At 64.9% G+C, this 57445-nt stretch carries 52 protein-coding genes, 3 tRNA genes and 1 pseudogene (1 of these 56 cut by a window edge); 36 read left to right on the top strand and 20 right to left on the bottom strand.

What is annotated here, in order from left to right:
• Window positions 1-129 precede the first annotated feature (129 nt).
• Entirely contained in the window at window positions 130-771 is a 642-nt protein-coding gene (locus E3O45_RS01130) for a DNA-3-methyladenine glycosylase (protein ID WP_134441187.1), read from the top strand.
• Window positions 772-872: 101 nt separating this feature from the next.
• Here E3O45_RS01130 and E3O45_RS01135 read toward each other — a convergent pair whose 3' ends face one another.
• Together E3O45_RS01135 and E3O45_RS01140 are read right to left on the bottom strand one after the other, a co-directional pair.
• Entirely contained in the window at window positions 873-1928 is a 1056-nt protein-coding gene (locus E3O45_RS01135; protein WP_134441188.1) for an LLM class flavin-dependent oxidoreductase, read from the bottom strand.
• A gap of 12 nt (window positions 1929-1940) precedes the next feature.
• The gene (locus tag E3O45_RS01140) at window positions 1941-2432 is read right to left on the bottom strand and encodes an NAD(P)-binding domain-containing protein (protein WP_134441189.1); all 492 of its coding nucleotides are present in this window, start codon (window positions 2430-2432) and stop codon (window positions 1941-1943) included.
• Window positions 2433-2523: 91 nt separating this feature from the next.
• Between E3O45_RS01140 and E3O45_RS01145 the strand changes: the two genes are divergently transcribed.
• Window positions 2524-3018: a MarR family winged helix-turn-helix transcriptional regulator gene (locus tag E3O45_RS01145; RefSeq protein WP_166789355.1), complete on the top strand. Its 495-nt coding sequence runs from the start codon at window positions 2524-2526 to the stop codon at window positions 3016-3018.
• Window positions 3019-3174: 156 nt separating this feature from the next.
• Here E3O45_RS01145 and E3O45_RS01150 read toward each other — a convergent pair whose 3' ends face one another.
• From E3O45_RS01150 to E3O45_RS01170, 5 genes are all read right to left on the bottom strand, one after another.
• On the bottom strand, window positions 3175-3636 hold the full coding sequence (locus tag E3O45_RS01150; RefSeq protein WP_134441191.1) for a globin: 462 nt from the start codon (window positions 3634-3636) through the stop codon (window positions 3175-3177).
• Between the two features lie 27 nt (window positions 3637-3663).
• Window positions 3664-4794: a mechanosensitive ion channel family protein gene (locus tag E3O45_RS01155; protein ID WP_134441192.1), complete on the bottom strand. Its 1131-nt coding sequence runs from the start codon at window positions 4792-4794 to the stop codon at window positions 3664-3666.
• A 203-nt stretch (window positions 4795-4997) separates the two neighbouring features.
• Window positions 4998-7544, bottom strand: a complete 2547-nt coding sequence (gene pepN, locus E3O45_RS01160) for an aminopeptidase N (RefSeq protein ID WP_134441193.1) — start codon at window positions 7542-7544, stop codon at window positions 4998-5000.
• Window positions 7545-7744: 200 nt separating this feature from the next.
• Window positions 7745-9313, bottom strand: coding sequence for an AAA family ATPase (locus E3O45_RS01165; RefSeq protein WP_134441194.1), 1569 nt, complete (start codon window positions 9311-9313; stop codon window positions 7745-7747).
• A gap of 28 nt (window positions 9314-9341) precedes the next feature.
• On the bottom strand, window positions 9342-9722 hold the full coding sequence (locus E3O45_RS01170; protein WP_134441195.1) for a hypothetical protein: 381 nt from the start codon (window positions 9720-9722) through the stop codon (window positions 9342-9344).
• Between the two features lie 110 nt (window positions 9723-9832).
• Between E3O45_RS01170 and E3O45_RS01175 the strand changes: the two genes are divergently transcribed.
• Both E3O45_RS01175 and E3O45_RS01180 read left to right on the top strand, forming a co-directional pair.
• On the top strand, window positions 9833-10069 hold the full coding sequence (locus E3O45_RS01175; protein WP_134441196.1) for a YlcI/YnfO family protein: 237 nt from the start codon (window positions 9833-9835) through the stop codon (window positions 10067-10069).
• A gap of 2 nt (window positions 10070-10071) precedes the next feature.
• Window positions 10072-10371 (top strand): type II toxin-antitoxin system PemK/MazF family toxin, encoded by a 300-nt coding sequence (locus tag E3O45_RS01180; RefSeq protein ID WP_134441197.1) that lies wholly within the window; start codon window positions 10072-10074, stop codon window positions 10369-10371.
• Here the strand turns inward: E3O45_RS01180 and E3O45_RS01185 are convergent, their stop codons facing one another.
• Together E3O45_RS01185 and E3O45_RS01190 are read right to left on the bottom strand one after the other, a co-directional pair.
• A complete protein-coding gene (locus tag E3O45_RS01185) occupies window positions 10372-11898 on the bottom strand; it encodes an SDR family oxidoreductase (protein ID WP_134441198.1) in 1527 nt (508 codons plus the stop codon). It abuts the gene before it with no gap.
• A 98-nt stretch (window positions 11899-11996) separates the two neighbouring features.
• Window positions 11997-13571 carry an MFS transporter gene (locus tag E3O45_RS01190; RefSeq protein WP_134441199.1) on the bottom strand — a complete coding sequence of 525 codons (1575 nt, stop codon included), beginning with the start codon at window positions 13569-13571 and terminating at the stop codon, window positions 11997-11999.
• Window positions 13572-13736: 165 nt separating this feature from the next.
• Here E3O45_RS01190 and E3O45_RS01195 point away from each other — a divergent pair, with 165 nt between their 5' ends.
• Genes E3O45_RS01195 through E3O45_RS01210 form a run of 4 tightly spaced genes read left to right on the top strand, consistent with a single transcriptional unit; the run spans window position 13737 to window position 17487 of the window.
• The gene (locus E3O45_RS01195) at window positions 13737-14339 is read left to right on the top strand and encodes a DsbA family protein (protein ID WP_134441200.1); all 603 of its coding nucleotides are present in this window, start codon (window positions 13737-13739) and stop codon (window positions 14337-14339) included.
• A gap of 39 nt (window positions 14340-14378) precedes the next feature.
• Window positions 14379-14876: a ribose-5-phosphate isomerase gene (locus tag E3O45_RS01200; protein WP_134441201.1), complete on the top strand. Its 498-nt coding sequence runs from the start codon at window positions 14379-14381 to the stop codon at window positions 14874-14876.
• A 1-nt stretch (window position 14877) separates the two neighbouring features.
• Window positions 14878-15861 carry an Fpg/Nei family DNA glycosylase gene (locus E3O45_RS01205; protein ID WP_134441202.1) on the top strand — a complete coding sequence of 328 codons (984 nt, stop codon included), beginning with the start codon at window positions 14878-14880 and terminating at the stop codon, window positions 15859-15861.
• 45 nt (window positions 15862-15906) lie between these two features.
• The gene (locus E3O45_RS01210; protein WP_134441203.1) at window positions 15907-17487 is read left to right on the top strand and encodes a multicopper oxidase family protein; all 1581 of its coding nucleotides are present in this window, start codon (window positions 15907-15909) and stop codon (window positions 17485-17487) included.
• Between the two features lie 93 nt (window positions 17488-17580).
• On the opposite strand, the gene E3O45_RS01215 is transcribed toward E3O45_RS01210, so the two are convergent.
• Window positions 17581-17651, bottom strand: a tRNA-Gly gene (locus E3O45_RS01215).
• Between the two features lie 184 nt (window positions 17652-17835).
• Between E3O45_RS01215 and E3O45_RS01220 the strand changes: the two genes are divergently transcribed.
• The 6 genes and pseudogenes from E3O45_RS01220 (at window position 17836) to E3O45_RS01245 (ending at window position 23508) form a co-directional block, all read left to right on the top strand.
• Window positions 17836-17909 (top strand) — tRNA-Pro (locus tag E3O45_RS01220).
• Window positions 17910-17952: 43 nt separating this feature from the next.
• Window positions 17953-19362 carry a trigger factor gene (tig, locus tag E3O45_RS01225; protein WP_166789356.1) on the top strand — a complete coding sequence of 470 codons (1410 nt, stop codon included), beginning with the start codon at window positions 17953-17955 and terminating at the stop codon, window positions 19360-19362.
• A 180-nt stretch (window positions 19363-19542) separates the two neighbouring features.
• The gene (locus E3O45_RS01230) at window positions 19543-20139 is read left to right on the top strand and encodes an ATP-dependent Clp protease proteolytic subunit (RefSeq protein ID WP_092450832.1); all 597 of its coding nucleotides are present in this window, start codon (window positions 19543-19545) and stop codon (window positions 20137-20139) included.
• A gap of 66 nt (window positions 20140-20205) precedes the next feature.
• A complete protein-coding gene (locus tag E3O45_RS01235; protein ID WP_241977922.1) occupies window positions 20206-20865 on the top strand; it encodes an ATP-dependent Clp protease proteolytic subunit in 660 nt (219 codons plus the stop codon).
• A gap of 131 nt (window positions 20866-20996) precedes the next feature.
• A pseudogene (gene clpX / locus E3O45_RS01240) lies at window positions 20997-22287 on the top strand (ATP-dependent Clp protease ATP-binding subunit ClpX).
• A gap of 30 nt (window positions 22288-22317) precedes the next feature.
• On the top strand, window positions 22318-23508 hold the full coding sequence (locus tag E3O45_RS01245) for a benzoate/H(+) symporter BenE family transporter (RefSeq protein WP_134441204.1): 1191 nt from the start codon (window positions 22318-22320) through the stop codon (window positions 23506-23508).
• A gap of 89 nt (window positions 23509-23597) precedes the next feature.
• On the opposite strand, the gene E3O45_RS01250 is transcribed toward E3O45_RS01245, so the two are convergent.
• A complete protein-coding gene (locus E3O45_RS01250) occupies window positions 23598-25661 on the bottom strand; it encodes a M3 family metallopeptidase (RefSeq protein ID WP_134441205.1) in 2064 nt (687 codons plus the stop codon).
• Between the two features lie 90 nt (window positions 25662-25751).
• Between E3O45_RS01250 and E3O45_RS01255 the strand changes: the two genes are divergently transcribed.
• A complete protein-coding gene (locus E3O45_RS01255) occupies window positions 25752-26585 on the top strand; it encodes a class I SAM-dependent methyltransferase (protein ID WP_134441206.1) in 834 nt (277 codons plus the stop codon).
• 15 nt (window positions 26586-26600) lie between these two features.
• Here the strand turns inward: E3O45_RS01255 and E3O45_RS01260 are convergent, their stop codons facing one another.
• The 7 genes from E3O45_RS01260 to E3O45_RS01290 all read right to left on the bottom strand — a co-directional run bounded on the left by E3O45_RS01260 (window position 26601) and on the right by E3O45_RS01290 (window position 35189).
• The gene (locus E3O45_RS01260; RefSeq protein WP_134441207.1) at window positions 26601-26870 is read right to left on the bottom strand and encodes a hypothetical protein; all 270 of its coding nucleotides are present in this window, start codon (window positions 26868-26870) and stop codon (window positions 26601-26603) included.
• Window positions 26871-26873: 3 nt separating this feature from the next.
• On the bottom strand, window positions 26874-27320 hold the full coding sequence (locus tag E3O45_RS01265; protein WP_134441208.1) for a GNAT family N-acetyltransferase: 447 nt from the start codon (window positions 27318-27320) through the stop codon (window positions 26874-26876).
• 8 nt (window positions 27321-27328) lie between these two features.
• Window positions 27329-29938 carry a valine--tRNA ligase gene (gene valS, locus E3O45_RS01270; RefSeq protein WP_134441209.1) on the bottom strand — a complete coding sequence of 870 codons (2610 nt, stop codon included), beginning with the start codon at window positions 29936-29938 and terminating at the stop codon, window positions 27329-27331.
• 121 nt (window positions 29939-30059) lie between these two features.
• Window positions 30060-31718, bottom strand: a complete 1659-nt coding sequence (locus tag E3O45_RS01275; RefSeq protein ID WP_134441210.1) for an ABC transporter ATP-binding protein — start codon at window positions 31716-31718, stop codon at window positions 30060-30062.
• A complete protein-coding gene (locus E3O45_RS01280) occupies window positions 31715-32575 on the bottom strand; it encodes an ABC transporter permease (RefSeq protein WP_134441211.1) in 861 nt (286 codons plus the stop codon). Before E3O45_RS01280 ends, E3O45_RS01275 begins: the two co-directional genes overlap by 4 nt.
• The gene (locus tag E3O45_RS01285; protein WP_134441212.1) at window positions 32572-33540 is read right to left on the bottom strand and encodes an ABC transporter permease; all 969 of its coding nucleotides are present in this window, start codon (window positions 33538-33540) and stop codon (window positions 32572-32574) included. Before E3O45_RS01285 ends, E3O45_RS01280 begins: the two co-directional genes overlap by 4 nt.
• Window positions 33525-35189 carry an ABC transporter substrate-binding protein gene (locus E3O45_RS01290; RefSeq protein WP_134441213.1) on the bottom strand — a complete coding sequence of 555 codons (1665 nt, stop codon included), beginning with the start codon at window positions 35187-35189 and terminating at the stop codon, window positions 33525-33527. The genes E3O45_RS01285 and E3O45_RS01290 overlap by 16 nt, the downstream gene beginning before the upstream one ends.
• Before the next feature lie 333 nt (window positions 35190-35522).
• Between E3O45_RS01290 and ileS the strand changes: the two genes are divergently transcribed.
• The 4 genes from ileS to ndk all read left to right on the top strand — a co-directional run bounded on the left by ileS (window position 35523) and on the right by ndk (window position 41188).
• On the top strand, window positions 35523-38939 hold the full coding sequence (gene ileS / locus E3O45_RS01295) for an isoleucine--tRNA ligase (RefSeq protein WP_241985174.1): 3417 nt from the start codon (window positions 35523-35525) through the stop codon (window positions 38937-38939).
• Between the two features lie 85 nt (window positions 38940-39024).
• Complete coding sequence (locus tag E3O45_RS01300) at window positions 39025-40395, top strand: folylpolyglutamate synthase/dihydrofolate synthase family protein (protein WP_134441262.1); 1371 nt, start codon at window positions 39025-39027, stop codon at window positions 40393-40395.
• Window positions 40392-40769, top strand: a complete 378-nt coding sequence (locus E3O45_RS01305) for a DUF4233 domain-containing protein (protein ID WP_158251688.1) — start codon at window positions 40392-40394, stop codon at window positions 40767-40769. The genes E3O45_RS01300 and E3O45_RS01305 overlap by 4 nt, the downstream gene beginning before the upstream one ends.
• Entirely contained in the window at window positions 40766-41188 is a 423-nt protein-coding gene (gene ndk / locus E3O45_RS01310; RefSeq protein WP_092450801.1) for a nucleoside-diphosphate kinase, read from the top strand. The genes E3O45_RS01305 and ndk overlap by 4 nt, the downstream gene beginning before the upstream one ends.
• A 54-nt stretch (window positions 41189-41242) precedes the next feature.
• Here the strand turns inward: ndk and E3O45_RS01315 are convergent, their stop codons facing one another.
• Window positions 41243-41842, bottom strand: coding sequence for a vitamin K epoxide reductase family protein (locus E3O45_RS01315; RefSeq protein WP_241985170.1), 600 nt, complete (start codon window positions 41840-41842; stop codon window positions 41243-41245).
• Window positions 41843-42160: 318 nt separating this feature from the next.
• Here E3O45_RS01315 and E3O45_RS01320 point away from each other — a divergent pair, with 318 nt between their 5' ends.
• Genes E3O45_RS01320 through E3O45_RS01335 form a run of 4 tightly spaced genes read left to right on the top strand, consistent with a single transcriptional unit; the run spans window position 42161 to window position 48398 of the window.
• Window positions 42161-45088 carry a ribonuclease E/G gene (locus E3O45_RS01320; RefSeq protein WP_134441263.1) on the top strand — a complete coding sequence of 976 codons (2928 nt, stop codon included), beginning with the start codon at window positions 42161-42163 and terminating at the stop codon, window positions 45086-45088.
• 14 nt (window positions 45089-45102) lie between these two features.
• A complete protein-coding gene (locus E3O45_RS01325) occupies window positions 45103-46170 on the top strand; it encodes a permease (protein WP_092450794.1) in 1068 nt (355 codons plus the stop codon).
• A complete protein-coding gene (locus tag E3O45_RS01330; RefSeq protein ID WP_134441216.1) occupies window positions 46160-46927 on the top strand; it encodes a TIGR03943 family protein in 768 nt (255 codons plus the stop codon). Before E3O45_RS01325 ends, E3O45_RS01330 begins: the two co-directional genes overlap by 11 nt.
• Window positions 46917-48398 carry a hypothetical protein gene (locus E3O45_RS01335; protein WP_134441217.1) on the top strand — a complete coding sequence of 494 codons (1482 nt, stop codon included), beginning with the start codon at window positions 46917-46919 and terminating at the stop codon, window positions 48396-48398. The genes E3O45_RS01330 and E3O45_RS01335 overlap by 11 nt, the downstream gene beginning before the upstream one ends.
• A 23-nt stretch (window positions 48399-48421) precedes the next feature.
• Here E3O45_RS01335 and E3O45_RS01340 read toward each other — a convergent pair whose 3' ends face one another.
• Window positions 48422-48694 carry a DUF4031 domain-containing protein gene (locus E3O45_RS01340; RefSeq protein WP_134441218.1) on the bottom strand — a complete coding sequence of 91 codons (273 nt, stop codon included), beginning with the start codon at window positions 48692-48694 and terminating at the stop codon, window positions 48422-48424.
• Here E3O45_RS01340 and E3O45_RS17370 point away from each other — a divergent pair.
• The 13 genes from E3O45_RS17370 to E3O45_RS01400 all read left to right on the top strand — a co-directional run.
• Window positions 48693-48836, top strand: a complete 144-nt coding sequence (locus E3O45_RS17370; RefSeq protein WP_158251689.1) for a hypothetical protein — start codon at window positions 48693-48695, stop codon at window positions 48834-48836. The genes E3O45_RS01340 and E3O45_RS17370 overlap by 2 nt on opposite strands.
• 108 nt (window positions 48837-48944) lie before the next feature.
• Window positions 48945-49253, top strand: coding sequence for a 50S ribosomal protein L21 (gene rplU / locus E3O45_RS01345; protein WP_092450786.1), 309 nt, complete (start codon window positions 48945-48947; stop codon window positions 49251-49253).
• An 18-nt stretch (window positions 49254-49271) separates the two neighbouring features.
• Window positions 49272-49529: a 50S ribosomal protein L27 gene (rpmA, locus tag E3O45_RS01350; RefSeq protein WP_092450784.1), complete on the top strand. Its 258-nt coding sequence runs from the start codon at window positions 49272-49274 to the stop codon at window positions 49527-49529.
• 212 nt (window positions 49530-49741) lie between these two features.
• On the top strand, window positions 49742-51406 hold the full coding sequence (gene obgE, locus E3O45_RS01355) for a GTPase ObgE (protein WP_134441219.1): 1665 nt from the start codon (window positions 49742-49744) through the stop codon (window positions 51404-51406).
• Window positions 51403-52209 carry a glutamate 5-kinase gene (proB, locus tag E3O45_RS01360; RefSeq protein ID WP_134441220.1) on the top strand — a complete coding sequence of 269 codons (807 nt, stop codon included), beginning with the start codon at window positions 51403-51405 and terminating at the stop codon, window positions 52207-52209. Before obgE ends, proB (E3O45_RS01360) begins: the two co-directional genes overlap by 4 nt.
• A gap of 149 nt (window positions 52210-52358) precedes the next feature.
• Entirely contained in the window at window positions 52359-53165 is an 807-nt protein-coding gene (gene proB / locus E3O45_RS01365; RefSeq protein WP_134441221.1) for a glutamate 5-kinase, read from the top strand.
• 47 nt (window positions 53166-53212) lie between these two features.
• A complete protein-coding gene (locus tag E3O45_RS01370; RefSeq protein ID WP_134441222.1) occupies window positions 53213-54481 on the top strand; it encodes a glutamate-5-semialdehyde dehydrogenase in 1269 nt (422 codons plus the stop codon).
• A gap of 121 nt (window positions 54482-54602) precedes the next feature.
• Window positions 54603-54812: a hypothetical protein gene (locus tag E3O45_RS01375; protein ID WP_134441223.1), complete on the top strand. Its 210-nt coding sequence runs from the start codon at window positions 54603-54605 to the stop codon at window positions 54810-54812.
• Between the two features lie 15 nt (window positions 54813-54827).
• Window positions 54828-55421, top strand: a complete 594-nt coding sequence (gene nadD, locus E3O45_RS01380) for a nicotinate-nucleotide adenylyltransferase (RefSeq protein WP_092450772.1) — start codon at window positions 54828-54830, stop codon at window positions 55419-55421.
• Complete coding sequence (locus tag E3O45_RS01385; RefSeq protein ID WP_134441224.1) at window positions 55418-56386, top strand: hypothetical protein; 969 nt, start codon at window positions 55418-55420, stop codon at window positions 56384-56386. The genes nadD and E3O45_RS01385 overlap by 4 nt, the downstream gene beginning before the upstream one ends.
• 124 nt (window positions 56387-56510) lie before the next feature.
• Complete coding sequence (gene rsfS / locus E3O45_RS01390; protein ID WP_134441225.1) at window positions 56511-56924, top strand: ribosome silencing factor; 414 nt, start codon at window positions 56511-56513, stop codon at window positions 56922-56924.
• Window positions 56925-56997: 73 nt separating this feature from the next.
• Window positions 56998-57073 (top strand) — tRNA-Ala (locus E3O45_RS01395).
• A 318-nt stretch (window positions 57074-57391) separates the two neighbouring features.
• A protein-coding gene (locus tag E3O45_RS01400; RefSeq protein WP_104133120.1) for an Lsr2 family protein crosses the window boundary here: on the top strand, window positions 57392-57445 show its 5' portion. 291 nt of this gene lie beyond the right edge of the window; 54 of the gene's 345 nt are visible here — the first part of the coding sequence; the start codon lies at window positions 57392-57394; the stop codon falls past the right edge of the window.

Raw genomic sequence — 57445 nt, forward strand, 5'->3', positions numbered from 1 at the left:
AGCATTGAATAGCTTGTCTAGATAACAACTATTTTAGCTGGTCAGAGGGGCATTCTCGGTTTAACGCGCCGTCAAAACCTCAAGGTCAACCGGTGGATTCAGGCTTAGGGGAGTGGATACACTGTTCGAGTGAAGGTGCTGGAGGGATTTCATCCAGCGGACCGGGCATTTTTTGCCCGCGAGGTGCTCGAGCTCGCACCCGAAGTTCTCGGCTGCATCCTGCAACGCACGGATGACGATGGCACTGTGGCCATTCGAATAACCGAGGTCGAGGCGTATGCCGGTGAACGCGACCCCGGCGCGCACTCCTATCGGGGTATGACCAATCGGAATAAGACCATGTTCGGTCCCGCCGGGCACCTTTACTGCTACTTCACCTACGGAATGCACCACGCGGTGAACCTCGTCGCCGGACAACCAGCCCAGCCCTACGGTTGTCTCATTAGAGCCGGAGACGTGCTCGAAGGAGCCGATATTGCTCGCAGTCGCCGAGAAATCAAGCCACGAAAGGTTCCCCTGCTCGATCGGAGTTTGGCGCGAGGTCCTGGTTGCGTCGCGCAAAGCTTTGGGGCATCTCTGGCCGACGATGGCGATGATCTTTTCGGCGGACAGTGGACATTTTTCGTACCCGATGACGGGGCGTTCGTCCCGCATCTGACCGGACCACGCGTGGGTGTCAGCGGGCCCGGCGGCAGTGCGACGGACTTCCCCTGGCGATTTTGGCTAGCGGATGCCCCGTCGGTCTCGGCCTACAAACCGGGCCGCTCGTAATCTGGCTCAGGATCATCCTCCGGGCGGGTACCAGACGTGATCAATGTCGAGCGTGGCTCTGCAATTCAGGGGCCGACATCACTCGCGCGAGTCGTCTGCTGCTATTTGGCGGCGAGCAACCGTTCCACGCGGGGCTTAACCTCGGTGGCGAGCAGGGTGATGGACTCGAGCAGGTGTTCCTGGGGGAGTCCGCCGTGGTCGCCCTGCAAAAAGTGCCGCATGTGGCCGAGGTGCCGGTGCAGGTCGACGATGCGTTCGGCGACGTCGTCCGGGTCGCCGATGAAATAGGCATTGGGGGCGTCGACCTGGGCCAGGTAGGAACCTCGTTGCGGCGCTGGCCAGCCGCGCAGCCGACCCATCTCCACGTTGAGGTTGACCCAGCCCGGATACATCCGCTCCACCGCTTCCTTCTTGGTCGGAGCTACCAGGCCGAAGGTGGCGACCGAGACTTTGATGTTGTCGCCGGTGTGGCCGGCTTGCGCCGCCGACTGCCGGTAGAGTTTGGCGAGCGGCGCGAACCGGTGCGGCTGCCCGCCGATGATGGCGTAGGCGAGCGGGAGGCCGAGGCGCCCGGCCCGGGCCGACGACGGTGCGCTGCCGCCGGTGGCGATCCAGATGGGCAGGGAGCCCTGCACTGGACGCGGCACGACGTCGAGCTGGGGGATCGAGGGACGCGCGGTTCCCGACCAGGTCACGTTCTCCGTGGCGCTGTTGTTGAGCGTGAGCAGCAGGTCGAGCTTCTGGGCGTAGAGCTCGTCATAGTCGTTCAATTCGTAGCCGAACAGCGGAAAGGTCTCGACCGAGGAGCCGCGGCCGGCCGTGATCTCGATGCGGCCGCCGCCGGAGATGGCGTCTGCTGTGGCGAACTGCTGGAACACCCGCACCGGGTCATCCGTTCCAATAATGCTGGCGGCGCTGCCGAGTTTGATCCGAGTCGTCGCCGCAGCAGCCGCGGCGATGATCGCGCCGGGTGATGAGGCGGGCATGGAAACGGTGTGGTGTTCACCGATGCCGAAATAGTCCAACCCCGCCTGGTCGGCGTGCACGATGGCGTCGAACAGGTTCTTGATCGCCTCCGCGGTGGAACGCGAGCTGCCGTCGGGGCCCCGTTGAGTGTCACCGAAGCTGTAGGCGCCGATTTCCAAGGTGTTCTCCATTGTGTGAGTGGCTTAGGCAGCGACCGCGAGCGGACGGGCCTTCTGAATGAGGGCGCGAAGCTGGTTCGCGGTGTGACTGCCGGTGAAGATCTCGGTGGCCGGCTCAAACGAGCGGCCGGCGGCGAGGGGGCCGGCATCGATCGCGTCGTCGACCGGTGCCCAATAGTTCATCGCGTCGATAACGATTCGGCCGGCGAGGTCGCCCGGGTTGAGCGTGCGGTACTTGTGCAGTGGAATCGCGAGTACCACCAGATCGGATGCCGCGGCCTGGCTTGATCCCACCGCCACCGCCCCGGGGGTCACAATGTCGACCAGCAGCGCGTTGTCCGCCGCGGGCTGCGCGGTCGCGATGCGAACCTGGTAACCGGCTTTCAGGGCCTGCCGAGCCAGGGCTGTTCCGACCCGTCCGGCGCCCAGAATGCCGATGGTGGTGGTGTGCTGACTGCTCCTGGCACTTTGACTGCTTCTGGCACTTTGACTGCTTCTGGCACTTTGACTGCTCATAGCGCTGCTCCCGTCGAAATATGATGCTTTACAGATCATATGACGCTAAGAATATCTATGCAACCGCATGGTTTGGGATAGGATCGCTTTCATGACTTCCGAATCGATTCTGCCGGCCACCGTGCCGGGAGATCTGGGGTGGAACCTCGCGATGGTTTTGCGCGGCTATCAGCGGCAGCTGGAGACCGCTGTCGAGGGGCTGCCCGGGGGAGTGCGCTGCTATCAGGTGCTGTCGACCGTCATTCACCGAGACCTGCCGTCGCAGCAGGCCATCGGGGCGCACCTCGCCATCGATCGCACGGTCTTGACCTACCTGCTCGACGGCATGGTGGACGCCAAGCTGGTGGAACGCATTCCCGACCCCACCGATCGTCGAGCCCGAAAGATTCGGGCCACAACAGAGGGCTTGAGCGTGCTCACCCGGTACGAGACGCGCGTTGCCGCTGTGGAAGCCAGCATCCTCTCCGGAATGGACGACGATGACGCCCACCGGCTGGCCGGGCTGCTCGGCGCGCTGGCCACGAGCGTGCACCGCGCCGATCCAACGGCGAGCCCCTGCGCGGCCGCCGAGTCGCTCGCACAGTAACAGGCCCAGCCCGGTTAGTTTGTCGGCTGGATCAGCCATTTGGAGTGCACCTGCACGCTGGCGTCCTCGTAGCCGAGGTGCTCGTAAAACCCCAAAACCACGTCGTTGCCCGAACGCTCCGAGCACCGTGGAGGTGTCGCCGTCGGCTCGGTACACCTAGTCCTCGAAGCTGTTCACCATCGCGAAAGCTGCACGTTCCAGATAATCCCAGAGGATGCCCTGCTGCAGCGGTGGCAGGTTGGCCGCGTCCACGGCGACTTTCATGTGGCCCAGCCACCGGTCGCGGGCATCCGGATTGACCTTGAACGGTTGGTGCCGCTGGCGCAGACGCGGGTGACCGCGCTGCTCGCTGTAAGTGCCTGGACCGCCCCAGAACTGCTCGAGGAACATGACCAGCCGGTGTTCGGCCGGGCCGAGATCCTCTTCGGGATACATCGGCTTCAGCACCGGGTCGGTCGCAACGCCCACGTAGAAATCGTGCACGAGCCTTTCGAAGAATGGCGTTCCACCGACCTCGTCGAAGAACGTCGACACCGCGGCAGGGCCGTTCTCGCCATCGCGCAGGTGCACGCCGGCGGGGGTGGCGGGCTGATCGGTCGGGTGTCGTTCAGAGGTCATTCGGTGCAGCTTTCTCTTCGGTACGGGTCAGTCAATGCCGTCGCCGCGAACTTCGGGGTCTGGTGCCTTCATCGGAGCCGGCACGTCTTTGGGCTTGGCCTTGCGCGGCCCGCGGGGCTTCCGCACCGCGACCGGGCCGGTGCGCACGCCGGCTACGACGTCGGGCACGGCTGCCGCGGCCTCTTCGGCCGCGTCCAGGGCACCCTCGACCGGTTCAACGGTCGAGCCGTCGATGGTGCCGTCGCCGGTGGTCATGACGACGCTGTTGAGCGGGGTCAGCGGAACGCCCATGCCGTCCAGGGCCTTCTTCATGTGCAGGCGCAGGTCGCGGGCGAAGTCCCACTTGGCTGAGACCCGGGTCTTGACCACAAGCCGGGTGACGAGGGCTTCGGCGCTGATCGACTCGAGGCCCCAGATCTCCGGCTTTTCGAGGATATAGGCGCGCCACTTGCGGCTCGAGGCAAGGGCACTGGCGACGCGCAGCAGCTCGTCCTGCACGGCCTCCACGTCGGAACTGTAGGGGATGGCGAGGTCGATGATGACGCGGGCCCAGCCCTGCGACATGTTGCCGACCCGCAGAATCTCACCGTTGCGCACGAACCAGAGCGTGCCGTCGACATCGCGCACCTGAGTAATGCGAATTCCGACCGTTTCGACGACACCGGATGCGAATCCCACGTCGACGATGTCGCCAACGCCGATCTGATCCTCCACCACCATGAACAAGCCGTTGAGGATGTCTTTGACGATGTTTTGAGCACCGAAACCGAGGCCGGCGCCGATCGCCGCGGTGAGCAGCGCGAAGGAGCCGAGGATGTCTTTGTTCAGGGTGGTGACGATGAGCAGCAGTGCGGTGATCAGAATGAACACGTTGACGATGTTCGCCAGCACGGCGCCGAGTGTGCGCGAGCGCTGCACGACGCGCACGGCAGCCAGGGGGGAGACGTTCAGCGCCTGGGTGTCGTCGACCTTCTGGTTCTTCTTGACGCCAGAGACGATCTGTTGCACGACCCGGCGAATCACGAATTGCAGGGCCCAGCGCAGTGCGAAGGCGACGACGATAATTGCCGCAATGGCGAAAATCTTTCCGACGTAATCGGTCCACGGAATATCAGCGATGGAGGTGGCGAGGTTGGCCCAGAAAGTTTCCCAGTTCATATCCAAGCCAGTCTACCGAGGGGCCTCGGCGGTACCCGGGAGGTAGCCCCGGTCGCTGGTGACCGATCACCCACGCGGCCAGCGCAACCCGGTGCAGAGAACGCAGGCAGCGGCATCCTCTCGATTAGCTGTGAACGCGTCGGCGCACGCGAAAACCCCGCGACCTGGCTGGTCGCGGGGTTCGCAGTGCTCGGTGGTGCTAACTATTCGGCGTCGCGAGCCTGTACCCGGAGCGAACGCTCGACTCCGGCCAGGTTTTCGACCACGAGGCGGCGCAGAGCGGCCGGCTCTGGGTTGGCGTCGAGCCAGGTCTTCGTCGCGTCGGCGAGGGCCTGGTTGTTCAGCGGTGCCGGGTAGAGACCGATCACGAGCTTTTCGCCGATCGAGAAGCTGCGCGCCTCCCACACTCGCTGCAGCATCTCGAAGTAGGTCGGGACGAACGGCTCGAGCAGGCCTGAGTCGTTCACCCGCAGGAACCCGGCGGCGGTCGTGCGCACGATGGTCGTCGCAGCCGTGTCAACATCGATCAGCGACGACCAGGCGGCGAGCTTACCCTCCGCAGTGGGCAGGGCGGCCCGGGCCAGGGCAGCCGACTGTGCGCCGGTCGCCGTGTTGTCGGCCGCGAGGGCCGCGTCGATCTCAGCGGCGTCGGCGCGGCCACCGGCCACGAGGGCGGTGAGCAGCTCCCAGGCCAGGTCGGTGTCGACGGTCAGACCATCGAGCACGGTGCCGCCCGAACGCAGCGCCGCCACGTTCTCAAGCTGCGCGGGGGTGGCTGCGACGGAGGCGAAGAACTTCACGAACTGGAACTGGGCATCGCTTCCCGCCGCCGCGCCCTGTGCGAGCGCCCAGAGTGCATCGGCGACCTCGGTTGTGACGGCTTCGCGGTACGGCTGCGCCACGTAGTAGCTCGCGGTGAGCACGACCTGGCCAAGCACGGTGCGCAGCGTGGTCGACTCGGTTTCGGTGGCGACATTGTTCAGCACCAGGCGCACGAAGTCGCGGGCCGTGGTTTCGGCGTCGCGGGTGGCGTCCCAGACCGAACCCCAGACCAGGGCGCGGGCGAGCGGGCTCTCAATGGCCGAGAGGTGCTCGAGCGCGACGGCCTCCGAAACCGGGTCGAGGCGCACCTTGGCGTAGCTGAGGTCGTCGTCGTTGAGCAGAATCAGGTCTGGGCGTTTCTGGCCGACGAGAGCAGGGACATCCGTTGTCGAACCGTCAACGTCAAGCTCGACGCGATGCGTGCGCACGAGCTTCTGCGCGTCGTTGAAGGTGTAGAAACCGATCGCGAGGCGGTGCGGGCGAATCGTGGGGTAGTCGGCGGCCGCAGTCTGCAGCACAGTGAAGCCGGTGATCGTGCCCGTCTCGTCCGCGGCGATCTCTGGGCGCAGGGTGTTGACGCCGGCGGTCTCGAGCCAGAGCTGGGCCCAGCCGCTGAGGTCGCGGCCGCTGGCAGCCTCGAGCTCGACCAGCAGGTCGCGTAGCTCGGTGTTGCCCCACTGGTGCTTCTGAAAGTAGGAGCCGACGCCGGTGAAGAACGCATCGATGCCGACCCAGGCGGCGAGCTGCTTGAGTACAGAGCCACCCTTGGCGTAGGTGATGCCGTCAAAGTTGACGAGCACATCATCGAGGTCGCGAATTGTGGCAACGACCGGGTGGGTCGAGGGAAGCTGGTCCTGCTTGTAGGCCCAGCTCTTCTCCATCACGGCGAAGGTTGTCCAGGCTTCATGCCACTCGGTGGCCTCGGCAGTGGCGATCGTCGACGCCCACTCGGCGAAGCTCTCGTTGAGCCAGAGGTCGTTCCACCAGGTCATGGTGACGAGGTCGCCGAACCACATGTGGGCGAGCTCGTGCAAAATGGTGACGACCCGGCGTTCCTTGATGGCGTCGGTCACCTTGGAACGAAAGATGTACGTTTCGGTGAAGGTGACCGCGCCGGCGTTCTCCATGGCGCCGGCGTTGAACTCCGGCACGAAAAGCTGGTCGTACTTGTCGAAGGGGTAGGCGTAGCCGAACTTCTCCTCGTAGTAGGCGAAGCCCTGGCGGGTTTTCTCGAGGATGTAGTCGGCGTCGAGATATTCGCTGAGGCTCTTGCGGCTGAACACACCGAGCGGGATGGTACGTCCGTCGCTCGAAACGAGTTCGCCGCGCACGACGGCGTATGGGCCGGCGATGAGGGCGGTGATGTAGCTCGAGATCACGTGGGTCGGTGCGAACGCCCACGTGCTGGCACCGTTGCCGGCGTCGGTCGGTTCGGGGGTGGTGGAGTTGGAAACAACCTGCCACTTGCTCGGCGCGGTGACGGTGAAAGCGAATTTCGCTTTCAGGTCGGGCTGCTCGAACACGGCGAAGACGCGGCGAGAGTCGGGTACCTCGAACTGGCTGTAGAGATAGACCTCGTTATCGACCGGGTCGACGAAGCGGTGCAGTCCCTCTCCGGTGTTGGTGTACAGCGCGTCGGCGACGACGATGAGCTCGTTTTCGGCCTGCAGATCATCCAACTGAATGCGGATGCCGTCACTCACGACGGCCGGGTCGAGCGCCGCGCCGTTGAGGGTGACCGAATGCACCGTGGAAGTAATGGCATCGATGAAGGTCGAGGCGCCGGGGGTCGCAATAAAGCGCACCGTGGTGGTGCTGCCAAAGGTGGTTGGACCGGTAGTGAGATCGAGCACGACGTCGTAGCTCGCGACGGTCACGAGCGCGGCGCGCTCCTGGGCTTCGATGCGGGTGAGATTTTCTCCAGGCAACTTGGTTCTCCAATTCGGTTCACGATTGTGAGGCTTTGGCGCTCGTGGCGCCATTGCACCCCTTAAGCCTAACCATGACTGGTTGCCGCGCTGGCTAAGGCGTGGCTCTGCTCATTCTGGTGAGAGTGAGCAAAAGATCTGCAGGTTCGGCGGCAACTTGCCACGGTCTGTCGGTGCCGGTCGGTGCCGGTCGGTGCCGGTCAGTGGGTTTCGTCGGTATGGTCAGATGCGCCCGGGGCGTCGGCGGGTGGCTTGACCGTGACTGGCGGGGTGCTACCGCTCGCCCTGAAGGAGGCGAATTGGCGCGTCATTACGGCCGCCGCACCGTGCAGTGGAACGTAGCTGCCGCCGTTCGGCCCGTCGCCTGGCTCCTGATCGGGCTGCCAGCGCTCATTTTCGCCGCTGCTTGTGCCCAGGAGCCGCCGGGTCAGGGCCGCACCCGCCGACAACAAATCGTCGAGGGCGACCTGCAAATCGTCGTCGTCAACGGGTTCGGACCGGAGCGCGGCGCGCAACACGGCACGGCGGATGAGTTCCTTCGCGAAGGACCCGGTCACGCCCTCGGAACGTACGGCCGCCGCGTCGAGGGCGGCCGCGGTGAAGGGCAAGGTGCCTGCGTAGCGGCGGAACAGCCGCTCGCGTTCCGCCAGCGCGGGCAATGGCACCTCGACGGCGAGGTCGACCCGGCCGGGCCGTTCGGCGAGGGCACGCTCGAGCACCTCGACCCGGTTGGTGGTCATGACGAAGGCCACATCGGCGTCACCGTCGAGTCCGTCGAGAGCGTCGAGCACCTCGAACAGCAGCGGCTGTGGCGTGGCGTGGCGCTGCATCGCGACCAGGTCGATGTCCTCAAGGACGACGATTGACGGCGCAAACGTGCGTGCGATCTCAGCTGCGGCTGCGATGTGCACGATGCTGGACCCGGTGAGCAGTACGGCCGTGATGCCCGGTGTTTCGCTCAGCAGGTGGCGCACGGTGAGCGTCTTACCGGTGCCGGGAGGGCCGTAGAGCAGTACTCCGCGCTTCAGGTGCTGGCCGGCGGCGAGCAGGGCCTGGCGTTGCTCACCAATTCCGATGACGTGGTCGGAAATGGTGCCGAGGATTCCCTCCGGCAGCACGATCGCCGCAGCGGGCACGACGGGGCGTTCCAGAAAGGTGATTCCGGCGCCGGACCCGTATTCGGTTTGCACGAATGAGAGCACCTGCCCGCGCAGCACGCTGTGCTCGATCATGAGCTCGCGCAGGTGAGCCAGAAACGCGGTCACGATCTCCGGCGCGACCGCCATGATTTCGAGTTCGGCGGTGTTTCGCCCGAATTGCGGGTTCGCGGCGCGCTGCAGCACAGCGATCGGCTGGCCCGCAAAGCGGATGAGCCGCACGCCGAAGGAGACCACCTGACGGGTCGACGTCGGACCGGTCGCCCTGGCCGAGTAGTCCACCGGACCGGGGGCAAACCCCTGGAACGGGCTGGCCACGAGCTCGGAGAGGGTGGAGTGAAACCGCTGCTGGCCGCCGGATACACCGAGCAATTCATCAGGGTCGGGGCCGCTGAGGCTGGTCAGGGCGATATCGGCATCCACCAGTCGATGATCGGCGAGGGTCTCAGACACGGCCGGCAAGGTCGACGCGTTCGCGCCGAGGTGCTCGGTGACCTTTTCGCCGAGCGGTGACAGCGCGGACCGGCCGCGGTCATCCGCGTTGGCGACGACGCGGTCCATGAACTGTTTGAAGGAACGTACGACGTCTCGGTCGAAAGTGTCCTCGGTCATGAATAAGTCCTTTCGATCGGGTAGCTAGCTAGCTGGACTGGGCGATGACTGCCTCGGCGACGGCCACCGCGTCGGTGCGGGACTCGACCTGGTACGCCGACTGGCCGAGCGAGAAGATCACGGTGCAAAACGACGACGTATCGGCGCTGATCTGCATGGCGTGCTCACCCTCGACCGCGCCCTCCGGGGCGACGGGCGGCAGGGCGGCCTGGCCGTCTGCGGTGACGAACACCGCGGCCACGTTATCGAGGGTGGCAATGTCGTCACAGGTGTAGGCGCTCGCCGTCGCTGTCGTCGGTGCGATCGTCGCTGGCGATTCTGACAGTTCTGCCGGGGACTGAGCGGTGCATCCGCTGAGCGCCACGATGGCGAGAAGAACGGTCGGTGCGATGCGACCACGGCGTAACATTCGGTCAGCCTAGCAGCGGGCATTTTGCCGCATGAACTGTGCTTTCCTTGTTATCCCGTGACCAAACAGAGAGCATACCTGAATGGATCCCATAATGGTCTGCTCGGCAAATGAGCCGACAAATAGCGGTGCGCCTGCCCGACGAATTAGTGGAATACCTTGACCAGGCGGTGGGTGAAGGGCGGGAAAGTAGCCGTGCTTCCGTGATCACTCGAGCTCTCGAACGAGAACGGCGACGCGAACTCGCCCTGCGCGACGTGCGCATTCTGACCGACCGTTTCGCTAAAGCCGACGATCTGGACGAACTCGCCAGCTTTGGCGCGAGTATTCCGTCTGACCTCGCCTAACGATGCGGGCAATTCACATAGCGCACCTCGACAGGGCCCGGCCGGTCCTCGTTCTAACGCGCGAACTCGTGCGCCCCCACCTCGCCCGCGTTACCGTCGCACCGATCACCAGTACCGTGCGGGGTCTGTCGACCGAAGTCCCGGTAGGCCCCGCGAACGGCCTCGACCAGGACTGCGCGGTGAGCTGTGACAATGTCGTGACCATTCCGGTCGCCAGCCTCGGTCGCCAGATTGGCTTTCTGCTGCCCCAACAAGAGGTGCGGCTGAGTGCCGCCATCGCCGCGGCATTCGACCTCGACTGACTACCAGGCGCCCGGTTGGTAGTCCTTGAGAAAGACGCCGTAGAGGTCTTCGCCGGCCTCGCCGCGCACGATCGGGTCGTACACCCTGGCCGCGCCATCAACCAGGTCAAGCGGGGCATGAAAGCCTTCCTCGGCCAGGCGCACCTTGGTCGGGTGCGGACGCTCATCGGTGATCCAACCGGTATCGACGCTCGTCATGAGGATGCCGTCTTCGAGCATCTCCTTCGCGCTGGTGCGGGTGAGCATGTTCAGTGCGGCCTTGGCCATGTTGGTGTGCGGGTGGCCCGGTCCTTTATACCCGCGACCGAACACGCCCTCCATCGCCGACACGTTCACGATGTACGTTCGGCGGGCAGCGGATGCCGTGAGCGAGGCCCGCAGACGGCTCACCAACAAGAATGGTGCGGTGGTGTTGCACAGCTGCACCTCGAGCATCTCGAGCGGGTCCACGTCTTCGACGTTCGCGGTCCAGCTGTTCCGCGAGTGCAGGTCGGGAACGAGTCCGCCGGCGTCGATCGCGGTGCCAGCGGCGAGTCGCTCAAGCGACGAGGACCCCGCCGCGAGGGCCAGCCGGGTGAGGTCATCCGCTGTGAGGGCGCCGGCACAGGACGCGGCCGCGAGCAGCGGGTGACCGGAGACCGACGCGGCCAGGGCGAGCGGATGCGCATCGTTGGTGTGCCCGAATGACACGATCTCGGGCAGCGGGCCGTCTGGCAGAGGAGATTCCTCGGCCTCGACGAGCGGGGAGTACGAGCCGCGCGAGCGGCGCACGGTCTGCGCTGCGTTGTTGATGAGAATGTCGAGCGGACCCTGGGCCGCAACCGAATCGGCCAGCGCGATCACCTGGGCCGGGTCACGCAAATCGATACCGACGATGCGCAGGCGATGCAGCCAATCCTTCGAATCGTCCATCGCGGCGAAGCGGCGAACGGCATCGCGCGGAAACCGGGTGGTGACGGTGGTGTGAGCGCCGTCACGCAGCAGGCGCAGCGCGATGTACATGCCGATTTTGGCGCGGCCGCCGGTGAGCAGCGCCCGCTTGCCACTGAGATCGGTGCGAGCGTCGCGCTTGGCGTGACCGGAGAGGGCGCAGCTCGGGCAGAGCTGGTGGTAGAACGCGTCGACCACGGTGTACTTCTGCTTGCAGATATAGCAGGCGCGCGGAACGAGCAGCTCGCCGGCCGTCGCCGCGCTGGTGCCGAGGGAGAGCTGGGCGCCTCGGGTTTCGTCGTCGATGCGGGTCGGCGCGCCGGTCGCTGTGGCGGCGATGACGCTGCGATCGGCGTCGGCGATGACCGCGCGTTTCTCCAAACGCCTGGACATCTTGACCGACTTGAACATCTTGGCGGTCGCCTGGCGCACGGTGACGAAGTCGGCGCTGTCCGGGTCCACGTCGCGCAGCGAGGCGAGCACCCGCAGGGTCACTTCGAGGTCGTGCGGGTCGATTCCGGCGAATTCGGGGGCCGCCGCGCTCGATTCGGCTGCGCTCGCGTCGGTGGGCGCAGTGGTGGGGGGCGCGGTGGTCATCCGCGAATTCTACGCGGGCCGACTGTGAGCATCCGTTCAACCGACGACAAACGGGCGTGCGCGACCGAAACCGCCCACGCCCGCCGGCAACTACTGAACTAGACCTGGGCCGGTTCCTGAATGGGAATGGCGATGGTCGGCGGCTCGTAGGTGTGGTCGAACGGCATCTGGTCAGTGTCGAGCAGCGGGTTGTCGTCCTGCGTCTTCACCAGTTCGTGCGCTTCCTCGTCGGTGTTCACACTTGGCATGGAGCCCGGCAGCGGGCGGTTGGCTGATTCGCGCAGGAAGAAGATGGCGATCGCCCCGATGAACGAGGTGGCCATCAGGTAGAGCGCCGGCATCATGTCATTGCCGGTGCCCACTGCGAGCGCCGCGATGATGAACGGCGTGGTTCCGCCAAAAATGGCTACGGCGAAGTTGTACGAGATACCCATGGCGCCGTACCGGCTCGCCGTCGGGAACAGGGCCGGCAGGGCCGAGGCGAGGTTCGAGACGTAGAACGTGACCGGGAACGCAATGAGGGCGAGGCCGAGCAGGGTCGACCAGATGTCGCCGATGCCGATCAGCAGGAACGCCGGGTAGGCCAGCACCACCGTGCTGATGGCTCCGATCCACAGCACCGGGCGCCGTCCGATTCGGTCAGACAGGCGGCCGGCCAGCGGGATGCACAGCGCCATGATCACGAGAATCGGAATGGTCAGCGCCGTTCCGTGCAGCTCGTCATAGCCCTTGTTCTCGGTGAGATAGGTGGGCATACAGGAGGTGAGCGCGTAGCCGACCGTGTTCGCCGCGGCGACCAGGATCATGGCGATGATGATGTTGCGCCAGTAGGCCTTGAAGATCTGGATCGGGCCCTTAGGGGTTTCGGCAGTGGCCCCCACTGGGTTCTTCTGGGCGGCTTCCTGGGCGTCGAGGGTGGCCTGAAACGCGGGCGACTCGTCGATCTTCATACGGAAGTAGATGGCGACCAGGCCGAGCGGCCCGGCAATGAGGAACGGGATGCGCCAGCCCCAATCCTCCATGACCGACTGACCGAGTGTGAGCTGCAGCACCGAGACGAGCGAGGCTCCGATGGCGAAGCCGAGGTAGCTGCCCATGTCGAGAAAGCTGGCAAAATAGCCGCGCTGCTTGTCGGGTGCGTGCTCGCTGACGAAGGTCGTCGCACCGGCGTACTCGCCGCCGGTGGAGAACCCCTGCACGAGCTTGACGAACACGAGCAGCACCGCCGCCCAGACGCCGATCTGCGCGTAGCCGGGCAGCAGGCCGACCGCGAAGGTCGAGGCGGCCATCAGAATCAGTGTGGTGGCGAGCACCTTCTGGCGACCGATCCGGTCGCCGAGCCAGCCGAAGAACACGCCGCCGAGCGGTCGGGCGAAGAACGTCGCGGCGAAGGTGCCGAGCAGAAACAGGGTTTGAACGGATGCGTCGGCCTCTGGCAGGAAGACGGGCCCCATTGTGGTGATGAGGTATCCGAAGATACCGACGTCGTACCATTCCATGGTGTTTCCCACGATGGTGCCGCCGAGGGCGCGCTTCATAATGGGCTTGTCGACGACGTTGACGTCGGATACTGAGATGCGGCGGCGCAGGAGAGCCTTTTTGGGCTTCACCGCGGCGGCGGCGGCGCTCGTGGCGCCGGAATTCGCGTTGGGCGTGCTTGGGTCAATGGGCATGTTAATTTCTCCCGGGGAGATATTGTGCTTGCGACGTAGAGCTGTACTGCATAGTGCAGATTTTTTTCGACCCGTCGACAATACCTGAATGGGGGGCATTGCTCTAATGGGAATTTTCGGGTTCGGGGATGAACGGGCCCGCACGCCCCCGCTTAGGCTGGTTGCATGACTGATTCTGTGGATTTCTGGTTTGACCCCTCGTGCCCCTGGGCCTGGATGACTTCGCGCTGGGTGGACGAGGTCGCTCGGCTGCGTCATTTCGAGGTGACCTGGCATGTCATGAGCCTCGCCGTGCTCAACGAAGATCAGCAGGTGAGCGAGGAGTACGCGGCGTTCTTTCCGCGGGCGCTCAAGTACACCCGCCTCGTCGCAGCCGCCAATGAACTGCACGGCCAGGCGATGGTCAAGGCCCTCTACGACGCACTGGGCCAGCAGATTCACCCAGGCAGCAATACGAACCCGGACGAGGTCATTCCGGCCGCGCTCGCCGAGGTCGGCCTGCCTGCCAGCTTCGCCGCCTACGCCGACAGTGACGAGTACGACCGCCAGATGCGGGCGAGCCACTTTGACGGCATCAACCGGGTCGGCCAGGACGTCGGAACGCCTGTGATCGCGGTGAACGGTGTCGCTTTCTTCGGCCCGGTCATTTCCCCGGCCCCGATGGGTGAGCAGGCCCTGGCCCTCTGGGACGGCGTCGTTGCGCTGGCGAGCTACGACGGATTCTTCGAACTCAAGCGCAGTCGAACCCGCGAGCCTATTTTCGCCTAGGCCGTCAGCACGTCGGCCAGCACAAAATAGACTGCTCATATGCGCATCCACATCGCCACGGACCATGCCGGTCTCGACCTCAGCCACCACCTGATCACGCACCTGCGTGCGGCCGGGCACGAGGTCGTCGACCACGGGCCCCAGACCTACGACGCCCTCGATGACTACCCTGCTTTTTGTATTAATGCAGCGCAGGCCACCGTCGACGACCGAGAAAGAGGCATCGAAGCGCTCGGCGTCGTGTTCGGCGGTTCCGGCAACGGCGAGCAGATGGCCGCCAACAAGGTGTCCGGTGCCCGCGCCGCCCTGGTCTGGAACCTCAGCACGGCCCGTCTGGCCCGTGAGCACAATGACGCCAACGTTATTTCCATCGGTGCCCGCGAGCACACCATCGAGGAAGCCACCAGCTTCATCGACGCGTTCATCGCCGAGCCGTTCAGCGACGAGGAGCGTCACGTGCGTCGTATCCACCAGCTCGGAGAGTATGAAACGACCGGAACCATCGCCGGAAAAGACGTCGACGGCGTCGTGAACTGAGGTGCCAGAGGGCCACTCCGTTCACCGCATCACCCGCCAGTTTCAGCGCAACTTCGTCGGCCACCGGGTCACCGTTTCATCACCGCAGGGGCGGTTCGTGGCCGGTGCTGCGCAACTCAGCGGGCACACGGTGACGGATGCCCGCGCCGTCGGCAAACAGATGTTTCTGGAGTTCGACCACGGACTGTGGCTGCGCATCCACCTGGGCATGTACGGGGCGTGGGATTTCAGCGGCGAGATTCTGATGGATGCCACGATGGCCTCGGCCAACGGGCGGATGGGGCAAACCAACCAGCACGGCACCGATCTGCCGACCTTTGACTCCGCGGGGGAGAACTCGATCTTCAGCATCGGTGCGCCCCGTCGAACCCGGGTGCGCATGTCGGAGCAGGAGAAAGAGATCGACCTCGCCGACGCTTTCCCGCCGGAGCCGGTCGGTCAGGTGCGGGTGCGGCTGCTCAGCGACACGGTGTGTGCCGACCTGCGCGGACCGACCGCCTGCGAGGTACTCGACCCAGCCCAGGTCGAGGCCGTCATCGCCAAACTCGGCCCCGACCCGGAACTGGACAACAGCCCGCACGCGGAGCAGCGCTTCGTCAGCGTCGTGCGCAAGAAGCCCACGCCGATCGGCCGCCTGCTGATGGACCAGACCGTGGTCAGCGGAATCGGCAACGTGTATCGCGCCGAAATGCTCTTTCGCGCGGGACTCAACCCGCACGCGCCCGGAAAATCGCTCAGCGACGAAACCGTACGCGACCTGTGGAGCGACTGGGCACACCTCCTTCACATCGGGGTGGCGACCGGCCAGATGATGACCATGGACGGCCTCGATGGCGAGCACTACCGACTCGCCATGAAGAATCGGGCCGACCGGCACTGGGTGTACAAGCGGGAGGGGCTGCCCTGCCGTGTCTGCGGCACCCACATCGTGCTTGAAGAGATGGCCGCCCGCAAGCTGTACTGGTGCCCGCGCTGCCAGGCCTGAGTCCCTGTGGTGTCAGCGCACTGGGTGGACTGCGAAAATAGAAGCATGATCCGAATTTCCAGGCCCCGTCGTCGCGTCGCAACCTTTGTGAGCGTCGTCGGCGCGGTCGTGTTGGCTCTCGGCCTCACCGCGTGTTCCGGCGAAGACGGGGCCGGCGTGATCGACACGGTCGGCAGCGTTGACTTCGTCAACCCGCTCGCGATCCCGCCGCTGGCCGAATCAACCGTCAATGCCGCCGGTGAGCGGGTGTTCGACCTCACGGCGGAGGCTGGCACGACCGAGTTCACTCCGGGCGTCGTGACCGAGACGTGGGGCTACAACGGCAGCTACCTCGGCCCGACGATCGTCGCCCGGCGCGGCGAAAACGTGCGCATAAACGTCAACAATGACCTCGACGTAGCCACCACCGTGCACTGGCACGGCGCCAATCTGCCCGCCGAAATGGACGGTGGACCGCACCAGATGGTCGAGCCCGGCGCCGGATGGAGCCCCAACTTCGAGATTGACCAGCCAGCCTCAACTCTTTGGTATCACCCGCACCCGGAAGGCGATACCGAGCACCAGGTGGAGATGGGTCTGGCTGGGGTCTTCATCGTGCAGGACGACGAGGAGGCAGCCCTAAACCTGCCGCGCAGCTACGGCGTCGACGATATTCCGGTGGTGGTGCAGGACCGCCGTTTCGACGAGAACGGGCAGTTCGTCACCGACGTGCGCGGCTACATCGGTCCGATCGGTGACCAGCTGCTCGTCAACGGCACCCTCGCGCCCTACCTCGACGTCACCTCCGAGGTGGTGCGCCTCCGACTGCTCAACGGGTCAACCTCCCGGGTTTACGACTTCGGATTGAGTGACGGCCGGCCCTTCGACCTGATCGGAACCGATGGCGGACTGCTGGAGGAGGCGGCGCCGATGGACGGCATCCGTTTGTCGCCGGGGGAACGCGCTGAAGTGCTCGTTGAGCTGGTGCCGGGGGAGACCGTGAACCTGCAGTCGAACCCGCCAGACCTCGGCATCTCAGCCAGTGCCGCGACGCGCAACGCCGGTGACGACACCCTCGATGTGCTGGAGCTGCGCGCCGCCGACACGCTCAGCAGCATCGGGGAGACCGCCAGCACCCTCGCGAGCATCGAACCGCTCGACAAAGCGGATGCCACAGTCGACCGGTCGTTCACCCTCAACGGTTACACGATCAACAATCGGCTGATGGACATGACCCGCATCGACGAGACGATCGAGGCCGGCGCGACCGAGATCTGGACCGTCGACAACGCCATGCCGCTGCCCCACAACTTTCACGTGCACGGCGTGCAGTTTCAGGTGCTGCGGGTGGGCACCGAGCCGCCGCCCGTCGAGCTGTCGGGTTGGAAGGACACGATCTACCTCGAGCCCGGAGTGCGCTACGAACTCATTATGCAGTTTGCGGAATATACCGACCCCGACTTTCCGTATATGTTCCACTGCCACATGCTCTCGCACGAGGACGCCGGAATGATGGGCCAGTTCGTCGTGGTCGAGCCCGGCGAGGAAGCAGGCACCCCGCCGACCGCTCACGACGCCATCGTTCCCCAGTCGAACCTGGCCGTCGGGAGCGGGCCGCGGGCACTCGCGCCGGCCCACGGTCACTAGCTGTCCGCATCCGCTTAACGAGAGAAAGCCGCCAGCTTGAGCCGGCGGCTTTCAGTATCTCTGCATTAAACTCAGTGTCTCTGCATTAAACAGAGGGGTCGACGGGAATCGAACCCGCGTCATAAGTTTGGAAAACTCAGGCTCTACCATTGAGCTACGACCCCAGGCCCAAAATCTGGGCACTCGAATATCGTAGTACAGGAAACCGGGGGTCGTTTGCCAGTGCGGGCGCATCCGCTCGAAAGGCGTGCATTAGACTGACTGAGGTCATTCCGCGTGTCGCGAGCTACTGCGTGCACCACCGGATTGGTTCCCCAACAAAGTAGTACCGATGGGTCGAAGTAGATCCGGGGCGTAGCTCAGCTTGGTAGAGCGCTCGTTTTGGGGGCGAGAAGTCGCAGGTTCAATTCCTGTCGCCCCGACATTATCCGCAGCACACCGTTTCAATACACAGGAGAGTCTCGAGTGAAGTCCACGGTCGAAAAACTGAGCCCCACGCGCGCCAAGCTCACCATCACGGTGAGCCCCGACGAGCTGAAGCCAGCCATCACCCATGCTTACGGCCACATTGCCGAAGACATCAACATCCCCGGTTTCCGTAAGGGCAAGGTCCCGCCGGCAATCATCGACCAGCGCGTCGGCAAGGCCGCCGTTCTGGAGCACGCCGTCAACGAGGGTCTCGACGGTTTCTACCGCGCGGCTGTCGAAGAGAACAAGCTGCGCCCGCTCGGCCGTCCAGAGGCCGATATCGTCGAATGGCCGAGCAACACCGACTTCTCCGGTGACCTGCTCCTCGCCATCGAGGTTGACGTGCGCCCGGAGATCGACCTTCCCAGCTACGACGGCCTCAAGCTCACCGTTGACGCCGTCGCGGTGTCCGACGAGGAAGTCGCCGAAGAGCTCGACAAGCTGCGCAGCCGCTTCGGCACGCTCATCACGGTGGACCGCCCAGCCAAGACCGGCGACTTCGCCCAGATCGACCTGAACGCCGCGATCGACGGCGAAGAGGTTGACACCGCGAGCGGAATCTCCTACGAGGTTGGCTCCGGAGACCTCATCGACGGCATCGACGAGGCGCTTGACTCGCTCAGCGCCGGCGAGACCACGACCTTCAACTCCGACCTCATGGGCGGAGACCACGAGGGTGAGACGGCCGAGATCACCATCACGGTTATCGCCGTCAAGGAGCGCGAGCTTCCCGAGGCGAACGACGACTTCGCTCAGATCTCCAGCGAGTTCGACACGATCGCCGAGCTGACCGAGAGCCTCAAGGTTCAGGTTGAGAAGTCCAAGGCCTTCGGCCAGGGCAGCCAGGCCCGTGAGCGTCTCATCGAGACGCTTCTCGGCTCGGTCGAGGTTCCGATCCCCGCCGCGATCATCCTCGACGAAGTCAACCGTCACCTCGAGGGCGAAAGTCGCCTGGAAGACGACACTCACCGCGCCGAGGTCACCGAAGCCAGCGAGAAGACGTTCCGTCAGCAGATTCTGCTCGACACGATCGCCGAAGCCGAGCAGGTCAAGGTCAGCCAGGACGAACTCACCCAGTACCTCATTCAGGGTGCCAGCCAGTACGGCATGGACCCGAGCGAGTTCGTGCAGACGCTCAACACCAACGGACAGATCCCGTCGATGGTGGCCGAGGTCGCCCGCAACAAGGCCCTCGCCATTGCCCTGGGCAAGGCCGAGGTCGTTGACTCCAACGGCAAGCCGGTCGACCTGAGTGAATTCACCGGCCCGGTCGGCGACGACACGGCTGTTGAAGCGGATGCTGCTGACAGCGCAGTCGAGGCAGCCCCGGCCGCCGAGGCTGACGCTGAGGTCGCAGCTGAGGCCGACGAGAAGCCCAAGAAGAAGAAGGCTGCTGCCAAGAAGTAGTACCTGCGTGCGTGAGAGGCCGGCTGGTCAGTACTTTTTAGAGGTGCTGGCCAGCCGGCCTCTTGCATGCTGCCGGGCACCTGTGCGATGGCCGGTAATCTGCCGAGGGCGAACAGAGCCATTTTGACGCTCGCGCTCCGATAGATTCATTGAGAAGCGACAACTGAAACGGAGCACGACATGGCCGACCCGACACCCACCAATGGTGTATTTGACCGACTGCTGAAGGACCGCATCATCTGGCTCGGCTCAGAGGTCCGTGACGAAAACGCGAACGAGATCTGCGCCAAGATCCTCTTGCTGGCAGCGGAAGATTCCAAACGCGACATCTACCTCTACATCAACTCTCCCGGCGGCTCGATCACCGCCGGCATGGCAATCTACGACACGATGCAGTTCGTACCCAACGACATCGTCACGGTCGGTATCGGCATGGCAGCCTCGATGGGTCAGTTTCTGCTTACCTCGGGGACCAAGGGTAAGCGATACATCACCCCGAACGCTCGCGTGCTTCTGCACCAGCCGTCCGGCGGGTTCGGCGGCACGGCCGCCGACATCCAGACCCAGGCTCGCCTCATCCTCGACATGAAGCAGCGCCTCTCCGAGATCACGGCCGCGCAGACCGGCAAGACCCCCGAGCAGATCAACGCCGACGGTGACCGCGACAACTGGTTCAGTGCGCAGGAAGCCCTCGAGTACGGTTTCGTCGACCATCTCCGCGCATCCGCTTCGGATGTCATCGGCGGCGGCGGCACCGACCCCGACGCCACCAAGTAGTCCGCCGAAACTGAACAGGAAGAAATCATGACTATCCCCACATTCGGTGGAACGGCCTACAGCTCGATGGGCGGCTCGACCAAGCACTTGACTAATAACGGCGCACCTGAATCGCGCTACATCCTCCCCACCTTCGAAGAACGCACCGCCTACGGCTACAAGCGCCAGGACCCGTACGCCAAGCTGTTCGAGGACCGCATTATCTTCCTCGGCGTGCAGGTTGACGACGCCTCCGCCGACGACGTGATGGCCCAGCTCCTCGTACTCGAAAGCCAGGACCCGGACCGCGACATCACGATGTACATCAACTCGCCCGGTGGATCGTTCACCGCCATGACGGCGATCTACGACACCATGCAGTACATTCGCCCGCACGTGATGACGGTGTGCCTCGGCCAGGCGGCATCCGCTGCGGCCGTATTGCTCGCCGGTGGAACCGCGGGCAAGCGCCTCGCGCTGCCGAACGCGCGCATCCTGATTCACCAGCCCTCGGTTGGTGGGCAGGGTGGCGGCCAGGCTTCTGATATCGAGATTCAGGCCGCCGAGATTCTGCGCATGCGGGTCTGGCTCGAAGAGACCCTCGCGCACCACTCCAACCGGAGCGTTGAGCAGGTCAATAAGGACATCGATCGCGACAAGATCATGAGCGCGGCCGAGGCCCTCGAGTACGGCCTGATCGACCAGGTTCTGACCAGCCGCAAGAACCTTCCGATGTTGGTTAAGTAGCCGCACACCGAAATACCGCTGCGGCGCGTCGCCTTCGGGCGCCGCGCCGTTTCGGTTTGTGGCGCGCTGCACGAAAGTGTCGGACGCACAGGCTAGGCTCAATTGCAGCGAGACCAATGGAGGAGGCGGACATGGCCCGAATAGGCGAAAGTGCCGACCTGCTCAAGTGTTCCTTCTGCGGAAAGAGCCAGAAGCAGGTACAACAGCTCATCGCCGGCCCCGGCGTGTACATCTGTGACGAGTGCGTCGAGCTGTGCAACGAGATCATTGAAGAGCGACTGGCCGAGGCCGGCTCTGAAGCGACCGCCGGTGAATTCGACCTCCCCAAGCCCAAAGAAATCTTCGGTTTCCTCGAGGAATACGTCATCGGCCAGGAACCCGCCAAGCGTGCCCTCGCCGTCGCCGTGTACAACCACTACAAGCGTGTGCGGTCTCGTGCCACGCTCACCGCGGCCGAGGCGATCCACGACGATGTCGAGATTGCCAAGTCCAATATTCTGCTGATCGGCCCGACCGGCTGTGGCAAGACCTACCTGGCCCAGACCCTGGCCAAGCGTCTCAATGTACCCTTCGCCGTAGCGGATGCGACGGCTCTCACCGAGGCCGGCTACGTCGGTGAAGACGTCGAGAACATTCTGCTCAAGCTGATTCAGGCCGCCGACTACGACGTCAAGCGCGCCGAGACCGGCATTATTTACATCGACGAGATCGACAAGATCGCCCGCAAGGCCGAGAATCCGTCGATCACCCGCGACGTCNACCCGCGACGTCTCCGGCGAGGGCGTGCAGCAGGCGCTCCTGAAGATCCTCGAGGGCACCATTGCCTCCGTGCCCCCACAGGGTGGGCGCAAGCATCCGCATCAAGAGTTCATTCAGATCGACACCACGAACGTACTGTTCATCGTGGCGGGCGCCTTCGCCGGGCTCGAAGACATTATCTCGTCTCGGGCCGGCAAGAAGGGCATCGGTTTCGGCGCTCCGCTGCACATCAAGGGCGACGACATCAACCTGTTCAGCGAGGTTCTGCCCGAAGACCTGCACAAGTTCGGGCTGATTCCCGAGTTCATCGGCCGGCTACCCGTCGTCACGACGGTCACCCAGCTCGACCAGGTGGCGCTCATGCAGATTCTTACCGTGCCCAAGAACGCGCTCGTGCGGCAATATCAGCGCATGTTCGAGCTCGACGGCGTTGAGCTGGAATTTGAGCAGCCCGCCCTGGAAGCCATCGCCGACCTGGCTGTGCTTCGCAAGACCGGTGCCCGCGGTCTGCGCGCCATCCTCGAAGAAGTGCTTGGCCCGGTCATGTTCGAGGTGCCCTCCAGCACCGACGTCGAGCGGGTCATCATTACCCGCGACACCGTGTTGAACAATGCCCCCGCTGAAATGGTGCTGCACAAGACCCGCCAGGTGAAGTCGGCGTAAGCCGCTGAATAGTCGCACGGGGAAGCGACGATGAGCGAGCAGTCATCCGGCGCAAGCCCCGGTGTGTTTCAGCCGATCTCGACCGGCATTGTTGCCGCGATCACCGGGTTCGCCAGTTCGTTCGTGTTGGTGATTGCGGGGCTGCGCGCCGTCGGCGCCTCCGAAGCTCAGGCGTCTTCAGGGCTGCTGGCGCTGTGCCTACTCGTCGGTGTGGCCTGCATCGCGTTGCCCTGCTACTTTCGCATGCCGATCTCATTTGCCTGGTCAACACCCGGCGCGGCACTCCTCGTCGCGGCGGGCGCCACGACCGACAACTTCGGCGCGGCCGTCGGCGCCTTTCTCGTCTGCGGTGCGCTCATCGTGCTCTGTGGCCTCTGGCCGCCGCTCGGACGGGTCATCACGAGCATCCCGAGGCCCCTCGCCGGCGCGATGCTGGCCGGTATCCTCTTTCCCATCTGTCTCGCGCCGATTCAGGCGTCAATTGAACAGCCGCTGCTGGCGATTCCCGTCGTGCTGGTGTGGCTGGTGCTCTACCGGCTGGCCCCGCGCTGGGCGGTCCCGACGGCCATGATCGTGGCCGCGATCGGTATCGGCATAACCGCGGGAACGGGCTGGCTGTCAGCACCGACATCCGCTCCCGGTCTGGTCTTCGTCGCGCCGGTTTTTGATCCGCTCGTCATTGTGAGCCTCGGCTTGCCGTTGTTCGTCGTGACCATGGCGGGCCAAAACGTTCCCGGATTCGCCGTGCTCTCAACCTTCGGCTACCGGCCGCCGCCGCGTTCGGTGCTGGTCTGGTCGGGGATCGGCACCATGCTCGGATCGGTCTTCGGCGCGCACAATATGAACCTGGCGGCCATTACGGCGGCCCTCATGGCTAGCCCGGATGCTCACCGCGATCCGTCGAAACGCTGGATTGCCACGGTCGCATCGGGTTTTGGCTATCTCGTGCTTGGACTCGGGGCAGGGCTAGCCACAGCCCTCGTTGCGGCGTCGCCGCCCATTTTGATCATTGCCGTCGCCGGTCTGGCCCTGCTCGGTGCGCTTGTGACGAATGTGACCAGCGCGCTCGAAGAATCGGAACACCGCATCAGCGCGATGGCGACCTTTCTCGTGACCGCATCGGGCATCACAATCGTGGGCATCGGGTCGGCGTTCTGGGGCCTCGTGGTCGGTGGCATCTTCATGCTCTGGCTTGGCTGGCGGCGGCCCCTCGGTGCGTAGACGACCATGGACCCGGCTCAGTGGACAACTTTGGTGGGTGCCGGCGGGTCCGCATCCACCAAAGTTGTCTATTGAGCGGATGCCTCAGCCTAGTTCAGGCCGCGGCGGTCAAGGAGCGGCTGCAACGCTGCGTCTCGGCCGCGCCAGTGGCGGTAGGCCTCAAGCGGGTCCTTCGTACCGCCGACGCCGAGCAAGCGGTCCCGAAAGCGGTCACCATTGGCGCGGGTCAGTCCGCCATTCTCCTTGAACCATTCGACCGTGTCCGCGTCGAGCACCTCGCTCCAGATATAGGAGTAGTACCCAGCGTCATAGCCGCCGGAGAACGTGTGCGCGAAGTACGTGCTCGCGTAACGGGTGGGCACGGCAGGATTGTCGAGTCCAACGGAGGCGAGGGCATCCGCTTCGAACTGGGCAACGTCGGTAACGACCGTGTCAGCGTCGATGCGGTGCCAGGCCTGGTCGAGAAGCGCGGCGGCGAGATATTCGCTGGTCAGAAATCCCTCGTTGAAGGCCGAGGACGCCTGGATGCGATTTACCAGGTGTTGCGGCATCGCCTCGCCCGTCTCGTAGTGGTGGGCATAGTTCGCCAGCACTTCGGGCCAGAGCATCCACATTTCGTTGACCTGGCTGGGAAACTCCACGAAGTCGCGGTACACGTTGGTGCCGGAGAACTTGGGATAGGTCGCGCGGGCGAGCAGCCCGTGCAGGGCATGGCCAAACTCGTGAAACAGCGTGGTGACCTGGTCATAGGTGAGCAGCGTGGGTTGGCCAGCTGCCGGCCTGGACACGTTGAGGTTATTGCAGACCACGGTTGTGTCCGTGCCGAGCAGCGCGGACTGCGAGACTAGGGAATTCATCCACGCCCCGCCACGCTTGGAATCGCGGGTGTAGAAATCGCCGATGTACAGTCCGATACCGGTGCCGTCGTCGGTGCTGACCTCGAACACGCGTGCTTCGGGATGCCAGCCGACCAGGTCGGGCCGCGCAGTGAAGCTGAGGCCGTAGAGCCGCTGGGCCGCGAAGAACACTCCGCTGGCGAGCACGCTTTCGAGTTCGAAATAGGGGCGCATCGCCGCAGTATCGACGTCGTACTTCGCCCGGCGCACCTTCTCCGTGTAGAACGCCCAGTCCCAGGCCGCCAGCTCGAAGCCACCGCCCTCGGCATCGATCACGGCCTGCAGGTCGGCCTGTTCCACGAGGGCGTTGCGGGCGGCGGCCGGGGCGAGGCCGCCGAGCAGCTCCCAGACGGCGCCGGGAGTCTTGGCAGTCTCGTCGGCGGTCACGTAGGCGGCATGGCTGTCGAACCCGAGCAGGCTGGCGCGCTGGGCACGCAGGTGCGTGATCTCGATCACGAGCGGCCGGTTGTCGTTGCCGGCTCCGGCCTCATTAGAACGGATGCCGCGGGCCCGGCTCGCCGTTAACAACCGTTCCCGCACGCTCCGGTTGGTTAGACTCGCGAGGTACGGGTGCGACGTGGGCAGAACGAGACTGATCAGGTATTTACCGTCGAGGCGGCGTTCGGCGGCCGCTTCAGCCGCAGCGGAGATCTCGCCGTCGGTGAGCCCGGCGAGCTCGGCCACGTCGTCGATCACCAGCGCGAGTTCGTTGGTATCGGCCAGCAGATTCTTCTCGAAGCGGGTGGTCAGGATCGACAGGCGTGAGTTGAAATCACGCAGTGCCCGCTTGTCTTCATCGTCGAGCCCGGCTCCGGCGAGCGTGAACTCGGTGTAGTAGCGGTCGATCAGATAGAGCGACTCGGCATCGAGACTCAGACTCGCTCGCTGCCAGTGCACGGCGGCGATGCGCGTGTACAGTGCGGGATCGAGTCGGATCGAATCGGCGTGGGCGGCCAGCAACGGCGCGAGTTCTTCTTCGAGGTCGTTGGTGAAGTCGCTGGAGTCTGACGAACTCTGGTTGAAGAAGACCTCGGCGACCCGACCCAGGGTCTGCCCGCTGCGCTCGAGGGCGACGAAGGTGTTTTCAAAGGTGGGCGCATCCGCTGTGCCGGTGATGAGAGCGACCTCGGCGAGCTGGTCGGTCATGCCCTGCACAAAAGCCGGCCGGTAATGGGCGTCGGCAATCTGCGCGAAGGGCGGCAACTGGTAGGGCAGCGTACTGCGGGCGAAGAAGGGATTGTTCGCGGTGGAAGCCATACTCCCAGACTAGCGACCGGCCCGAGCACGCTCGCCAGCGCGCGGCGCGCAAATCAGGCGCAGGCTGTCGCGGGGTCGTAGGATCTGACCATGACAGACCTGACCGCGAGCTCCGAGTCCGCTCCACGTGACCAGTACACCCACGGTCATCACGAAAGCGTGCTGCGCTCACACACCTGGCGCACGGTGGCCAACTCGGCCGCCTATCTGATTCCCGAGCTCGCAGCCGGCGGCGTGCTGCTGGATGTCGGCTGCGGACCCGGCACGATAACGGTTGATCTGGCCCGTCGGCTCGCCCCCGGTCGAGTTGTCGGCCTGGACGCGTCGTCCGAGATCGTCGAGCGTGCAGCCGGGCTGGCCGCCGATGAGGGAGTGCACAACGCGCAGTTCCAGGTCGGAAATGTCTACGCGTTGGACTTTCCGGATGCGTCGTTTGACATTGTGCACGCCCACCAGGTGATGCAGCACCTGGCCCGTCCCGTCGCCGCCATGGCCGAGATTCGGCGAGTGCTGCGGCCCGGCGGCGTCTTCGCCGCCCGTGACGTCGACTACGGGGGAGTGATGATCGCTCCCGTGATCGATGCTCTCACCGAGTGGATGCGGGTCTACCGCGAGGTGCACTACTGGAACGGCGGTGACCCGGATGCCGGACGCTCGCTGAAAGCGTGGGCTTTGGCGGCGGGCTTCACCAGCGTGACGAGCAGTGCCTCCATGTGGTGTTTCGCGTCCGACGCCGAACGGGAATGGTGGGGAGAATCCTGGGCAGTGCGGGTGACCGAGTCGAGCTTCGCGGCGCACGCCATCGAAGCCGGCGTGGCCGAGCTGGCCGATCTGAAACGGATGGCGGCCGCCTGGCGGGTGTGGGTGCGCGATCCGAACGGGTGGTTCGGCATGCCGCACGGCGAAATTCTTGCGCGGGCCTGACCCAGGAGTTACGGGTTAGATCCACTCCTCGTCATCGTCATCCGTGTTGGTGGACGGCTGCGTGATGGTGGCGCTGTCATCGACCGGGTTGAACCGGATGATGGTGCCATCGTCCAGCTCGATCACCGGCTTGGACTCCAGCCAGGTCAGTGTCCAGCGCCAGGTGCTGGTGTCCACGGCGAGGGCAGCGAGGTCCTCCTCGACGGCGTGCACGGCGATTTCCACGACGTGGGGGAGGCCGGCGGGCAGGGTGCCGCCGAGTGACCAGCGAGTGCCGAGTTGCATGACTTAGACGTCGATCTCGTAGGTGACCCAGTCGGTGCGGGTGCCGACCTGGTCATAGAGCACCTGGGCGGTGGCGTTGTCGGCGGCGGTCAGCAGCTGCACCTGGGCCAGCTTTCGCGCACGCGCGTAGGACTTGGTGAAATCCATCAGCTGCGTTGCGACGCCCTGGCCGCGGGAATCCTCGGTCACGAACAGGTCATCGAGAAAGAGTGCAAGATCGCCGCTGAGCGTGCGCGGCACGGTGCGGTAGTGTGCGAAACCGACGAAGTCGCCGGCGTCATTGACCGCGACGGCACCGTCGAGAGAGTTGTTCGCGTCGATGATCCAGCTCCAGACCTGCAGCGCGATCTGGTCGGTCAACTCGCTCTCGTAGAACGCGCTGTAACCCTCAAACAGGCCCAGCCAGGGGAAGAAATCTTTGTCGCCCAGCGGGCGTACGGTAACTGACATCTGGTTTCCTAACTTTCCAACACGGTGGCGAAAACGATGTCGGTCACGGCGAGTTCGCTGCCGTCGACAAAGGTTAATTCTTGAATTCGGCCGACCGCTTTGAGATCGGCGGCGGCCAGGGTCAGCAGCGCGATTTCGGCCGGTGCACCGCAGATCACTGCGGAATCCAGTTCGGACTTCTGGGAGGCCTTGGCATCCGTTTTAGCCCGACGGATGCCGGTGAGCGCGCGACTGGCCAAATCCAGCAGGGCGATGTTGCCGGTGGCAACCTCATCGCTGCCGAGCAGGTCGGCCGCGACGGGCCACGGCGCGGTGTGCACCGAACCCTCATTCGACCAGGACCAGGCTTCTTCGGTCGCGAACGGCACGAACGGTGCGAACAAGCGCAGCAGGGTGGCCAGCGCGGTGCGCAGCGCAGCAACAGCGGAAGCCTGGCCGGTTCCGGGCTCGCCGTAGGCGCGCTCTTTGACCAGTTCGAGGTAGTCGTCGCAGAAGGTCCAGAAGAAGCTCTCGGTGGTTTCCAGCGCCCGAGCGTGGTCATAGTTCTCGAACGCGGTCGTGGCCTGGGCGACGACCGCGGTCAGGCCGGCGAGCATGCTCTGGTCGACCGGCTCGGTCACCGGGGCGTCGATGCTGCCCTGCGACATGGAGACGAATTTGCTCGCGTTGAGAATTTTGATGGCGAGGCGACGGCCGATCTTGATCTGCGTCGGGTTTTGCGGATCGAAGGCCGCATCGGTGCCCAGGCGAGAGGATGCCGCCCAGTAGCGCACCGCATCGGATCCATGCTTTTCGAGCATGTCGGCCGGGGTGACCACGTTGCCCTTCGACTTCGACATTTTCTTGCGGTCGGGGTCGACGATGAAGCCGCTGAGCGCGGCGTGCTGCCAGGGTGACTTGCCGTGCTGCTGCTCTGCGCGCAGCAGGGTGGAGAACAGCCAGGTGCGAATGATGTCCTGGCCCTGCGGTCGCAGCGAGTACGGGAAGACGAGGTTGAACAGCTCCGGGTCCCGCTCCCAGCCGCCGGCGAGCTGCGGGGTGAGCGAGGAGGTGGCCCAGGTGTCCATCACGTCGACCTCGCCGACGAAACCGTTGGCCTGGCCGCGCTGGCTCTCGGTGTAGCCGGGGGCGGCATCCGACGAGGGGTCAACCGGCAGCAGGTCGCGGGTGGCGACGATTGGCTGGTCGAAGACCGGGTTGGCGTCGGCGTCGAGCGGATACCAGACCGGCAGTGGCACGCCGAAGAAGCGCTGACGCGAGACGAGCCAGTCGCCGGTGAGGCCGTTGACCCAGTTCTCGTAACGCACCTTCATGAATTCGGGGTGCCAGGCCAGTTCGGTGCCGTGCTCGAGCAGGCGGGCGCGCAGCTTTTCGTCGCGAGCACCGTTGCGGATATACCACTGGCGGGTCGAGACGATTTCGAGCGGCTTGTCGCCCTTTTCGAAGAACTTCACCGCGTGCACGATGGGCTTGGGTTCGCCGATCAGGTCGCCGCTGGCTTTCAGCAGCTCGACCACGGCCGCTTTCGCACCGAACACCGTTTTGCCGGCGAGCTGCGCATACGCTTCACGGCCGGCTTCGGAGGTGATCGCCTCTGGCACTTCGGCCATAATGCGACCGTCGAAGCCCATGATTGCACGGTTGGGCAGGTCGAGCTCCCGCCACCAGACGACGTCGGTCACGTCGCCGAAGGTGCAGATCATGGCGATTCCCGAGCCCTTGTCCTTTTGGGCGAGGTGGTGGGCGAGCACCGGAACCTCAACGCCGAACACGGGGGTGGTCACCGTGGTGCCGAACAGGTGCTTGTACCGTTCGTCATCCGGATGCGCCACCAGTGCCACGCAGGCCGGCATCAGCTCGGGACGGGTCGTTTCGATCTCTATCGTGGTGCCGTCGGGCTTTGCGAACGACACCCGGTGGTACGCGGCCGGCATGTCCTTGTCTTCGAGTTCGGCCTGGGCGACCGCGGTGCGGAACGTGACGTCCCACAGGGTCGGTGCCATCGCCTGGTATGCCTCGCCGCGTTCGATGTTGCCCAGAAAAGCCAGCTGCGAGGTGAACAAGGCTTCCTGGCCGATGGTGCGGTAGGTCTGGGTCCAGTCGACGGAGAGGCCGAGGGTGCGCCACAGCGCTTCGAACTGCTTCTCATCTTCCTTGGTGAGGGTTTCGCACAGTTCGATGAAGTTGCGGCGGCTGATCGGCAGCTGGTCGGCGGCCTTGACGCTTTTGCCGTCGCCGCCCTCGAACGGCGGAACGAAGTCGTCGGTGTAGCCGAGCGACGGGTCGCAGCGCACACCGTAGTAGTTCTGCACACGACGCTCGGTGGGCAGGCCGTTGTCGTCCCAGCCCATCGGGTAGAACACGTTCTTGCCGCGCATGCGCTGAAAGCGGGCGACGACATCCGTGTGGGTGTACGAGAACACGTGGCCGATGTGCAGCGAGCCGGAGGCGGTCGGCGGGGGAGTGTCGATCGAGTAGATCGTCTCGCGGGTCGCGTTCTCCCGGGCGAAGCGATAGGTGCCGTCGGTCTCCCAGCGGGACTCCCATTTAGCTTCGAGCCCTTCGAGGGCTGGTTTCTCTGGCACTCGATTGTCTGCGGCGCGATCGGCGGTGGTCATAGCTCTCCGGTTCGTATGCGGCACCGTGTCGGTGGTGAGGTGCCTAAGTCTGCCCGTCTAATCTACCCGATCGGCTCTTTTTCCCCGAACGGGCAGAGCGGTAGGGCGCGTCGGCAGGTGTTTAACCGAGTAGTCGGGGCACAGCTGAGAGCAATTGCACCGAATACGGATGCTGCGGCGCGGCGAATACGCGCGCCGCCGGACCACTCTCCACGATGCGCCCGCTGCGCATCACCGCGACCTCGTCGCTGATGTGCTGCACGACCCCGAGGTCGTGCGATATGAAGATCAGGCTGAGTCCGCGTTCCCGCTGCACGTCGTCGAGGAGATCGAGCACCTGCGCCTGAACGCTCACGTCGAGGGAGGACACGGGCTCGTCGCAAATGAGGATTTCGGGACGCCCGGCCAGTGCCCTGGCGATACCGACACGCTGGCGCTGTCCGCCGGAAAGTTCGAGCGGGCGCCGCGGCAGTACTGTTCGGGCCAGTTCGACCTCATCCAGCAGAGTCGTGAGCCGGGCAAGGTTCTGCGGAGACCGCCGCGAACCCCGTGAGTCGGTGAGCGTGGGACCGAGGGCATCCGCGAGAATCTCGGCGACGCTGCGGCGCGGATCGAACGAGCCGAGGGCATCCTGATAGATCGCCCCAATGCCGGGTCGTTGTCCCCGCCGGTCCTTCTCGGCGATCGAACTCCACGGCCGGCCAAACAGCGCTACTTCGCCCTGTTCCGGTTTCAGCAGTGCGAGCATCAGGCGAGCCGTCGTGGTTTTTCCGGAGCCGGATTCACCGACGATGCCGAGGGTGCTGCCCCGATGCAGTGCGAACGAGACGTCGTCGACGGCGAGCTGCCGGCTGCCGTCGGGACGCCGAAAACTCCTGGTCAGGCCGATGGCCTCGAGCACGATTTCGCCCTGCTCCGTGGCGTTCGGGGCCGGAGCCGGGGAGCGGAGAACCGTTCTGGCGGCGGGGGAATCCAGCGGGCTCAGCCGGCTTCCGCGCGGCTTGTCCGCCGGAACCGCGGCGACCATGCGGCGGGTCTGCTCGTGCTGTGGGGAACCCAAAACCTGTTCGGTCGGGCCGGATTCAATGAGCCGGCCGTCGTGCATCACCGCAACCCGATCGGCGATGCGGCTCACCACCGCGAGGTCGTGGCTGATCAGGAGCAGGGCGGTGCCGCTCAGCTTGATCTGCTCGAGCAGCGCCAGAATCTGCGCCTGCACGGTCACGTCGAGCGCCGTCGTCGGTTCGTCGGCGATGAGCAGCGGCGGGCCCAGCGCGATCGCCGCCGCGATCAGGGCGCGTTGGCGTTCACCGCCGGAAAGCTGCCCGGACAGTTTGTGTACCTGTTGAGCCGGGTCGGGCAGTCCGACGGCATCGAGCAGTTCGACCACCCGGCGGGCACGAGCCGCGGCGCCGAGGGTCGTGTGCAGCCGCAGCGAGTCGGCGATCTCCCGGCCGATCGGCCGGAGTGGGTCGAGCGAGACCAGGGCATCCTGCAGCACCAGGCCGACGTCCTTGCCGCGCCGAGACTGCCAGGCCCGGTCGGTCAGCCCCAGCACGCTGCGCCCGCCGAGGTCGAGCCGGTCGGCCTGCACCCGGGCGTTGCCGCCGGCGAGTCCGAGCAGGCTGCGCGCGGTCACGCTCTTGCCCGAGCCGGATTCGCCGACGATGGCGAGGCACTCGCCCGGTGCTATCTCGAACGACACTCCGTTCACGACCGGCTCGTTCGCGCCGAAGCCCACACGCAGGTTGTGCACGGTCAGCGCCGCGGTGGCGCTCATGCGTGCCGCATTCGGCGGTCGATGCTGCGGCCGAGCACGGTGGCGGTCACGGCGGTGAGCACGATGAACAGACCGGGAAAGAAACTCATCCACCAGGCCGAGGTGATGTACGTACGTCCGGCCGAGAGCATCGCGCCCCACTCTGCGGTCGGCGGTTCGGCACCGAGGCCGAGATAGCTCAGTGTTGCGGCCCAGACGATCGCCTGGCCGACTCCGAGGGTGGCGAGCACGAACAGCGGCGCGAGCGTATTCGGCAGAATATGACGCACTAATATCTGCCAGCGGGTGCGGCCGAGCACGGTCGCGGCCTCGACGAAGGCGGCCCCGCGCACGGCGATGAGCTGCGCGCGAATAATGCGGGCGTAGCCCGGGGCGGTGGACAGCCCGACCGCTATGGTCGCCGTCGCCACGCCGGGGCCGAACACCAGGATGAACAGCAGGGCCAGCAGCAGACCCGGAAACGCGAACAATACCTCGAGTAACCGGTTCACGGTGAAATCGACGATGGATCCGAGCATTCCGGCCAGGGTGCCGAGCACCACGCCGAGCCCCAGACCGATCGCGGTCGCCGCGATACCGATCACGAGCGAGTACTGGGTGCCGTGCACGACCCGGGTGTAGATGTCGCGGCCGGATTCGTCGGTGCCGAAACCGTGCGCGAAGCTCGGTGGCGAAAACGCCGCCAGCGGGTCGATGGCGAGTGGATCGCCAGGGGCTAGAAACTGCGGCGCCACTGCCGCGATCAACAACAGGAGGGCGAGCAAGCCGGCCACGCCCTCGGCCACTCCCAGACGTGCTGGCCGAACGGACTGGTTGGAACGCACGGCGAGCTCGGCCTGCACCTCGAGATCGCTCACGAGAGTCGCAGCCGGGGATCGACCAGGCGACTGACGGCATCCGTCAGTAAAGTCATCAGGATATAGGCGACGGCGACGATCATGACGACGCCGATCACCACCGGAACGTCGCGCAGGGTGACCGCGTTCAGCAGGGTGCGGCCCAGTCCTGGCCGGGCGAAAATGGTCTCGACGACGACCGCGCCACTGATCAGTGAGCCGAAGGCCCAGCCGGAGAGGCTGATCGCCGGCAGGGAGGCATGACGCAGTGCGTGGATCCAGCGGACCCCGCGCTCACCCTCGCCACGCGCCCGCGCCGAGAGCACGAACGGGCTCTCCAGGGCGATCATGAGGGACTCACGCATGATCTGCCCGAGAAAACCGGCCAGCGGAATGGCCAGGGTGAGCACCGGTAAGACCAGTCCGGCCACCCCGCCAGTACTGATCGGGGGCAGTGCGCCGAGCCAGATACTGAACACGACGATCAGTGAGGTCGCGAGCCAGAAATGCGGCAGCGCCGCCGCGACGATTTCGAGGCTCGACCCCACCCGGGCAGCGACCCGACCACCGCGCGTCGACCAGGTGGCCAGGGCCAGAGCAATCACCCAGGCCAGGCCGAGGGCGAGCACGGCGAGCAGCAGGGTGCCGCCGAGCTGGGCCAGAACGAGCGGGCCGACCTCCATATTAAGGGCGTAGGAACGCCCGAGGTCACCGGTTGCGAGGCGTCCCAGCTGAACCAGGTACTGCGTGAAAACGGGCTGGTCGAAGCCGTACTCCGCGGTGACCGCAGCGAGTGCTTCGGGGGAGGCCTGCGACCCCGGGCCACCGAGCACAGCCTGAGCCGGGTCGCCGGGAATCAACCGCACCGCAAAAAAAGTGACGGATGCCACGGCCCACAGCACGAAGACCGCTCCGGCCAGACGCACGCCGAGTCGGCCGAGCGCCCGCGGCCCGGAGCGATCGGTCGGCGCTACCGGTTCAGCCACGCGTCGTACAGCGTGGGAACGGCCACGGTCGGCAGCGTGCGCAGGCCAACGACGTCGCTGCGCAGCAGGTAGTGGTTCTGCTGGTCGTAGAGCGGCAGAATGTAGAAGCCCGCCAGAATGCGGTCCTGCGCTTCGGCGTAGAGCGACGTGCGCTCTGTTTCATCCGCGGTTCGGGCCGCCGTCGTGAGCAGTTCGTCGATCTCGGGATCGTTGACCTGGGCGAGGTTGGCGAAGTACCCGCTCGGGGCCGGCACGATGCTATCGGAGTGATACAGGATGCGCAGCACGTCGGGGCCGACCTTGGTATACGGTGCGCTCACGGCGTCGTAGTCGTTGGTGGCGAGCGCGGCATACCAGCTGGAGAGATCCATCGGGGCGAGCTTCACTTCGAAACCGGTCTCCTTGGCCGTGGCCTGGATCTGTTCGAACACGCTCTGCTCGGCCGGAATGGACTGGTTGGTGCTCACCGGAAATTCCACCGAGAGTCGCACGCCGTCTTTGACCCGGTAGCCGTCGGCATCCGTCTCACGCCAGCCGGCCGCATCGAGCAGCTCCGCGGCGGCCGACGGGTCGTAGTCGAACAGGGCTTCGTTCGAAACGCCCATGGCCTCGACGCTCGACAGCGCCGAGTACGACCGAGTGGCGGTGCCCTGGAACAGGCTCGAGACCGCGTCGTCGACGTTGGCCGAGCGGATGAACGCCTCACGAACGCGCACATCGTTGAACGGTGCCTGACCCGAGTTCAGTTCGATGCGGTTGGAGGCGCCGGGGCGCGGCGAGTCGAGCTGCTCGATCGAGTCGCTCTGTTCGGCCTGCACGATGGTGTCGGGCTGGGCGTTGTCGATCACGTCGACCTCGCCGGACTGCAGCGCGGCGTAGCGGGAGGCCGAGTCGGGAATGAAGCGCCAGATCACCTTGTCGAGGTAGGCGGGACCGCTGTGGTCGGCATCCGCCGGCGGGGAAACATAGTCATCATTGCGCACGAGGGTGATCGCGTTCTGCTTGACCCAGCTCTCGACCCGGAACGGGCCGGTGCCCACCGGGGTGGCACAGTTCTCGTCCTGGCTGCGCTCGAGCGCGGTGGGGGATTCCATCGCGAGCCAGACCTGCGACAGCGACTCGAGCAGAGCGCTGTCGGGTTCGGTCAGAATAAAACGCACCACGGTGGGGGACACAACCTCAGTGCTGGCGACCTTGCCGAGGGCGAGGTAACCGGTCGAGGAGAGCGTTTCGGGATCCTGCAGGTGGGCGACATTCGCCTGCACTGCTGCGGCGTCGAAGACCGTGCCGTCGGTGAAGGTGACGTCATCGCGCAGAGTGAAGTCCCAGGTCAGGCCATCGGCGCTCGGCGTCCAGGTCTCGGCCAGCCACGGAATGATCTGGCCGGCGGAATCACGCGAAACCAGCGACTCCAGGTACTGCGCGCTGATCATTCCCTGCGGAAAATTGCCCCCGACGTGCGGGTCGAGGCAGCTCGGTTCGGCATCACCCGAGGCGTAGGTGAGGGTGCCGCCGCTTTGCGGCTCGCCGACGGGGTCGTTCGAGGTGGTCGGCGTGCAGCCGGCGGCCAGCAGGCCGACGGAGACCAGGCCGACGAGCCCTCCGAATGACCGAGCGGTGCGCGTGGAAACGCGGTGGGGAGCAGACATTCACAAACTCTTTCATCCATTGCCGAGTTGGTCTCAACTGAACCGACCCATCGTGCGAATGGGCCGACCTATAACACTAACGCCGTCCCACTCCAGTACAATCGAAAGTGGATGACAGTGACCCGGCCATCACCGGGAAGTCTTCGGAAGAACGGATGCCCACCTTCGGGTGGACAGCTCAGTAGAACCGAACGAGTCGGGCCCGTTACAGCCTGTGAACAAGCGGTCGCCCGGCAGTTTTGGGCGGCAAGCGAGGTGGTACCGCGGCGATTTCTACAGAATCGTTCGTCCTCGTGGAGCAGGGCCCCAGTGACCCGTCCCGGTAGGAGAAGCATTTTGTACCCCAAGAGCCGCAACACGACCCCCCACGGCACACCCGCCGAGGCCATCGTTCCGTCACCGAACTTTCCCGCGCTCGAGAGCGAGGTGCTGGAATTCTGGAAGAACGACGACACCTTCCAGGCCTCGATCGACGCACGCGCCGGCGCCGAAGAGTGGACCTTTTATGACGGCCCGCCGTTCGCCAACGGCCTGCCGCACTACGGGCACCTGCTCACCGGATACGCCAAAGACCTGTTTCCCCGGTTTCAGACCATGCGCGGCAAGCAGGTGCACCGCCGCTTCGGCTGGGACACTCACGGCCTGCCGGCTGAGCTCGAGGCTGAACGCAAGCTCGGCATTACCGACAAGAGCCAGATCGAAGAGATGGGCCTCGCTGCCTTCAACGCCGTCGCCCGCGAGTCGGTGCTCGAATACACCAAGGAGTGGGAAGAGTACGTCACCCGGCAGGCCCGCTGGGTCGACTTCGAGAACGACTACAAGACCCTCGACATCACCTTCATGGAGTCGGTGATCTGGGCGTTCAAGCAGCTGCACACCAAGGGCCTCGCCTACGAGGGTTACCGGGTGCTGCCCTATTGCTGGCGCGACCAGACCCCGCTCTCCAACCACGAGCTGCGTATGGACGACGACGTCTACAAGATGCGCCAGGACCAGACCGTCACGGTCACCTTCCCGCTGATCGGCACGAAGGCCGAAGCCCTCGGCCTGACCGCGGTGCGTGCCCTGGCCTGGACTACCACCCCGTGGACCCTGCCGTCCAACATGGCCCTCGCCGTCGGCCCCGACATCACCTATGCCGTCGTTCCGGCCGGCCCGAACGGCACGCCGGACGCCGAGGTGCTGCGGGAGGCCGCCGATGCCACGGCAGAGGTGCTCGGCGCCGAATACCTGATCGCCATCGACCTGGTCGGGAACTACGCCAAGGACCTGGGCTATGAGTCGGCGGCGGACGCCGTCGCATCTGTTTCGCGCACTGTTACCGGCACCGAGCTCGCCGGTGTCGGCTACGACCGCCTGTTCGACTACTACGCCGACACCGCAGTCTGGGGCACCGAGCAGGCCTGGCGTTTCGTCGTCGCCGACTACGTCACCACGAGCGACGGTACCGGCATCGTGCATCAGGCTCCCGCCTACGGCGAGGAGGACCAGAAGGTCTGCGAGGCCGCCGGAATCCCCGTCATCCTCTCCCTCGACGACGGGGGAAAGTTTCTCAGCGACATTTCCGAGGTGGCCGGCCAGCTCTGGAGCGACGCCAACAAGCCGCTCACCGCGCTGCTCAAGGCCAACGGCCGGCTGTTGCGCCAGGCCAGCTACGAGCACTCTTACCCGCACTGCTGGCGCTGCCGCAACCCGCTCATCTATAAGGCCGTGTCGAGCTGGTTCGTGCGCGTCACCGACTTTCGCCCGCGCATGGTCGAGCTCAACCAGGAGGTGAACTGGGTTCCGGAGAACGTCAAAGACGGCCAGTTCGGCAAGTGGATCGGCAACGCCCGCGACTGGTCGATCAGCCGCAACCGCTACTGGGGCTCCCCGATTCCGGTCTGGAAAAGCGACAACCCCGATTACCCCCGAACGGATGTCTACGGCTCGCTCGACGAGTTGGAAGCCGATTTCGGGGTGCGCCCGACCGACCTGCACCGCCCGTACATCGACGAACTCACCCGACCGAACCCCGACGACCCCACCGGCCAGTCCACCATGCGCCGCATTACGGACGTGCTCGACGTCTGGTTCGACTCGGGCTCCATGCCGTTCGCCCAGGTGCACTACCCGTTCGAGAACCGGGAATGGTTTGAAGCGCACAACCCGGCCGACTTCATCGTGGAATACATCGGGCAGACCCGCGGCTGGTTCTACCTGCTGCACGTGCTCTCCACCGCCCTGTTCGACCGGCCGGCGTTCAAGAACGTGGTCAGTCACGGCATCGTGCTCGGCAACGATGGCCAGAAGATGAGCAAGTCGCTGCGCAACTACCCCGACGTCAACGAGGTCTTCGACCGCGATGGCGCCGACGCCATGCGCTGGTTCCTGATGAGCTCGCCGGTGCTGCGCGGCGGCAACCTCGTCGTCACCGAGGAGGGAATTCGTGAGGGTGCCCGCCAGGTCATGCTGCCGCTGTGGAGCACCTGGTACTTCTTCTCCCTCTACGCCAACGCGTCTGCGTCCACTGACACCGCCGGTGCCGCCGGCTACGACGCCACCTGGCGTACCGACTCGACCGACGTGCTCGACCGCTACCTGCTCGCCAAGACCCGCGACCTCATCGTCGGCGTCACGAGCGACCTCGAAGCCCTCGACAGCACGGTCGCCGCCGCCCGCCTGCGGGACTTCGCCGACGTGCTCACCAACTGGTACGTACGCCGGTCCCGCGACCGGTTCTGGGGCGGCGCGGCTGCCGGTGCCACCTCGCACGAAGCCTTCGACACGCTCTACACCGTGCTGGAAACCGTCTGCCGGGTCACGGCTCCGCTGCTGCCGCTCGTCACCGAACGCATCTGGCAGGGCCTGACCGGCGGCCGCAGCGTGCACCTCGAAGACTGGCCCGATGCCGCCCTGTTCCCGGCCGACGAAGAACTCGTCACCGCGATGGACCAGGTGCGCCTGATCAGCAGCACCGTGCTGTCGCTGCGCAAACAGGCCGGCCTGCGCGTGCGCCTGCCGCTGACCAACCTCACCGTCGTCACCGGCAACACGTCCGCTCTCGCTGCGTTCGTCGGCATCCTCCGCGACGAACTCAACGTGAAAACGGTCACCCTGATCGAGCTCGAAGATGACAGCGCGGTCGCGTACGGCGTCACCAGCAAACTCGTCGTCAACGCCCGCGCCGCCGGTCCCCGCCTCGGCAAGCAGGTGCAGCAGGTGATCAAGGCCGCTCGCGCCGGCGACTGGAGTGAGACCGACGGCATCGTGACGGCCGGCGGCATCGCCCTCGAGCCGAGCGAATTCGAACTGACCCTCGAAGCGAACAACGAGGCGGGTGACGGCAGCACCGCGCTGGCGTTATTGCCCGGCGGCGGGTTCGCCCTGCTCGCCACCAGCACCACGCCCGAACTCGAGGCCGAGGGCTTTGCCCGCGACCTCATTCGCGCCGTGCAGGACACCCGCAAATCGGCCGGTTTTCAGGTGAGCGACCGCATCCGTCTCGATCTGCTGTTTCAGAATGAAGCGGATGCCGACTCCTTCGACCTTGCCCTCGGGGTGAACGTCGCGGACGAAACCCTCGCCACGACGTTCAGCACCCATCGGCCGTCGCAGGGCGAATTTTCCGCTGATCTGCCGTCCGAGTGGCTCGAAGCGCGTGTCGGCGCGCCGGTCGAACACTACGTGCGCTTTGAAGCCGACCACTATGTCAATTTGGGCGCCGTCATTGTTGCCGTCGCACGCGTGAATGGAGCCATCCTTGTCTGACACCAACGCCCCTGCTGAGGGCACGCCCGACGACGATACTGCCGGCTGGAAGAACATCACCGGTCGCGGTGACGATGAGGAGCCGATGAACCAGCCGGCTCCGCTCGATTCTTTTCGTGAAGCCGGTGACGCCGTCTTCGCCGACCTGCTGCAGCGGGTGGGCGAGGCCCAGCCGCAGCCGCGTCTCGCACCGACACGTCGGGCGCTGGAATTCCTCGGCGACCCGCAGACGTCGTATCCGATCATTCACATCGCCGGCACTAACGGCAAGACCAGCACGAGTCGTATGGTCGAGAGCATCGTGCGCGCCTACGGTCTGCGCACCGGCCTGCTGACCAGTCCGCACCTGGTCCGGCTGAACGAGCGCATCGTCATCGATGGCGAACCGATCAGCGACCAGATCCTCGCCGCGAACTGGACCGACATCCAGCCCTACCTAAAGCTGGTCGACGGCGAGCTTGAAGCCGCCGGCGAAGCGCCGCTGACCTTCTTCGAGGCGCTCACCGTGCTGGCGTTCGCCTGCTTCGCTGACGCGCCGGTGGATGTCGCCGTGATCGAGGTCGGCATGGGCGGCGAGTGGGATTCCACCAACGTCGCCGACGGCCAGGTCGCCGTCTTCACCCCGATCGCCCTCGATCACACGCTGCGCCTGGGCAATACCGTCGCCGAGATTGCCCGCACCAAGAGCGGAATCATCAAGCCGGCGGCATCCGTGGTCTCCGCGGCGCAGAGCGCCGACGTGCGGGCCGAACTTAATCGCGCAGCGCAACTGACTGAGTCGACGCTGGCCCTAGAGAATGAGGGCTTCGAACTGCTCTCGAGCACCGTCGCCGTCGGCGGGCAGGTCATCTCGGTGCGCGGCCTGGCCGGCACCTACAGCGAACTGTTCCTGCCGCTCTACGGCACCCACCAGGCGCAGAATGCCACCGTGGCCATTGCCGCCGTCGAATCGTTTCTCGGCGCCGGCAGCCAGGCCCTCGCCAGCGATCTCCTCGCCGAGGGCCTCGCGACGGCGACGTCTCCCGGCCGCTTGCAGCTTGTCGGTATCGAACCGACCGTACTCGTGGACGCCGCGCACAACCCGCACGGTGCCGCAGCCCTCGCCGCAGCCCTCGAGGCGTACTTCGACTTCGACGAGATCGCCGTGGTCGTGGGAATTCTGGCCGAGAAAGACGCGCAGGGAATCATCGCTGCGCTCGCGCCGCAGGTCGACCGCTTCTACGTGACCGAGCCGCACTCGGAGCGGGCCGTGCGCATGGACGACCTCGCCGACAACATTGCCGAGTGGACCAGCGACCAGATCACCTTCCGCTTCGATGACCTGGCCGGTGCCCTGGAGAGCGCCCGTGAATGGGCCGCCGAGGCACCCAAGCGTGCTGTGCTCGTCACCGGGTCGATCGTGCTCGTCGGCGACGCGATCACCCTCGCCGCCGCCGGTGAGTGGATGGAGAAGTGAGCGGTCCGCGCTCGGTCAAGCGGTCGCTCGCGACGATTCTGCTCGGTTTCGAGACCATCGTCGTCTTTCTGGGCGGCGTCGTCACCCTGGGGCTGGTGTCCGTGGCGACCGAGCCCGGACCGGTCGCACCGCTCGGCGTGATCATCGGCGGCGTGCTGCTCTGTGCGGCCATGGTCGCCCTGATCCCACTGCTGCGCTACCGCTGGTCGTACCCGATCGGCTGGGCGCTGCAGGCGATCATTATCGCCACCGGGTTCGTCACCCCGGCCATGTTTTTTGTCGGCGCCCTGTTTGCCGCCATGTGGACCTACTGCATGGTCACCGGCTCCCGAATAGATCACACGCATCCAGATCAACACAAGGAGATTGAATGAACACCCCGATTGAAGAAACCCTCGTTTTGGTCAAGCCGGACGGCGTTGCCCGCAACCTGACCGGCGAAATTTTGCGCCGCATCGAGGCCAAGGGGTATTCCCTGGTCGACGTGAAGCTCGTCGAACCCGACCGCTCACTGCTCGCCGCGCACTACGCCGAGCACGCGGGCAAGCCCTTCTACGAGCCCCTCGTCGAATTCATGGAGAGTGGCCCCATCGTCGCGTTCCGCGTTGCCGGCAATCGGGTCATCGAAGGCTTTCGCGCCCTGGCCGGAACCACAGACCCCACGACCGCCGCTCCGGGCACGATCCGTGGTGACCTTGGCCGCGACTGGGGTTCCAAGGTGCAGCAGAACCTCGTGCACGGCTCCGATTCGCCCGAATCCGCCGCGCGTGAACTCGCGCTCTGGTTCGACTAGGCGCCATCTAAAAGGCCCCCGTCTCGAGGAGACGGGGGCCTTTTCTGGTTATCGTTACAGGCGGTTCAGCACGTCCATATTGACCTGGGCCACGATGAAGAACACGATGTAGCAGACGATCGTGATGACGAACATCCACGAATAAGCCCCAGCAGCCGCGCGGCGAACGGATGCCCCACCCGGCAGATTGCCGACCTTGAAGTTGTACAGCGTCACGGCTAAAAAGACCGGAATGGTCACCGCCCAGGTGGCCATGCACCACGGGCAGAGCACGTCGAGTACGAAGATGCTCTGCCCGATCAGCCAGATCACAAAGATCATCGCACCGAGCACGCCGACGTTGAAGCCGACCCAGAACCAGCGCGCAAACCGGGCGCCGGCCAGAATGGCCATGCCGATCGTGATCACGACGCTCCAGGCGGCGAGCCCGATCAGCGGGTTCGGAAAACTGAAAACGGCGCCCTGTGGCGAGGACAGATTCGTCGCGCAGCCGATCAACACACTGAAGCTGCAGCTGAGCTGCGCAGTGGGATCCTCCAGCAGGTGGATCTTGTCCAGCGTGAGGGCGAAGGCGGCGGCAAACGCGATGATTCCCGCGATGATCAGGAAAAAGGCCAGCCCGGTTGGACGGTGATAACGCTCTGTCTGCGGCACTCTTGTGATTATGCCACCCGCACGGCGTGGCTTAGTGCGATTGCATGCGATAATCGTTGGTAGTCGTTGAGCCGCGCTCAAGCAGACGCCACAGTGCTTAACGAGTACAGAGCTTAATGGGCAATAGTCGCCCAGTAGAAGGGTCCCACGACCCGCAGTTTTAGCAGCCAGAGCACAGGTCCCCGAAGTTACACCGGGGGTCAAAGCCGGGTGCAGCAGTAAAAGATTCGCGGGGATTTCACGCAGGTGGAGACCTCGCACGAGAGAGTAACCGGTGGATGGCGCGGTCATTCACAGCGGTCAAGGAGCGCACCAGTGATGGTGGAAGACAACGAAAACAAAAAACGCAAGAGCCTGTTCGGCACTCGCAAATCAACCCGGAAGACGCCGGTCACTGTGCCGACCGTTGCGCCAGCAGTCGAAGCGCCCGCCATCGAAGCGCCCGCAATGCCGCCGGAGCCTCCGATTAACAAGGTGACCATCGCCGAGTACAACAACGTCACCGGAGCGCAGCAGATGACCGACTCCACGCCAGAGCGCGCCAAGACGACGGACGACCAGAAGGACGGCCAGGCCCAGGCCCCGGTTCGCCCGTCGTACTCCCTGTTGTTTCAGGCGCCGGAGATTCTGCCGTTGCCGGCGCGCACCGGCATCCGCTCGTCGCAGCAGCAATCGCAGCAGGGACTGCACGAGCTGGATGACGACGAGGAAGAAGAGTCCACGACGGTTCGTCGTCGGGCCCGTCGTCGCACCGGCGACGAGAACCGTTCGGGTACCGACGACCCCGCCAACACCGTGGTCAAGGTGCGCGCCCCGCGCGAACCCGAACTCATCACCGAACCCCAGCGCATCAAGGGCTCGACCCGGCTCGAAGCGAAGAAGCAGCGTCGTCGCGACGGCCGCGATGCTGGACGCCGTCGCCCGGTGATCACGGAGGCCGAGTTCCTCGCCCGTCGTGAGTCCGTCGACCGCCTCATGGTCGTGCGCGCCAAGCACAACAAGATCCAGATTGGCGTGCTCGAGGACGGCGTGCTGGTCGAGCACTACGTCGCCAAGAACCAGGACGCCTCGCTCATCGGCAACGTTTACCTCGGCCGGGTGCAGAACGTGCTCCCGAGCATGGAAGCCGCCTTCGTCGACATCGGACGCGGCCGCAACGCCGTGCTCTACTCCGGTGAAGTCGACTGGGACGCCGCCGCCGAGAACTCCGGCACCAGCAACCAGGCCCGCCGCATCGAGCTCGCGCTCAAGCCCGGCGACAAGGTGCTCGTGCAGGTCACCAAAGACCCGATCGGCCACAAGGGTGCCCGCCTCACCAGCCAGGTTTCGCTACCCGGCCGCTACCTGGTCTACGTGCCCAACGGGTCGATGAACGGCATCAGCCGTAAGCTTCCCGACACCGAGCGGGCCCGCCTGAAGAAGATCCTCAAGGAGGTTCTGCCCGACAACGTCGGCGTCATCGTGCGCACCGCCGCCGAGGGCGCCACCGACGAGCAGCTCACCGTCGACGTCAACCGGCTGCGCCTGCAGTGGGCGAACATCGCCGAGCAGGTCGAGTCGGCGCAGGCGCCCGCCGAGCTGCACAGCGAGCCCGACCTGTTGGTCAAGATCGTGCGTGACGTCTTCAACGAAGATTTCCAGCGGATGGTCGTGGCCGGCCCCGACGTGCGCTCGACGATTGAGAACTACCTCAGTCAGGTCGCCCCCGACCTGCTCGAGCGCGTGGAAACCCACGAGGGCGAGGTCGACGCCTTCGACGAGTACCGCATCTCGGAGCAGATCGAAAAGGCCCTCGACCGCAAGGTCTGGCTCCCGTCCGGTGGATCCCTCGTGATCGACCGCACCGAGGCCATGACCGTCGTTGACGTCAACACCGGCAAGTTCGTCGGCAGCGGCGGCAACCTCGAAGAGACCGTCACCAAGAACAACCTTGAAGCGGCCGAAGAGATTGTGCGCCAGCTGCGCCTGCGCGACATTGGCGGCATCATCGTCGTCGACTTCATCGACATGGTGCTCGAAAGCAACCGCGACCTCGTGTCGCGTCGCCTGATCGAATGCCTCAGCCGGGATCGCACCAAGCACCAGGTGGCCGAGGTCACCTCGCTCGGACTCGTGCAGATGACCCGCAAGAAGCTGGGCCTCGGGCTGCTGGAGTCGTTCAGCGAGAATTGCGAGGCCTGCGCTGGCCGCGGCATCATCGTGCACCACGACCCGGTCATCAAGCACCGCCAGACGGCGCAGCCGCCGCAGGAACGACGCCCGCGCACCAAGAGTGGAAGCAACGGGGGCACGAGCAACGGTGACAGCGCGCACAACTCGGGCCAGCGTGACGGCTCCAACCGCGACCAGCACGCGGGTTCCAACTCGTCGTCCGACGCTCCCAAGAGCGGGGTGGGCACGCACGGCATAACCGAAGACGCCAAGCATGCCCTCGCATTGATCGCCGCCCGCACCATCACCCGCACCGGTTCCATCGCCATCGTGACCGCACCGGATGCTGCGGCACCTGCGGTCTCGCAGGCTGGTACCGCGCAGGCCGGTACCGCGCAGGCTGGTACCGCGCAGGCCGGTACCGAGCAGGCCGGTGTCCAACCGGAAGCAGCGGTTCAGTCGACAGCCGTGCCAGTCAGCACAGAATCGGCCGACCCGACGACGGGCACCGAGCGTTCGCGTGGTCGCCAGTCGCGCTCGCGCGGCCAGGGTGGGCGCGGCCAGCAGTCGCGATCCGAACAGGCCCGCGCCCGCCAGGCGGAGCAGGCCAGCACCGCTCAGGCCAGCACCGCTCAGGTCAGCACTGCACCGGCGAACACCGTGCCGACCGAGCCAGCGGCATCCGCTGCCCCGGCCGCTGAGACAGCACCCGCGGCAACAGTCGAGCAGGCAGTCGAGTCGGTCGCCACGGAAGCAGCACCCCGCACCCGCGGCGGTCGCAGCACCCTGGCAGCCGGTGCGCCGGCCGTGCAGACACCCGCGCCCGAGCAGTCGGAATCCGTCGAAATTCTTGACATCCCGGTTAAGAAGTCCACCCGCAATACGCGGCGCCCCAGCAAGCAGGTCACCGACCAGCTGTTGGACTCCGTGCTCGATTCCCTGCCAGAACCGAAACTGCCCGGTCAGGGACGCGCGCGCAGCCGTCGCGTCACAACCGCTGGTGGTGCCGCCGGCCAGGCCATTTTGACCGCGACCGGAACGGTTCCGGTCGCGTCCGCCGCCTCTGCCACCAGCCAGCCGCCGCACGGCGAGTAGGCGCGAGCAGCGAGTTGGGCGACGACGTAATCGGCGGGCGGCTTCCGCTCCTGCGGCGATGGCCTCTCGGCCTCACCGCGGGGGTGTTGGTGGTGCTCGCCGTTTTCGTCGTGCGGGCCCTGTCGCCGGCCTTCGTCGACGAGCAGCTCACCGACTGGCAGCTGCCCGACCGGGTACAGGACACCCTCACCCTCGCCATCAGCGTCATCATCGAGTCGGTGCCCTTCGTTTTTCTGGGCATTCTGCTGTCCGCGGTCGTGCAGGTCTGGCTGCCGCACGGCGTGCTGGCCCGGCACCTGCCGCGCAATCCGATTTTGCGGCGGGCATCCATTTCTCTCCTCGGCATGTTCTTTCCGGTCTGCGAGTGCGGCAACGTTCCGCTCGCGCGCGGATTCATGGTGGGAGGCTTCACTGTCTCCGAATCGATCACATTTCTGCTCGCCGCGCCCATTTTGAATCCGATCACCATCATCACCACGCACCAGGCCTTCGGCTGGGACGGCCACATCCTGGTCGCCCGGCTGCTCGGCGGGTTTTTGATCGCTAACGTCGTCGGCTGGCTGTTCAGCAAGCACCCAGACCCCCAAAGCCTGCTGACGACGAGGTTCGCTGCCGCCTGCGCGGTCGGTTCGACCAGCGGCCACGGCGGTGCAGGCCACGATCATGAGCACGGCCGTGAGAGCCGGTTCAGCCGCACCACCGAGATCTTCATTCGCGAGACTTCGGTCATCATGCCGGCCCTGTTTATCGGATCGGCAGTGGCCGCCCTCACCCAGGTGTTCGTGCCGCGCTCGGTGCTGCTGGCCCTCGGCAGCAACCCGGTCTGGTCCGTGCTGGCCATGATGGCCCTGGCCTTCATCGTGGCGGTCTGTTCCAACGTCGATGCCTTCTTCGTACTGTCCTTTGGTAGCACTTTTCTTCCCGGCGGTATCGTGGCGTTCCTCGTGTTCGGTGCCCTGATCGACGTCAAGATGCTCGCCCTTATGCGCACGACTTTCACGAGTCGCACGCTCCTGCACATCACAGTGGTGGTGGGGCTGATGAGCGCGGCGCTCGGATTGCTGGTGAACTATGTTGCGTAGGAACGGTTCGGCACTCCGCTATTGGGCTGAGCGCTGGCAGGGTGTTTTGCTCAGCCTCGTCGTCGTCGTGGCGACCCTGTGGCTCGGCCTGAGCGGTCAGCTCGGGCTGTATATCCACCCGCGCTACTTCGTCTTCACGATCGCCATGGCGGTCGTCGGGCTCGTGCTGGTGAGCGCCGGTTTCGCGCGCCGCCGCCACTTCGCGGTGGAACGTACCGGCCGGGTGGAAACGACCCTGACCGGTGTGGGGGTCGTGCTGCTGCTCGTCATGGGTGTCGCCATTGTCGTGGTACCGCCGACCACACTGACGAGCGCGACCGCTACCCAGCGCGAGGTAAACTCCGGCGGACTCGGCACCGACGAGGATGCCGAGCAGGCGGCTGCACTGATCGGCACGGGTGATTTCGAGAAGCTGAGCGTACGGGAATGGGTCTCCCTGCTCGCGCAATCCTCCGACCCAGCCTTTTACTCCGATAAGACCGCGCAGGTCACCGGGTTTGTGACCCCCGATGCTGGCGACCCGGAGAACGTGTTCTACGTCGCCCGGTTCGTCGTGACCTGCTGCGCCGTCGACGCCCAGCCAATCGGCGTCCCGGTCTATCTGCCCGGCTGGCAGGCCGAGTACGAGGTCGATGACTGGGTGCAGGTCACCGGTCGGTTCGAGGTGAGCGCGAGCGCTGCGGCGAGCGACCCGCTCGCGATTACCCCGGTCGAAATTCTTCCCGTCGATCAGCCGAATGATCCCTATGTCTATTGAGCAGACTACCCAGCAGCAGCAGCAGCAGCAGCCAGCACTGCGTCCGTTTCGTCGCGCACTCTGGCTGCTCGTTGGCGGTCTGGTCGTGGCCTGTTTCACCCTAGTCGCCGTGAACCTGATGAGTGGTCCCCGGCTCACGTCCGTCGACGTCGACACGACCGCTGTGGTTTCCGCCGCGAACCAGCGCCTGGTCCTAGCGACCAATCGTCAGCTCGTCGAGGTCACGCCGGACCAGGTGGATATCGCGCCCGCCACGGACTTCCAGGTGACGACGAGCGGTAACTCCGTCGTGATCTCCTTTCCCCAGCCGCTCGCCTACAACACCGACTACGCCGTCTCCGTGCGGGGTGTCACCGGGGCAGCCGTTGACCGCCAGTCGTCCTTCAGTACGGAGTTCAGCACCTCCGAACCGTCGTTGTATTACCTCAGCCGGGCCGCCCCTTCGGTCGGTGCCGACGCGCGGGCCCTCGACCGGATCCTTCGCACCACGGTCGGTTCGACTGAAACAAGCGTTGCCTTTGCCACCGCGAACATCCAGGAGTTCGTACCGATGGGCACGGAGCTGGCTGTCGTTACGGTCAACGACGACCTGGCCAACGCGCTCTACCGGGTCGACGCCGACGGCACCGCCGAGGTGCTCAACCTACCCGGAGTTGGCCTCGTGCACGACTTGCAGGCCGCTCCCGGCCAGTCCCTGGTCGGCTTTCGATTCACCAGCGCAGCGGATGCCGCGGGCCCCCGCTACGACAATGTGCTGTTCATCCTCGACCTGCGCACCAACGCGTCCACTCCGGTAGCCGATCTGAACGGCGACCCACTCAGCGTCACTACCTGGGGATTCATGGCGAATCGCGCCGATATCGTCGCACAGCAATACGACTCGACCATGCTGCTGATCAACCCGATCGACCAGTCCGGCGGTAACCCGCTCGAGAACGAACCAGAGCTCGACCCGCCGGTACCGCTCGGCCAATTTGCCAACCTCACCGCCTTTGCCCCCGACGGGGTGCGCATCGCCGTCTCCGACCGCGATGGCCAATACGTGCTCGATCTCTCGCAGGGCACTGAGTCGGCGATTGTGCCGCAGAGCGTGGCAGGCACCACGCGGTACACGGCCGAGCTCAGGTTTCTGGCCGGGGGAGACGGGGATACGGAGACCGACCGGTACGTGCAGCGGGTGGCCGAGTTTGATCCGGCGACCGGCGCGGTGCGGCAGTACCTGTCCCTCGTTGCGGGGGGCGAGACGCGCACGGTCTACGCGCCGGCATCCGCTTTGGAAACCATCGTCGGCTTCGAGATCTCACCCAACGACCAGTACCTGGCGGTGCAGGTGGTGCCCAATCGAGACAGCGAACTCTCCGACGGCTACCCGGAGAATGCCCAGGCGACGGATGCGACGACCCTGTTTGTGAACGTGGCGACCGGTGAGCTGCGCCGCAGCGTGCTCGGTTTCGACGCCACCTGGCAGTAGTTGCCGGGTGGCCAACGCCGCGGCTACAGCCCGCGGCGCTCCCGAGCGGTCACCCGCAGGCCACTGGCGCGCAACCGCACGATCATCTCGCGAAAGGTGACCGGGAGAGCGCCGGCGGCCACCAGCTCGTGGTAGCTTGCTTCCGGCACGTCGTAGTGATCCAGGTCGAATCCGCGCCGCGGAAGGCCGGCGACAGCGGCGAAGGCGTGTAATTCGTCAAGATTCAAGTCGCTAACGAGGTGTGCCCACACCGTTCCGTGCGCCGGCCAGCTAGGCTGGTTGATAAGTATTGCCATGATCGAAGTCTACGAGCCGCACCGTGTTTCAGATGTGGTTCAGACACGCCGCGCCGTTGGTTTGACCGCGGGTAGCGAATCAGGTAAAGTCAACCCTTGGTGTGCGTTAGGCAAAATCAACGCAAATGCCAAGGTTTTCTGAGTGTGCGCAGCCAACCGGTTCGTACGCTGCAGTCAATTACAGCAGTCAATTCACACTAGTGAGTTTTCAGATTCGGAGCCTTGGGCTCCCCAGAGATTGGTACGTAAAGTGGTTTACGCAGTTGTGCGCGCCGGAGGGCGGCAGGAGAAGGTAGAGGTCGGTACCATCGTGACGATGGACCGAATCAAGGCTGACAAGGACGGCAACGTCGAGCTGGCCGCCGTGCTTCTCGTCGACGGCGACAAGATCACCTCTGACGGGGCGTCGCTGGCCAAGATCAAGGTCACCGCCGAGGTTTTGAACAACCTTCGCGGTCCGAAGATCGTCATCCAGAAGTTCAAGAACAAGACCGGGTACAAGAAGCGTCAGGGGCACCGTCAGGAGCTCACTCGCGTTCAGGTTACCGGCATCGCCTAGGCCTGAGGAGATAGACAGATGGCACATAAAAAAGGTGCGAGTTCCACTCGCAACGGTCGTGACTCGAACGCTCAGCGCCTCGGCGTGAAGCGCTTCGGTGGTCAGGTTGTCGGAGCGGGCGAGATCATCGTTCGTCAGCGCGGCACGCACTTCCACCCCGGCGTCAACGTGGGCCGTGGCGGCGACGACACGCTCTTCGCCCTGGCAGCCGGCTCCGTGCAGTTCGGTGCCAAGGGTGGCCGCAAGGTCATCAACATCGTGGTGGCAGCCGAGTAGGTTTTCACAGTACGGTGCTTTTCAGCACATCGTCAGGGCGGGCTTCGGTCCGCCCTGACGTGTTTCACCGCGGTGTTGTTCAAACACAGCACCGATTTACCGCAGCATCGATTTACCGCAGCACCGATTTACTGCAGCACCGATTTACCGCACAACGTTTCATAGCACCTTCGTTTTGAAGCATTTCTTGCGCCACCTGAAAGGGGCACTCCATGGCCACATTCGTTGACCACGTGACGCTGCATTTACGAGCGGGCAATGGAGGAAACGGATGCGTTTCGGTCAAGCGCGAGAAGTTCAAACCCCTCGCCGGCCCAGACGGCGGCAACGGCGGCGGCGGCGGGGACCTCGTGCTCGTGGCCGATCCGAGCACGACCACCCTGCTCGGCTACCACCGCTCACCGCACCGCAGCTCCGACAATGGCGGCCCCGGCATGGGTGACCACCGCAACGGGCACAACGGCGACCTGCGTGAGCTCATGGTGCCCATCGGTACCGTCGTCAAAGACATCGAGGGCAACGAGCTGCTCGATATGAATGAACCCGGGCTGCGCCTCGTCGTCGCGCCCGGCGGCCAGGGCGGGCTCGGTAACGCGGCCCTCGCTTCGACCAAGCGCAAGGCCCCCGGCTTCGCCCTGCTCGGCACGCTCGGCTGGGAAGGCGACGTTTACCTCGAGCTCAAGACGGTAGCGGATGTCGCGCTCGTTGGATATCCCTCCGCCGGCAAATCCAGCCTCATCGCCGCCATGAGCGCGGCTCGGCCCAAGATTGCCGACTACCCGTTCACCACGCTGCACCCCAACCTTGGCGTCGTCGAATCCGGCGAGTCCCGCTATACCATCGCCGACGTACCCGGACTGATCGAGGGCGCGAGCGAGGGCAAGGGCCTCGGCCTGGAGTTCCTGCGCCACGTCGAGCGCTGTACCGCCCTGCTGCACGTGCTCGACTGTGCCACCCTCGAGCCCGGCCGCGACCCGATCAGCGACCTCGACGTCATCCTCGGCGAACTGGACGCCTACCCGGTGCCTGAGGGCCAGAAGCCGCTGCTGCAGCGCTCCCAGCTCATCGCCCTGAACAAGATCGACGTACCGGAAGGCCGCGAACTTGCCGCCTTCGTCAAGGCCGACCTCGAAGCCCGCGGCTACCGCGTCTTCGAGATCTCCACCGTCACCCACGAGGGCCTCAAGCAGCTCAACTATGCCCTCGCCGAGGTCGTCGAACAGGGCCGCGCCGAGGCAGCTGCAGCCGAAGCGAAGAAGCCGCGCATCATCATCCGTCCCAAGGCCGTCGACGAGGGTGGCTTCGTCATCAAGGTCGAGGGTGGCACCTTCGGCAATATCTACCGCATCCTCGGCACCAAGCCGGAACGCTGGATCCAGCAGACCGACTTCACCAACGACGAGGCCGTCGGCTTCCTCGCCGACCGACTCGCCAAACTCGGTATCGAGAACGAACTGTACAAGTCGGGTGCCATCGCCGGATCGACCGTCATCATCGGCCCCGGCCATGGTGTCGTCTTCGACTGGGAGCCCACGCTCACTTCGACCGCCGAACTCATCACGGCTCCCCGCGGAACCGACGCCCGCCTTGACGAGCCCAAACGTCGTACCAGCAACGAACGCCGCGAGGAGTACTTCGGCAGGATGGATGCCAAGTCCTCGGCCCGCGCCGAACTCATTCGTGAGCGCGAAGCCGGCATGTGGCAGACCGGTGAAGAGGAATACAACGAGGACGTGCGCCTCGCCGACGTCACGGTGGCTGCGGACGGTAGCGTCGCCCCGGTCGACACTGAGGTCGAGGTCGAGGTCGAGGCTGACGACGAAACAAACGTCGACGCCGACAGCGAGAACGACACAACGGAAGAAGTACAGAAGTGAGTGGCTTAGCCAGAGAAAATGTAGCGAGCGCGAAACGGGTCGTCGTGAAGGTCGGCTCGTCGTCGATCAGCGGCGACAACTCCGACCAGATCACCCTACTGGTCGATGCTCTGGCCGAGTCTTACGGTCGCGGCACCGAGGTCGTGCTCATCTCCTCCGGCGCGGTTGCCACCGGCATGCCGTTCCTGAACCTGGAAGAACGTCCGAGTGACGTCGCCACCCAGCAGGCGGCTGCCGCCGTCGGTCAGAACGTGCTCATCTTTCGATACCAGGAAAGCCTGGACCGGTACGGCATCGCCGCCGGCACGGTGCTGCTGACCGAGGGCGACGCCCTCAAGGAGCCGCACCGCAGCAATACCCGGCGCGCGCTCGAGCGTCTGCTCGACCTGCGCATCCTGCCCGTCGTCAACGAGAACGACACCGTCGCCGTGTACGGCCTGCGCTTTGGAAGCAACGACCGTCTCGCCGCACTCGTTGCCACGCTCATCCACGCGGACCTGCTCATTATGCTCAGCGACGTTGACGCGCTCTACACCAAGCCGCCGCACCTGCCCGGCGCCGAGAAGCTCGATTTCATCGCAGCGGATGACCCGCTCGACGGTTTCGAGTTCAGCTCGAGTGGAGCGACCGGGGTCGGTACCGGGGGAGCGAGCACGAAGGTCGTCGCCGCCCGCCTCGCGACCACGGCCGGAACCGCCGTTCTGGTCACCTCGACCGAACTGGCCGCTGCAGCCCTGCGCGGCGAGCACGTCGGCACCTGGTTCGAGCCGACGGCCAGCGAAGAGCGTCGCGCCCTGCTCTGAGCCGGATCGGGTCTGAGCCGGATCGGGAGCCCGACCCGGCTGCGCTAAACTGCCTCTGGTCGCTTCCGTTGCGTCCGTAATTCTCGCCGGAGGACCAGTTACATGTGCGGTTGCAGTCTGTTGATACGTGCACTATTCATGGTTTCCGAGTGAGGGCCCGCTCGCAGGAACTTGTTCGTTCGGCGGCGCGCATCGTCGTCAAAGTGGGTTCCTCGTCGATCAGCGGCGAGAATTCCGGGCAGATCGCACCGCTCGTTGATGCCCTCGCCGAAGCCCATGGCCGCGGCACCGAGGTCATCCTGGTGTCGTCGGGTGCGATCGCCATCGGCATGCCGTACCTGAAGCTGCAGGAGCGCCCCACCGACCTGGCGACCCAGCAGGCCGCGGCATCCGTTGGTCAGAATTTGTTGATCTTTCGCTACCAGGACAGCCTCGACCGCTACGACATCGTCGCCGGGCAGGTGCTGCTCACCGCGAGCGATCTCGATAACGCCACCCACCGCGGCAATGCCCAGCGGGCGATGGAGCGCCTCATGGCGTTGCGGATCCTGCCGATCGTGAACGAAAACGACACGGTGGCGACCCACGAAATTCGATTCGGTGACAACGATCGACTCGCCGCCCTCGTAGCCATTCTGATCGACGCCGACCTGCTGGTGCTGCTCAGCGACGTCGACGCGCTCTACACCTGCCCGCCGCACCTGCCCGGCGCCGAGCGCATCAGCCACGTCGCTTCCGGCGATCCGCTGATCGGCATGGAATTCGGCGCGACCAAGGTCAACGGGGTGGGCACCGGGGGAGCGAGCACCAAGATCACGGCTGCCCGGATCGCCGCGCAGGCCGGAACCGCCGTGCTCGTCACCGCGACCGGACTCGTGGCCGAAGCGTTGCGCGGCGAACCGGTCGGAACCTGGTTTGAACCCTCGCCGGCACCGTCGGCCCAGCGCATCCGCTGAGAAAGTCTAAATAGTCTCTCGGCAGGCCCTCCGGTAAACTGGAGGGCATGTTGCAGTCACTGAACGATGTCGCCCAGGTCACGCCCACCCTTGAGGCCGCTCGCACCGCTTCCCTGTCGCTCGCTTCGGCACCGACAGAGGTGAAGAACAAGGCGCTCAAGCTGATCGCCCAGTCTTTGCGGGAGAACGTCGCGGCCATCGTGACGGCGAACCAGATCGACCTCGATGCTGGGGCGACCAACGGCCTGACCGCCGGGCTGCTCGACCGGCTCAAGCTCGACGAGGCGCGTATCACGGCTCTCGCTGATTCCGTCGACCAGATCGCCCTATTGACCGACCCGGTCGGCCAGGTCGTGCGGGGCAGCAGCCTGCCCAACGGCATTAAGATCAGCCAGGTGCGCGTGCCGTTCGGCGTCATCGGCGTCATCTATGAGGCCCGCCCCAACGTCACCGTCGACCTTGCCGCCCTCGCCGTTAAGAGCGGCAACGCTGTCGTGCTGCGCGGTGGGTCCGCCGCCGAGAACAGCAACCGAGTTCTCATCGATCTCGTCCAGGCCGCCATCGCCGCCGCCGGGCTCAACCCCGACTCGGTGCAGACCATCGATCCCTTCGGCCGGGCCGGCGCGACCGAACTCATGAAGGCACGCGGCTTCGTCGATGTGCTCATTCCGCGCGGCAGCGCCAACCTCATTCGCACCGTCGTGACCGAGTCCCAGGTTCCCGTCATTGAAACCGGCGCCGGCGTCGTGCACATCTTCCTCGACGAAACGGCCACCAAGCAGTGGGCGATCGACATCGTGCACAACTCCAAGACGCACCGGCCCAGCGTCTGCAACGCCCTCGAAACCCTGCTCGTGCACCGCAGCGCCGCCGAACGACTTCTGCCCGACGTGCTGGCCAAGCTGGAAGCCTCCGGGGTGACGATTCACGCGGATGCCCGCACCCGCGCCCTCCACCCGTCCGCCGTCCCGGCGACCGACGATGACTGGGCCACCGAATATATGAGCCTCGACCTTTCGGTTGCGATCGTGGATTCTCTCGACGAGGCGATTGCGCACATCCGTCGCTATTCGACCGGGCACACCGAGTCGATCATCACCAACGACCTGCAGAACGCGGAGCGGTTCCTGAACGAGGTGGATTCGGCCTCGGTCATGGTCAACACCTCGACTCGGTTCACCGACGGCGGCGAGTTCGGTTTCGGCGCCGAGGTGGGCATTTCCACCCAGAAGCTGCATGCCCGTGGCCCGATGGGGTTGCCCGAGCTGACCAGCACCAAGTGGATCGTGCGCGGCACCGGACAGGTGCGCTCGTAGCTTTAGCCAGGTCACTGCTGGCTGCCGCTAGAATGGGGACGGCGGCGTGAAACGTCGCACCCATAATTTGATTTGAACAGCTCGAGCAGCGTGCTGGTCGTTGTGCTTGAATGGAGAACCGATGTCCTTTGTGACTGCTGTGCTGACCGAGGTCGAGCACATCGCCCTGCCGCTGCCCCTGATTGCCTACCCGATGGTCGCGGCCGTGTTGTTCCTCGCCCTCGGCATCGTGCTGTGGAGCTTTCGCGATGTCTCCAACCGTCACAGTGCCAAGGCCGACGCCTACGCGGCAGCGCACGGGGGACGTGGCTCCAGCACCGGTGGCCACTAGAAGCCTGATCGTAACGTGACAGTTCGTCGTCCGCGCATCGGCGTGATGGGCGGTACCTTCGACCCCATCCACCATGGACACCTCGTCGCCGCGAGCGAAGTGGCGCAGAGCTTCGACCTGGACGAGGTCGTCTTCGTACCCACCGGGCAACCTTGGCAAAAAAGCGGAGTGACCGGCGGGGAGCATCGCTACCTGATGACGGTCATTGCCACCGCGTCGAATCCCCGATTCACCACCAGCCGCGTCGATATCGACCGGGTCGGCCCGACCTATACGATCGACACGCTCCGGGACCTGCACGAGGAACGACCAGACGCCGAACTGTTCTTCATCACCGGAGCGGATGCCATCACGCAGATTCTCGGGTGGAAAGACGTGCGCGAGCTGTGGCAGCTGGCCCATTTCGTCGCTGTGAGTCGCCCGGGGCATGAGCTGAGCGTTTCGGGTTTACCCAACCAGGACGTAAGCTTATTGGAAGTTCCGGCACTGTCCATTTCGTCTACTGACTGCCGGGCACGGGTCAATCGGGGTTTCCCGGTCTGGTATCTGGTCCCCGATGGGGTCGTCCAGTACATCTCAAAGCATCATCTGTATCGGAGTGTGGCATGACGTTGGGAGAGCCTCAGCCGCTCAGCCGACGTCAGGCGCGTGAACTTGCGCGTCATCAGGAGCCCGTTCCCGTTCTTGACGTGCCCGCGCTGACCCCCGCAGCCTTACGCCCAGCTGCGCTGGCAGCCCCGGGGAGTGCCCCAATCTCGCGGCGGTCCAGTCGCCACCACACACCCGACCGGGCCAGCGAACCGGCCGAGTCGGCAGCATCCACTGCACCAGCGGAAACCCCGACACCCCCGTCTGCGGTTCCCGCCGTCGAGCACGCCCTCAGCCGCCGCGAACTGCGAGCCCTGCAGGCGCGTCAGAATCAATCAGCGCAAGAGGATGCCGTTCCGACGGTGTCAGCGCCGGTCGCGCGCGAGGCCGCGGTTCCCGAGGCAGAGCTGATCGAGGCTGAGCTGATCGAACCGGAGCAGATCGAACCGGAGCAGATTGAGCCGGAGCGGAGTGAGCCCGCCGGTTGGACTCCGCCCGTCGGTCACTGGTCCGTTGATTCGGGCAAGCAAACGCCGGTGCACGCACCCGAACAGTCGCTGGATGAACTGATCAATCGCGGAATCGGCGCCGGCGGCATCCCAACGACGACGAATGCGCTCATTCTGCCGTCGATTCCGCATCAGGGCCCCAGCGTGAGTCCGATCTCCAACACCGGTGAGATCATAATCACGGGATCTTTCGATCTGCCACGCAGTCTTGGCTCCACCGGGGCGCATCCCAATCTGTTTGATTCGTCCGAGATGGACCACATGATGGACCAGCTCGATGCTGACCAGCTTGGCGGCGACTCGGCACCGGTCAGTGCCAGTCGCGCAGTGAGTACGCATGCCTCGACTCGCGGCATGCTGACGCCGCCAAAGAAGCAGCGAGCGTCGCTTCCCATGGTTCTGGTCATCACGACGGCGATCCTCGCGGTCAGTGTTCTCGCTCTCTTCGTGACTGGCTACCTGTTGGGCATTTTCTAGTGCCGCTACGCGGATCGATCCCACAATTTTCTCCGACGCGTCGATGTGACTCGTTTCCCTCCGTTCCCCCCATCATCGCCGCGTGCGCATTCACGCCCCGCGGCACAATCTCAAGGATTCAGTTATGACCACGTCGCCGCACGCCCTCGAGCTGCTCAAAATTGCCGTTGCCGCCGCCGATTCGAAGGGTGGGGAAGATCTGGTTGCACTTGACGTGTCCAATCCGCTTCCCCTGGCTGATATTTTCTTCATCGTCACCGGACGCTCCGAACGTAACGTCGTTGCCATCGCCGGTGAAATCGAAGACAAGCTGATCGAGGCCGGCCACAAGCCGCTCCGCCGTGAGGGACGCGCTGCCGGACGCTGGGTCCTCGTTGACTTCGGCGACCTGGTCGTGCACGTCTTCCACGAGGAAGAGCGCCAGTACTACGCTCTGGAGCGCCTGTGGAAGGACTGCCCGGTGATTCCGACCGGGATTCCGGCCAAAGTGGCAGCCGACGTTGACGCAGAAGGCGACACGGAAGAGGTCGCGGAGTAGCTTCAGTTTCGCAGATCACATTCTGTGTTGTAAGCTAACAAAGTTGTTTCGGAGAGATTCGAAACGACAATCTGGGTCCGTGGCGCAGCTGGTAGCGCACCTGCATGGCATGCAGGGGGTCAGGGGTTCGAATCCCCTCGGATCCACCAGAATAAAAAAGCCCCGACAGTGTCGGGGCTTTTTTGTGCCCTCTCCCGGTATTTTTGGAGCCGGCTAAAAAGTCTTGCAATCTTCGTGACGAGTTTTTTTTCGTGAGTTTCTGCGGGCGAGTGCCAGAGTTAGTCGAGTCCCCGACCTGGCTGGGCAAGAGTGGCATCCTTGCCCGGTTCAAAGCTGCCGAAGAAATACCGCGTGGCGGGTATCGGAAAAAGTTTCGGGCAGCGATAATCTCTTAGTGGTTAATCCCACAAGCACGAATTCAATATATGCGTCCCGAATGCATCCCTCATAAATTGGAGATATACAGCATGAAGAAGACCACCGTTCAATTGTTAGACGACCTCGACGGTTCCGTTATCGAG

This window comes from Cryobacterium sp. TMS1-20-1, assembly GCF_004402355.1.
Classification (GTDB): domain Bacteria; phylum Actinomycetota; class Actinomycetes; order Actinomycetales; family Microbacteriaceae; genus Cryobacterium; species Cryobacterium levicorallinum.

Excerpts from the sequence above, each read along its gene's own strand:
- E3O45_RS01260 (WP_134441207.1), bottom strand. The coding sequence starts at position 26,870 with ATGCAACTCGGCACTCGCTGGTCACTCGGCGGCACCCTGCCCGCCGGC.
- E3O45_RS01385 (WP_134441224.1), top strand. The coding sequence starts at position 55,418 with ATGACGTTGGGAGAGCCTCAGCCGCTCAGCCGACGTCAGGCGCGTGAA.
- E3O45_RS01255 (WP_134441206.1), top strand. The coding sequence starts at position 25,752 with ATGACAGACCTGACCGCGAGCTCCGAGTCCGCTCCACGTGACCAGTAC.
- E3O45_RS01195 (WP_134441200.1), top strand. The coding sequence starts at position 13,737 with ATGACTGATTCTGTGGATTTCTGGTTTGACCCCTCGTGCCCCTGGGCC.
- E3O45_RS01330 (WP_134441216.1), top strand. The coding sequence starts at position 46,160 with ATGTTGCGTAGGAACGGTTCGGCACTCCGCTATTGGGCTGAGCGCTGG.
- E3O45_RS01265 (WP_134441208.1), bottom strand. The coding sequence starts at position 27,320 with ATGTCAGTTACCGTACGCCCGCTGGGCGACAAAGATTTCTTCCCCTGG.
- E3O45_RS01375 (WP_134441223.1), top strand. The coding sequence starts at position 54,603 with ATGTCCTTTGTGACTGCTGTGCTGACCGAGGTCGAGCACATCGCCCTG.
- E3O45_RS01165 (WP_134441194.1), bottom strand. The coding sequence starts at position 9,313 with ATGACCGAGGACACTTTCGACCGAGACGTCGTACGTTCCTTCAAACAG.
- obgE (WP_134441219.1), top strand. The coding sequence starts at position 49,742 with ATGGCCACATTCGTTGACCACGTGACGCTGCATTTACGAGCGGGCAAT.
- E3O45_RS01185 (WP_134441198.1), bottom strand. The coding sequence starts at position 11,898 with ATGACCACCGCGCCCCCCACCACTGCGCCCACCGACGCGAGCGCAGCC.
- E3O45_RS01190 (WP_134441199.1), bottom strand. The coding sequence starts at position 13,571 with ATGCCCATTGACCCAAGCACGCCCAACGCGAATTCCGGCGCCACGAGC.
- E3O45_RS01170 (WP_134441195.1), bottom strand. The coding sequence starts at position 9,722 with ATGTTACGCCGTGGTCGCATCGCACCGACCGTTCTTCTCGCCATCGTG.
- E3O45_RS01335 (WP_134441217.1), top strand. The coding sequence starts at position 46,917 with ATGTCTATTGAGCAGACTACCCAGCAGCAGCAGCAGCAGCAGCCAGCA.
- E3O45_RS01135 (WP_134441188.1), bottom strand. The coding sequence starts at position 1,928 with ATGGAGAACACCTTGGAAATCGGCGCCTACAGCTTCGGTGACACTCAA.
- E3O45_RS01140 (WP_134441189.1), bottom strand. The coding sequence starts at position 2,432 with ATGAGCAGTCAAAGTGCCAGAAGCAGTCAAAGTGCCAGAAGCAGTCAA.
- rpmA (WP_092450784.1), top strand. The coding sequence starts at position 49,272 with ATGGCACATAAAAAAGGTGCGAGTTCCACTCGCAACGGTCGTGACTCG.
- E3O45_RS01320 (WP_134441263.1), top strand. The coding sequence starts at position 42,161 with ATGGTGGAAGACAACGAAAACAAAAAACGCAAGAGCCTGTTCGGCACT.
- E3O45_RS01300 (WP_134441262.1), top strand. The coding sequence starts at position 39,025 with ATGAACCAGCCGGCTCCGCTCGATTCTTTTCGTGAAGCCGGTGACGCC.
- E3O45_RS01155 (WP_134441192.1), bottom strand. The coding sequence starts at position 4,794 with ATGAACTGGGAAACTTTCTGGGCCAACCTCGCCACCTCCATCGCTGAT.
- E3O45_RS01230 (WP_092450832.1), top strand. The coding sequence starts at position 19,543 with ATGGCCGACCCGACACCCACCAATGGTGTATTTGACCGACTGCTGAAG.
- E3O45_RS01340 (WP_134441218.1), bottom strand. The coding sequence starts at position 48,694 with ATGGCAATACTTATCAACCAGCCTAGCTGGCCGGCGCACGGAACGGTG.
- rsfS (WP_134441225.1), top strand. The coding sequence starts at position 56,511 with ATGACCACGTCGCCGCACGCCCTCGAGCTGCTCAAAATTGCCGTTGCC.
- E3O45_RS01250 (WP_134441205.1), bottom strand. The coding sequence starts at position 25,661 with ATGGCTTCCACCGCGAACAATCCCTTCTTCGCCCGCAGTACGCTGCCC.
- ndk (WP_092450801.1), top strand. The coding sequence starts at position 40,766 with ATGAACACCCCGATTGAAGAAACCCTCGTTTTGGTCAAGCCGGACGGC.
- E3O45_RS17370 (WP_158251689.1), top strand. The coding sequence starts at position 48,693 with ATGATCGAAGTCTACGAGCCGCACCGTGTTTCAGATGTGGTTCAGACA.
- E3O45_RS01145 (WP_166789355.1), top strand. The coding sequence starts at position 2,524 with ATGACTTCCGAATCGATTCTGCCGGCCACCGTGCCGGGAGATCTGGGG.
- E3O45_RS01245 (WP_134441204.1), top strand. The coding sequence starts at position 22,318 with ATGAGCGAGCAGTCATCCGGCGCAAGCCCCGGTGTGTTTCAGCCGATC.
- E3O45_RS01210 (WP_134441203.1), top strand. The coding sequence starts at position 15,907 with ATGATCCGAATTTCCAGGCCCCGTCGTCGCGTCGCAACCTTTGTGAGC.
- E3O45_RS01150 (WP_134441191.1), bottom strand. The coding sequence starts at position 3,636 with ATGACCTCTGAACGACACCCGACCGATCAGCCCGCCACCCCCGCCGGC.
- E3O45_RS01290 (WP_134441213.1), bottom strand. The coding sequence starts at position 35,189 with ATGTCTGCTCCCCACCGCGTTTCCACGCGCACCGCTCGGTCATTCGGA.
- E3O45_RS01175 (WP_134441196.1), top strand. The coding sequence starts at position 9,833 with ATGAGCCGACAAATAGCGGTGCGCCTGCCCGACGAATTAGTGGAATAC.
- E3O45_RS01180 (WP_134441197.1), top strand. The coding sequence starts at position 10,072 with ATGCGGGCAATTCACATAGCGCACCTCGACAGGGCCCGGCCGGTCCTC.
- E3O45_RS01275 (WP_134441210.1), bottom strand. The coding sequence starts at position 31,718 with ATGAGCGCCACCGCGGCGCTGACCGTGCACAACCTGCGTGTGGGCTTC.
- E3O45_RS01200 (WP_134441201.1), top strand. The coding sequence starts at position 14,379 with ATGCGCATCCACATCGCCACGGACCATGCCGGTCTCGACCTCAGCCAC.
- E3O45_RS01370 (WP_134441222.1), top strand. The coding sequence starts at position 53,213 with ATGTTGCAGTCACTGAACGATGTCGCCCAGGTCACGCCCACCCTTGAG.
- E3O45_RS01235 (WP_241977922.1), top strand. The coding sequence starts at position 20,206 with ATGGGCGGCTCGACCAAGCACTTGACTAATAACGGCGCACCTGAATCG.
- valS (WP_134441209.1), bottom strand. The coding sequence starts at position 29,938 with ATGACCACCGCCGATCGCGCCGCAGACAATCGAGTGCCAGAGAAACCA.